General features: G+C 38.0%; 54 protein-coding genes and 1 pseudogene (1 of these 55 only partly in view). 34 read left to right on the forward strand and 21 right to left on the reverse strand.

Translation table 11 applies throughout. The features are described from left to right. The 4 genes in view from PYW32_RS00585 to PYW32_RS00600 are tightly spaced (at most 13 nt apart) and all read left to right on the forward strand, a layout consistent with a single transcriptional unit that may run on beyond the window. Positions 1-237, forward strand: partial view of an NAD(P)-dependent oxidoreductase gene (locus PYW32_RS00585; RefSeq protein ID WP_016176151.1) — the 3' portion only. It extends 717 nt beyond the left edge of the window; 237 of the gene's 954 nt are visible here — the last part of the coding sequence; its start codon lies off the left edge, out of view; the stop codon is at positions 235-237. After that, a complete protein-coding gene (locus PYW32_RS00590) occupies positions 234-1,346 on the forward strand; it encodes an iron-containing alcohol dehydrogenase family protein (RefSeq protein WP_016176152.1) in 1,113 nt (370 codons plus the stop codon). The genes PYW32_RS00585 and PYW32_RS00590 overlap by 4 nt, the downstream gene beginning before the upstream one ends. Before the next feature lie 13 nt (positions 1,347-1,359). Then, positions 1,360-2,631, forward strand: coding sequence for an aspartate aminotransferase family protein (locus PYW32_RS00595; protein WP_016176153.1), 1,272 nt, complete (start codon positions 1,360-1,362; stop codon positions 2,629-2,631). Continuing rightward, positions 2,628-3,557, forward strand: coding sequence for an AEC family transporter (locus PYW32_RS00600; RefSeq protein ID WP_071859169.1), 930 nt, complete (start codon positions 2,628-2,630; stop codon positions 3,555-3,557). The genes PYW32_RS00595 and PYW32_RS00600 overlap by 4 nt, the downstream gene beginning before the upstream one ends. An 84-nt stretch (positions 3,558-3,641) precedes the next feature. Here PYW32_RS00600 and PYW32_RS00605 read toward each other — a convergent pair whose 3' ends face one another. From PYW32_RS00605 to PYW32_RS00620, 4 genes are read right to left on the reverse strand one after another with little or no spacing between them, the layout of a single operon-like run. Continuing rightward, positions 3,642-4,667 carry an NAD(P)/FAD-dependent oxidoreductase gene (locus tag PYW32_RS00605; protein WP_016176155.1) on the reverse strand — a complete coding sequence of 342 codons (1,026 nt, stop codon included), beginning with the start codon at positions 4,665-4,667 and terminating at the stop codon, positions 3,642-3,644. A 13-nt stretch (positions 4,668-4,680) separates the two neighbouring features. Next, positions 4,681-5,694: an ABC transporter substrate-binding protein gene (locus PYW32_RS00610; RefSeq protein ID WP_016176156.1), complete on the reverse strand. Its 1,014-nt coding sequence runs from the start codon at positions 5,692-5,694 to the stop codon at positions 4,681-4,683. Positions 5,695-5,710: 16 nt separating this feature from the next. Next, complete coding sequence (locus tag PYW32_RS00615) at positions 5,711-6,469, reverse strand: ABC transporter ATP-binding protein (RefSeq protein WP_016176157.1); 759 nt, start codon at positions 6,467-6,469, stop codon at positions 5,711-5,713. Positions 6,470-6,471: 2 nt separating this feature from the next. After that, complete coding sequence (locus PYW32_RS00620; RefSeq protein ID WP_016176158.1) at positions 6,472-7,554, reverse strand: FecCD family ABC transporter permease; 1,083 nt, start codon at positions 7,552-7,554, stop codon at positions 6,472-6,474. 247 nt (positions 7,555-7,801) lie between these two features. Here PYW32_RS00620 and PYW32_RS00625 point away from each other — a divergent pair, with 247 nt between their 5' ends. The 5 genes from PYW32_RS00625 (at position 7,802) to cydC (ending at position 14,742) form a co-directional block, all read left to right on the forward strand. Continuing rightward, the gene (locus tag PYW32_RS00625) at positions 7,802-8,578 is read left to right on the forward strand and encodes a sulfite exporter TauE/SafE family protein (RefSeq protein ID WP_016176159.1); all 777 of its coding nucleotides are present in this window, start codon (positions 7,802-7,804) and stop codon (positions 8,576-8,578) included. A 275-nt stretch (positions 8,579-8,853) separates the two neighbouring features. Beyond that, the gene (locus tag PYW32_RS00630) at positions 8,854-10,278 is read left to right on the forward strand and encodes a cytochrome ubiquinol oxidase subunit I (RefSeq protein ID WP_211210812.1); all 1,425 of its coding nucleotides are present in this window, start codon (positions 8,854-8,856) and stop codon (positions 10,276-10,278) included. Beyond that, a complete protein-coding gene (gene cydB, locus PYW32_RS00635; RefSeq protein WP_016176161.1) occupies positions 10,271-11,284 on the forward strand; it encodes a cytochrome d ubiquinol oxidase subunit II in 1,014 nt (337 codons plus the stop codon). Before PYW32_RS00630 ends, cydB begins: the two co-directional genes overlap by 8 nt. Positions 11,285-11,288: 4 nt before the next feature. Next, positions 11,289-13,007: a thiol reductant ABC exporter subunit CydD gene (gene cydD / locus PYW32_RS00640; protein ID WP_016176162.1), complete on the forward strand. Its 1,719-nt coding sequence runs from the start codon at positions 11,289-11,291 to the stop codon at positions 13,005-13,007. After that, a complete protein-coding gene (gene cydC, locus PYW32_RS00645) occupies positions 13,000-14,742 on the forward strand; it encodes a thiol reductant ABC exporter subunit CydC (RefSeq protein ID WP_016176163.1) in 1,743 nt (580 codons plus the stop codon). Before cydD ends, cydC begins: the two co-directional genes overlap by 8 nt. A 36-nt stretch (positions 14,743-14,778) precedes the next feature. On the opposite strand, the gene PYW32_RS00650 is transcribed toward cydC, so the two are convergent. Both PYW32_RS00650 and PYW32_RS00655 read right to left on the reverse strand, forming a co-directional pair. Next, on the reverse strand, positions 14,779-15,057 hold the full coding sequence (locus tag PYW32_RS00650; protein ID WP_016176164.1) for a hypothetical protein: 279 nt from the start codon (positions 15,055-15,057) through the stop codon (positions 14,779-14,781). After that, a complete protein-coding gene (locus tag PYW32_RS00655) occupies positions 15,011-15,181 on the reverse strand; it encodes a helix-turn-helix domain-containing protein (protein WP_016176165.1) in 171 nt (56 codons plus the stop codon). Before PYW32_RS00655 ends, PYW32_RS00650 begins: the two co-directional genes overlap by 47 nt. Positions 15,182-15,734: 553 nt before the next feature. Between PYW32_RS00655 and PYW32_RS00660 the strand changes: the two genes are divergently transcribed. The 4 genes from PYW32_RS00660 to lrgB all read left to right on the forward strand — a co-directional run bounded on the left by PYW32_RS00660 (position 15,735) and on the right by lrgB (position 19,470). Beyond that, positions 15,735-17,483 carry a sensor histidine kinase gene (locus tag PYW32_RS00660; protein ID WP_016176166.1) on the forward strand — a complete coding sequence of 583 codons (1,749 nt, stop codon included), beginning with the start codon at positions 15,735-15,737 and terminating at the stop codon, positions 17,481-17,483. 5 nt (positions 17,484-17,488) lie between these two features. Then, a complete protein-coding gene (locus PYW32_RS00665; RefSeq protein ID WP_016176167.1) occupies positions 17,489-18,205 on the forward strand; it encodes a LytR/AlgR family response regulator transcription factor in 717 nt (238 codons plus the stop codon). Positions 18,206-18,364: 159 nt separating this feature from the next. After that, the gene (gene lrgA, locus PYW32_RS00670) at positions 18,365-18,790 is read left to right on the forward strand and encodes an antiholin-like murein hydrolase modulator LrgA (RefSeq protein ID WP_016176168.1); all 426 of its coding nucleotides are present in this window, start codon (positions 18,365-18,367) and stop codon (positions 18,788-18,790) included. Further along, positions 18,787-19,470, forward strand: coding sequence for an antiholin-like protein LrgB (gene lrgB / locus PYW32_RS00675; RefSeq protein WP_016176169.1), 684 nt, complete (start codon positions 18,787-18,789; stop codon positions 19,468-19,470). Before lrgA ends, lrgB begins: the two co-directional genes overlap by 4 nt. A 206-nt stretch (positions 19,471-19,676) precedes the next feature. Here lrgB and PYW32_RS00680 read toward each other — a convergent pair whose 3' ends face one another. The 4 genes from PYW32_RS00680 to PYW32_RS00695 all read right to left on the reverse strand — a co-directional run bounded on the left by PYW32_RS00680 (position 19,677) and on the right by PYW32_RS00695 (position 23,749). After that, positions 19,677-19,889, reverse strand: a complete 213-nt coding sequence (locus PYW32_RS00680) for a hypothetical protein (RefSeq protein ID WP_016176171.1) — start codon at positions 19,887-19,889, stop codon at positions 19,677-19,679. 102 nt (positions 19,890-19,991) lie between these two features. Then, complete coding sequence (locus tag PYW32_RS00685) at positions 19,992-21,302, reverse strand: sensor histidine kinase (RefSeq protein WP_016176172.1); 1,311 nt, start codon at positions 21,300-21,302, stop codon at positions 19,992-19,994. Between the two features lie 138 nt (positions 21,303-21,440). Further along, positions 21,441-22,181: a LytR/AlgR family response regulator transcription factor gene (locus PYW32_RS00690; RefSeq protein ID WP_016176173.1), complete on the reverse strand. Its 741-nt coding sequence runs from the start codon at positions 22,179-22,181 to the stop codon at positions 21,441-21,443. 587 nt (positions 22,182-22,768) lie between these two features. Then, a complete protein-coding gene (locus PYW32_RS00695) occupies positions 22,769-23,749 on the reverse strand; it encodes a polyprenyl synthetase family protein (RefSeq protein ID WP_016176174.1) in 981 nt (326 codons plus the stop codon). 98 nt (positions 23,750-23,847) lie between these two features. On the opposite strand from PYW32_RS00695, the gene PYW32_RS00700 reads away from it, so the two are divergent. The 3 genes from PYW32_RS00700 (at position 23,848) to PYW32_RS00710 (ending at position 26,570) form a co-directional block, all read left to right on the forward strand. Further along, entirely contained in the window at positions 23,848-24,750 is a 903-nt protein-coding gene (locus PYW32_RS00700; protein WP_016176175.1) for a prenyltransferase, read from the forward strand. A 34-nt stretch (positions 24,751-24,784) separates the two neighbouring features. After that, positions 24,785-25,987: an NAD(P)/FAD-dependent oxidoreductase gene (locus tag PYW32_RS00705; protein WP_016176176.1), complete on the forward strand. Its 1,203-nt coding sequence runs from the start codon at positions 24,785-24,787 to the stop codon at positions 25,985-25,987. Positions 25,988-26,252: 265 nt separating this feature from the next. Further along, a complete protein-coding gene (locus PYW32_RS00710) occupies positions 26,253-26,570 on the forward strand; it encodes an alkaline phosphatase family protein (protein ID WP_248636505.1) in 318 nt (105 codons plus the stop codon). Positions 26,571-26,638: 68 nt separating this feature from the next. Here the strand turns inward: PYW32_RS00710 and PYW32_RS00715 are convergent, their stop codons facing one another. Further along, positions 26,639-27,115 (reverse strand): MerR family transcriptional regulator, encoded by a 477-nt coding sequence (locus PYW32_RS00715; RefSeq protein ID WP_016176178.1) that lies wholly within the window; start codon positions 27,113-27,115, stop codon positions 26,639-26,641. A gap of 131 nt (positions 27,116-27,246) precedes the next feature. Between PYW32_RS00715 and PYW32_RS00720 the strand changes: the two genes are divergently transcribed. Beyond that, the gene (locus tag PYW32_RS00720; RefSeq protein ID WP_016176179.1) at positions 27,247-28,725 is read left to right on the forward strand and encodes an MDR family MFS transporter; all 1,479 of its coding nucleotides are present in this window, start codon (positions 27,247-27,249) and stop codon (positions 28,723-28,725) included. Next, complete coding sequence (locus PYW32_RS00725; protein WP_016176180.1) at positions 28,722-29,420, forward strand: DUF4811 domain-containing protein; 699 nt, start codon at positions 28,722-28,724, stop codon at positions 29,418-29,420. The genes PYW32_RS00720 and PYW32_RS00725 overlap by 4 nt, the downstream gene beginning before the upstream one ends. An 84-nt stretch (positions 29,421-29,504) precedes the next feature. Here PYW32_RS00725 and PYW32_RS00730 read toward each other — a convergent pair whose 3' ends face one another. From PYW32_RS00730 to PYW32_RS00740, 3 genes are read right to left on the reverse strand one after another with little or no spacing between them, the layout of a single operon-like run. Next, a complete protein-coding gene (locus PYW32_RS00730; protein WP_016176181.1) occupies positions 29,505-30,518 on the reverse strand; it encodes a DUF4097 family beta strand repeat-containing protein in 1,014 nt (337 codons plus the stop codon). Beyond that, positions 30,515-31,099: a DUF1700 domain-containing protein gene (locus PYW32_RS00735; RefSeq protein ID WP_016176182.1), complete on the reverse strand. Its 585-nt coding sequence runs from the start codon at positions 31,097-31,099 to the stop codon at positions 30,515-30,517. The genes PYW32_RS00730 and PYW32_RS00735 overlap by 4 nt, the downstream gene beginning before the upstream one ends. Continuing rightward, positions 31,096-31,413, reverse strand: coding sequence for a PadR family transcriptional regulator (locus PYW32_RS00740; protein WP_016176183.1), 318 nt, complete (start codon positions 31,411-31,413; stop codon positions 31,096-31,098). Before PYW32_RS00740 ends, PYW32_RS00735 begins: the two co-directional genes overlap by 4 nt. A 194-nt stretch (positions 31,414-31,607) precedes the next feature. On the opposite strand from PYW32_RS00740, the gene PYW32_RS00745 reads away from it, so the two are divergent. Further along, a complete protein-coding gene (locus PYW32_RS00745) occupies positions 31,608-32,015 on the forward strand; it encodes a CopY/TcrY family copper transport repressor (protein WP_016176184.1) in 408 nt (135 codons plus the stop codon). Between the two features lie 12 nt (positions 32,016-32,027). Further along, positions 32,028-34,484: a heavy metal translocating P-type ATPase gene (locus tag PYW32_RS00750; protein WP_016176185.1), complete on the forward strand. Its 2,457-nt coding sequence runs from the start codon at positions 32,028-32,030 to the stop codon at positions 34,482-34,484. An 87-nt stretch (positions 34,485-34,571) separates the two neighbouring features. On the opposite strand, the gene PYW32_RS00755 is transcribed toward PYW32_RS00750, so the two are convergent. From PYW32_RS00755 to PYW32_RS00770, 4 genes are all read right to left on the reverse strand, one after another. Then, the gene (locus PYW32_RS00755; RefSeq protein ID WP_016176186.1) at positions 34,572-35,174 is read right to left on the reverse strand and encodes a TetR/AcrR family transcriptional regulator; all 603 of its coding nucleotides are present in this window, start codon (positions 35,172-35,174) and stop codon (positions 34,572-34,574) included. A 58-nt stretch (positions 35,175-35,232) separates the two neighbouring features. Continuing rightward, on the reverse strand, positions 35,233-35,919 hold the full coding sequence (locus tag PYW32_RS00760; RefSeq protein WP_016176187.1) for an ABC transporter ATP-binding protein: 687 nt from the start codon (positions 35,917-35,919) through the stop codon (positions 35,233-35,235). A gap of 3 nt (positions 35,920-35,922) precedes the next feature. Then, positions 35,923-36,978: an ABC transporter permease gene (locus tag PYW32_RS00765; protein WP_016176188.1), complete on the reverse strand. Its 1,056-nt coding sequence runs from the start codon at positions 36,976-36,978 to the stop codon at positions 35,923-35,925. A gap of 109 nt (positions 36,979-37,087) precedes the next feature. Then, positions 37,088-37,552 carry a GNAT family N-acetyltransferase gene (locus PYW32_RS00770; RefSeq protein ID WP_016176189.1) on the reverse strand — a complete coding sequence of 155 codons (465 nt, stop codon included), beginning with the start codon at positions 37,550-37,552 and terminating at the stop codon, positions 37,088-37,090. Positions 37,553-37,684: 132 nt separating this feature from the next. Between PYW32_RS00770 and PYW32_RS00775 the strand changes: the two genes are divergently transcribed. From PYW32_RS00775 to PYW32_RS00785, 3 genes and pseudogenes are all read left to right on the forward strand, one after another. Then, a complete protein-coding gene (locus PYW32_RS00775; protein ID WP_016176190.1) occupies positions 37,685-38,872 on the forward strand; it encodes an MFS transporter in 1,188 nt (395 codons plus the stop codon). Positions 38,873-39,081: 209 nt separating this feature from the next. Further along, a pseudogene (locus PYW32_RS00780) lies at positions 39,082-39,497 on the forward strand (DUF554 family protein); the annotation flags it as partial. 61 nt (positions 39,498-39,558) lie between these two features. Then, positions 39,559-40,017: a TspO/MBR family protein gene (locus tag PYW32_RS00785; RefSeq protein ID WP_016176193.1), complete on the forward strand. Its 459-nt coding sequence runs from the start codon at positions 39,559-39,561 to the stop codon at positions 40,015-40,017. Positions 40,018-40,077: 60 nt separating this feature from the next. On the opposite strand, the gene PYW32_RS00790 is transcribed toward PYW32_RS00785, so the two are convergent. Continuing rightward, complete coding sequence (locus PYW32_RS00790) at positions 40,078-41,880, reverse strand: M3 family oligoendopeptidase (protein ID WP_016176194.1); 1,803 nt, start codon at positions 41,878-41,880, stop codon at positions 40,078-40,080. 96 nt (positions 41,881-41,976) lie between these two features. Here PYW32_RS00790 and PYW32_RS00795 point away from each other — a divergent pair, with 96 nt between their 5' ends. Beyond that, positions 41,977-42,480, forward strand: a complete 504-nt coding sequence (locus PYW32_RS00795; RefSeq protein WP_016176195.1) for a VanZ family protein — start codon at positions 41,977-41,979, stop codon at positions 42,478-42,480. A gap of 44 nt (positions 42,481-42,524) precedes the next feature. Continuing rightward, positions 42,525-43,247: a YebC/PmpR family DNA-binding transcriptional regulator gene (locus tag PYW32_RS00800; protein ID WP_016176196.1), complete on the forward strand. Its 723-nt coding sequence runs from the start codon at positions 42,525-42,527 to the stop codon at positions 43,245-43,247. 41 nt (positions 43,248-43,288) lie between these two features. On the opposite strand, the gene PYW32_RS00805 is transcribed toward PYW32_RS00800, so the two are convergent. Continuing rightward, the gene (locus tag PYW32_RS00805; protein WP_016176197.1) at positions 43,289-44,695 is read right to left on the reverse strand and encodes a L,D-transpeptidase family protein; all 1,407 of its coding nucleotides are present in this window, start codon (positions 44,693-44,695) and stop codon (positions 43,289-43,291) included. A 197-nt stretch (positions 44,696-44,892) separates the two neighbouring features. Then, positions 44,893-45,882, reverse strand: a complete 990-nt coding sequence (locus PYW32_RS00810; RefSeq protein ID WP_016176198.1) for an L-lactate dehydrogenase — start codon at positions 45,880-45,882, stop codon at positions 44,893-44,895. Between the two features lie 322 nt (positions 45,883-46,204). Here PYW32_RS00810 and pth point away from each other — a divergent pair, with 322 nt between their 5' ends. The 9 genes from pth (at position 46,205) to ftsH (ending at position 57,637) form a co-directional block, all read left to right on the forward strand. Next, positions 46,205-46,765, forward strand: coding sequence for an aminoacyl-tRNA hydrolase (gene pth, locus PYW32_RS00815; RefSeq protein WP_016176199.1), 561 nt, complete (start codon positions 46,205-46,207; stop codon positions 46,763-46,765). A gap of 10 nt (positions 46,766-46,775) precedes the next feature. Further along, positions 46,776-50,309, forward strand: coding sequence for a transcription-repair coupling factor (mfd, locus tag PYW32_RS00820; protein ID WP_016176200.1), 3,534 nt, complete (start codon positions 46,776-46,778; stop codon positions 50,307-50,309). 15 nt (positions 50,310-50,324) lie between these two features. Further along, positions 50,325-51,914: a putative polysaccharide biosynthesis protein gene (locus PYW32_RS00825; protein WP_016176201.1), complete on the forward strand. Its 1,590-nt coding sequence runs from the start codon at positions 50,325-50,327 to the stop codon at positions 51,912-51,914. Next, the gene (locus PYW32_RS00830; protein ID WP_016176202.1) at positions 51,914-52,180 is read left to right on the forward strand and encodes an RNA-binding S4 domain-containing protein; all 267 of its coding nucleotides are present in this window, start codon (positions 51,914-51,916) and stop codon (positions 52,178-52,180) included. Before PYW32_RS00825 ends, PYW32_RS00830 begins: the two co-directional genes overlap by 1 nt. Positions 52,181-52,252: 72 nt before the next feature. After that, positions 52,253-52,669 (forward strand): FtsB family cell division protein, encoded by a 417-nt coding sequence (locus tag PYW32_RS00835; RefSeq protein ID WP_016176203.1) that lies wholly within the window; start codon positions 52,253-52,255, stop codon positions 52,667-52,669. Between the two features lie 177 nt (positions 52,670-52,846). After that, a complete protein-coding gene (locus PYW32_RS00840) occupies positions 52,847-53,299 on the forward strand; it encodes a S1 domain-containing RNA-binding protein (RefSeq protein WP_016176204.1) in 453 nt (150 codons plus the stop codon). Positions 53,300-53,382: 83 nt separating this feature from the next. Further along, positions 53,383-54,768 carry a tRNA lysidine(34) synthetase TilS gene (gene tilS / locus PYW32_RS00845; protein WP_016176205.1) on the forward strand — a complete coding sequence of 462 codons (1,386 nt, stop codon included), beginning with the start codon at positions 53,383-53,385 and terminating at the stop codon, positions 54,766-54,768. 165 nt (positions 54,769-54,933) lie between these two features. Further along, complete coding sequence (gene hpt / locus PYW32_RS00850) at positions 54,934-55,482, forward strand: hypoxanthine phosphoribosyltransferase (RefSeq protein WP_016176206.1); 549 nt, start codon at positions 54,934-54,936, stop codon at positions 55,480-55,482. A gap of 67 nt (positions 55,483-55,549) precedes the next feature. Continuing rightward, a complete protein-coding gene (ftsH, locus tag PYW32_RS00855; RefSeq protein ID WP_016176207.1) occupies positions 55,550-57,637 on the forward strand; it encodes an ATP-dependent zinc metalloprotease FtsH in 2,088 nt (695 codons plus the stop codon). The last annotated feature ends 34 nt before the right edge of the window (positions 57,638-57,671 follow it).

The raw sequence follows: 57,671 nt of genomic DNA on the forward strand, positions 1-57,671 counted from the left end.
CGTGGTGAGAATGTCGATGAAGCGGCATTGTTGCTGGCGTTAGATCAAGGATGGATTCGCGGTGCGGGGTTGGATGTCCTTGCCAGTGAAAAGCCAAATCTTGAAACAGAACCTTTATTGCGACGTGAAAACGTGATTATCACACCGCATGCATCGTTCTATTCAGAAGAATCTTTGAATAGCTTGCAGTTACAATCAGTCGCAAACTTAGTAGAACATTTGGAGGTAGTCAAATGAATGTCTCTTTTTTTATGCCAACACAGGTTTTTTTGGAAGAAAATGTTGTTCAAAAAAAAGCTGATCTCGTGCGTGCGTATGGGAAAAAAGCAATGATTGTTACGGGGAAGTATTCGGCAAAACGTAGTGGTGCGTATCAAGATATTACTGCCGTTTTGGACGAAGCAGCGATTCCTTTCGTCTTATTCGATCAAGTTGAAAACAATCCTTCTTTGGAAACGGTATTGGTTGGTGCAGCGCTTGCTGAAGAAGAAGCCGTTGATTTTATCATTGGTATCGGGGGTGGTTCACCATTGGATGCTGCAAAGGCAGTTGCGGTCTTGACAGTCAATGGATTAAATGTAGAAGCACTGTTGCAAAATGATTTTAAAGAAGCACTACCTATTCTAGCAATTCCTACAACAGCAGGGACTGGTAGTGAGGTGACTCCGTATAGCGTGCTTGTCAAAAAAGACCTTGAAACGAAAGTCAGTTTTGGTAACGAATGGACATTTCCTAAACTAGCACTGATTGATCCCAAGTACACCGAAGCAGCGCCACTAAAAACGATTCTTTTTACAGCCGTCGACGCGTTTACCCATTCATTTGAAGGGTATTTGAGCAAACGAGCCACGCTTTTGAGCGATGCGTTGGCGTTGAGTGCATTAGCCGTTTTTGGTCAGTGTTTGCCAGCATTAAGGAACCAGGAATTCTCAGCAGCGCTTCGTGAAAAACTGATGTACGTCTCACTCATTGGTGGTCTGGTTATTACTCAGACTGGCGTGACGAGCGTTCATGGTATGGGGTACTGTTACACGTATTATCAAGGAATTCCACATGGGCAAGCGAATGCCTTTTTACTACGCAGTTATTTGGCGTATGTAGATACTTATGAACACGATAAAATTCAGCAAGCGATGAAGGTAATGGGCTTCTCTGACACAGCGGTTTTCTTGGAACAGATTGACGCATTAGTCGGCAAACCTCGAAAATTGACAGCCGAAGAAATTGCACGTTACACAACACAAACAATGATTCAAACACGTAGTCTAGCAAATACTGCAGGTGAAGTGACAGAAGAGGTCGTTTCTGCCTTGTGGACAACGACGAATCTTGAATTAGATAGTTAAAAGGAGGAAACTGATGGTATCTTTATATGAACGTGCACAAAAAGTTATGTCGCCTGTAGCGAATCGAGCGACAACATTAGGTGTTTCAAAAGGCGAAGGTAGCTATGTTTTTACAGAAGATGGACGCAAAATTCTTGATTTTGCCAGTGGTGTAGCGGTCAATAATTTAGGACACAATCATCCTAAAGTGATTGCTGCGGCAAAAGCACAGATGGATCAATTGGTACATGGGGGGCATAATGTCGTTTATTATGAGAGCTACGTGGCACTCGCTGAAAAACTGGTGGCGATTTCCAAGGTTCCTTCCAAAGTTTATTTTAGCAACAGTGGTGCTGAAGCAAATGATGGCGCGCTGAAATTGGCAAAGTATGTCACAAAGCGACCGGCAATTATTTCTTTCAAAAATAGTTTTCATGGTCGGACAATTGGCGCGATGTCAATTACTGCGTCCAACGCCGCGTATCGCAAAAGATATGAAGGTATGATGCCCAGTGTCTACTTCGCAGAATTTCCACAGTTGTCTAAAAGTCCCTATCCAGTCATCGATGGAAAAACACCGCAACCGTACTTCGATCAATTTGATGAGTTATTTCGGTCAATGATTGATCCTTTTTCCGTTGCAGCAATTATTTTGGAACCCATCCAAGGTGAAGGCGGATACGTGGTTCCACCGAAAGATTTTGTCCACTTTTTACGACAATTGTGTGACCGTTATGGCATTTTACTGATTTTTGATGAAATTCAGACAGGGTTTGGCAGAACAGGATATATGTTTGCTTCGGAATACTTTGATGTCGAACCAGATATCCGAACGGTTGCTAAAGGAATTGCGAATGGTTTTCCTCTGAGCGCGATTTTGGCAAAAGAAGAACTGATGGATCAATGGGAATCAGGCGCACATGGTGGAACATTTGGTGGCAATCCAGTTGCTTGTGCCGCAGCTCTGGCGACAATTGAGGTATTAGAAGAAGAAGGCATCCACAATGCGCAAAAAATGGGTACCTATTTTATTGAAAAACTCTATGATTTACAAAAAAAATATCCTTTTATTGCGGAAGTCCGCGGGGTAGGTTTGATGTTAGCGGTGGAATTTTCCGATACAACGCAAAAAAGTTCGCAGGAAGTGTTACAAACAGTCATCCACCAATGTTTGTCAAACGACTTACTTTTACTTTCCTGTGGTCCTCATAAAAATACGGTTCGGTTCATTCCACCAACCACTGTATCTGTGGCAGAAATTGATGTTGCACTAGCTGTCTTTGAGAATGTGTTACGTGAACTATGATTGCCGCCCAGCTTGTCTTACAGCAGTTACTGATTATGGCGGTGTTTATCAGTATTAGCTGGTTTTTGACGAAACGGAAGATGTTGGATGTTGTTGGAGCCAAGCAGATGAGCACTATTTTGCTTTATGTGATTGTCCCAGCTTTGATTGTGTCTTCGTTTCAAAGAGAGTGGGCGATGAAGGAATTTTACGGCTTGCTGTTGGCTGGTTTTTTAGCAATAAGCTACCATGTTCTCGCTATCTTCATCAGTAAACGGTACCCTAAAAACTCTTATGAAAATACGATTCACGGACTAGCAATCGTCTACTCAAATTGCGGATTTATGGCGTTTCCTATTTTGCACACCTTGTATGGTTTGGATGGCATTTTTTACGGTGGCGTCTTTGTGGCTGTATTCAATCTTTTTTTATGGTCACATGGGATTCGGCATTTTCAGGACTGGAACAAAGATGCACTCAAAAAAATACTATTGAATCCGGGGATTGTTCCTGTCGTCATTGGGATGTTGCTATTTGTTTTTCAAATTTCATTGTCACACAACGTTACTCAGCTATTGTCCATGCTATCCGCAGTCAATACACCACTTGCGATGTTTGTCTTAGGCATTTATCTGGCACCGGTCAAACTGCGACCGTTACTTCGGGATAAGACGATTTGGCAAACAACGGGTTTTCGTTTGATTATACTACCATTCGTCTTTTTTCTACTGACAAAACCGATCGTCGCCTTTTTTATCAGCGAGGAATTGCAACAGATTGTGGAAATTATTGCGATATGTGGCGCTTGTCCGGTTGCCAGTTCGATTATTTTAATTCCAAGCTCGTTGGGAAAAGATGGGGAACTAGGCGCTAAGCTTGTGTTGTTTACAACGATGTGTTCCATTGTGACGATTCCGCTAGTCGTTTATTTGATTCAGTCTTTTTGATTGGACATAAGGATGAGACCAGAGAAACGCCCACCAGCTCAAATCATTTTTGAGTTGGTGGGCGTTTTAGGTTAGGAATCATTGTCAGTTTGCGTCATCCATCTGTTCAATCAATGTTTGATTGAAGTCATCAAATTTTTCATTATGAGAAGAAACCATGCCGTGGCCAAAACTTTCTGGGTCAAGGTATTGCTTGATTTGGTTCACACTGAGCGCCGCTTCTTGAAACGCCCCCGCTAACAAATAGACTTTCCCTTTTGAAAACTGAATATCACCGGCAGCAAAACAACCAGGAACATTAGTAATGGTTGGTTCTTCGCAAGCAAGATAAAAATCTTGTTCACGGTTAAATTCAAAGGCAAGTTTATCTAAAAAGGAGCTGTCACGATCATGTCCGTGTTGCACAAGGAGATGGTCAGCCGTTAAGGTAGTATGGTCGTCTAATAATAATTCCATCCGTTTGTCGGGACTTTGACGAATTGCTCGAATATCGCTAGCAAGAATAACTTTGCCACCATTTTCTTTAAATGAAGTGATCGATGCTTCATGCGCTTTTAGTTTGTCGCCACGATAGATAATCGAGACAGTATCAGTGAATTTCAAGCACTCATTTGCATAATCAACAGCACCGTCACCCCCACCAGAAACAATCATATGCGTATCTTTTAAAATCCGATAATCCGGAAAGGCATAGTAGACATGGTCTTGAACGGCTATATCAATAGGCACCGTTAATTTTTTCGGAGAAACAATGCCGCCACCAATCGCAAATAACACGGTACGACCAGGATGAATACGACCTTGTTCATCTTCCACATAAAAAATATTGTCTTCTTTGGTAATCTCGACAGCTTTTGAACTTGTGTAGAAGTTTGCTTGAAATGTTTGCGCTTGTTGGATGAGGTTGGTACGAACATCAATTCCACGTGTTGCCGGAAGAGCACCAACATCCCAAACGAATTTTTCTGGATAAAAATTGATTTTCCCGCCCAGTTCATCTTGTGCTTCCAGAACAGTTACGGTTAAATCGCGGAGACCGGCATAAAAGGCAGCATATAAGCCAGCAGGTCCGCCGCCAATAATTATCACATCAACTATTGCTTGTGTCATCGAATCCCTCTTTCTATTCTTTGCCATACATTTCGTCAATCAGTAATTCCATCCCAGCTAATGATTGGTACCCATAACCAAACATATAGTTATAATCTACGGAGTATACTTGCTTGTTTTTGATAGCTTTCATGCTTGATAATTTTTCATTGTTTAAAACAGCATCAACCATATCATTCTTTTTCGTACCGGCAGTTGTTGTTGTCCAGTCAGGAACGATTAAAACATCTGGATCAGTTTCAATTAATGTCTCTAAAGCAACATCCCCTTTTTCGTCACGTAACACATTATTTAAGCCAATCATATCAAACATTGAATTGAAGAAGCTTTCGCCATATGCTGGATAAATCGATACTTCATTTGGGTCCGTCATGAACAATATGACAAAGTCTTGTTCTTTACCAACTTCTTTGACACGGTCTTTTAGATGTTGTTCACGTTCTTTTAAGTCGGCTTTAAAGCTATCTGCTGCTGGTTTGACATCAAAAATTTTACCTAAATTGTCGATGTCATTATAGACAGATTCAAATGTTGCGTTTTGTGTAGATGTTTCTTGGACATAGGTAGGAATACCCATTTCGTTAATTGAATCAACAGTACCATTGCCCCATTCGGCGTTATCAAACAATCCACCACGACCAAAAATTAAGTCTGGGTCCACACTTAACGCCGTTTCTTTATTAATATACCCATCCGACAAATGATTCAACTCATCAAATTCTGCTTTAACATCAGGATCATCCATCCCAAAAACAGCGCCGACTCCAGCAATTTTATCTTTTAATCCTAAGTGTAACAACAATTCTGCAGCAGGACGAGTATTGGCTAACACACGTTCTGGCGCTTTATCAAAAGTTTGTTCTTTTTCGGTCCATTCGATGCCGCCTTCTGCTTTGGTAACGTTTTTAATTGTGACAGGATACTTGCTGTCAGTTGAATTTGTGCTATCTGTTGTATTGTTTGTATTTCCACAGCCGCTTAATGTGAAGAGAAAGGCTGTTGCTAAAAAAGTGATTGTTTTTTTCATGTAAGTTCTACCTATTCTAAATATAATAATGAAATGCTAAATGTTCTGTAATGGGGTTGCGGTAAACGACACAACGAATACCATACAATTCTTCAATTAATGTTTCGGTAAAAATTTCTTCGGGCGTACCTGCTGCAATAATTTCGCCATTTTTCATAGCAAAGACATAGTCACAATACGCAGCGGCTAAATCTAAATCATGCAAAGCGGCTAATACGCCAATATTGAGATTTTTGACACTTTCCATTAATTCTAACTGATAACGAATGTCTAAATGATTCGTTGGTTCATCTAAAATTAAAAATTCTGGTTGTTGTGTCAATGCACGAGCTAAAACGACGCGTTGCTTTTCACCACCAGAAAGAGAAAGGAAGCTTTCATCACGGTAATCGGTCAAGCCCATTTCTCGTAAGGCTTTTTCAACGATATCAAAATCTTCTTGTGTATCTGTTTCTAACAAACGCTTGTGTGGTGTGCGTCCTAGCAACACCATTTGAAAGACACTAAAATCAAAACTTAATTCATTGAATTGTCCGACAACACTCAATTTTTGTGCCACTTTTTTTGCTGGGGTATGCAACAAATCCATGTCGTTATAAACGATATTTCCTGTTGTTGGGACGAGTCCTTTATAAATCGTTTTTAACAACGTTGATTTTCCGCTACCATTTGCACCAATAATGCCAACAAATTGATTGGTTTCCATAGAAAGAGAGAGTTGTTGGATAATATCTTTTTTTCCTAATTTGACTGACAAATTTTGTATTTCTAACATCTCTAACCTCCGAAACGATATTCTTTTTTTAGAATAATATAGATAAAAATTGGTGCACCGATAATTGCTGTTAAGATACCGATTGGTAAGTCGGTATTTGGTAACAAGACACGAGACAATAAGTCTGTCCAAACTAAAAACAATGCGCCAACAAAACCAGACATAGGTAATAATTTTTTATGATCTGAACCATACACACCACGAACAATATGAGGAATAATTAAACCAACAAAGCCAATCATGCCAGAGTTTGCCACAATTAAACCTGTTAATAACGAAGCAATGACCATATAAAGTTTACGGTAAGTACCTAGGGGAATTCCTAGCGTGACGGCAGCTTCATCACCTAAAAGCATGGTATTTAACACCCGAAATTGAAAAGAAAAGAACACACTAACCAATAGTGTGATAACAGCTAGTAAGGGTAATTTTCCCCAACTTGCCGAAGCTAAACTTCCCATTGACCAAAAAGTGACAGTTTTCATTCCTTCAGCATTATTTGCTAAAAAAACAATTAAACTTGAAATTGAACCAAAGATTGAGTTAATGACGGTTCCTGATAAAACGAGCTTAATCGAGGTCATTTTGCCACCGATACTAGAAAGTAAGAGGACAAAAAAAGTTGCTAGCAACGCACCTAAAAAAGCACTGAACGATAAACTGATTTGGGAAAAAATACTAGCGGTCCCAAAACCGACCATAATTGCGAATGTCGCTCCCAGCGAAGCCCCCGATGAAATGCCTAAGATGTAAGGATCTGCAAGGGGATTTTGCACGACTGCTTGCATGACGGTTCCGCTGATGGCTAATCCACAACCAATAAAAATTGCTGCCAACACACGCGGTGTCCGAACAAACCAAATAATATTGATGACGGATTGATTGACATTATCAAGCGAGCCGAGTGCACCATGGGTGGTTTTATATAAAAGAATTTGCCAAATATCTGTAAACGAAATATCTGCTTGGCCATTTCCTAGCGAAAACAAAATGGAAAAAATGAAAAGCGCGACAAATCCCAAGGTAATCATTAATTGTGTGTTGCGTGGGAGTGTAGGTTTATTGATTGTTTTTGCTAATTGCAAAGGGTCACCTTCTGTTCTATTTAACTTAATGAGAATTATCATTTGTCAAATGAGAATGATTCTCATTGTCAGCAATACTACCACGCAACTTTTGTTTTTTCAATCTATTTTTTTGTGAATTGTACAAATTTTCTGTTTTTTATCATGAAAATTAGCTGAAATAAGGAAAATTGGCTTTTTATTTTTGAAGGAGTATCATGAAAAGAAAGGGCTATTTTTTTAAAATAAATTAAAAGGTGGGAGAAAAATGACGGGTATCCTTTATTTTCTAGTCATTATTGTCGCAAATACAATTGGGTCCATTTCAGGCATGGGTGGTGGCGTAATGATTAAGCCGGTATTGGATCTGTTGGCACGTGATTCAGTGGCGGCAATTTCTTTTTATTCGACAGTGGCGGTCTTTGTGATGTCGATTGTTTCGACGTATCGCCAACTGAAAAACGGCATGTCGATACGTTTTCAACTTGTCCTTTTTGTGTCGCTAGGGGCAGTTATTGGCGGTATAGGTGGGAATGTATTGTTTGAAGAATTATTACGTTTGAATAACGAAGAAACGGTTCAACTGATTCAAATTATTTTGACGATTGTGACTTTATTGTTTGCTTTTTTCTATTCGCGTTATGAATGGAAAAATTTTACGTTGCGTGGGATTCCGTGGTATCTAGTTTGTGGGTTAATTTTAGGTTTTATGGCAAGTTTTTTAGGGATTGGTGGCGGACCCATCAATGTTTCGTTGCTGATGTTGATGTTTGCGATGCCGATTAAAGAGGCAACAGTCTATTCAATCTGCACGATTTTCTTTTCACAACTTTCGAAATTAGTGACAATCGCATTTTCTACAGGCTTTGTGCGGTACGATTTAACGATGTTGTGGTTTGTGGTTCCAGCGGCTATTTTGGGTGGGTTATTAGGAGCCAGAGCCAGCCAACTTTTTCCAGCAAAAAGAATCACAATTATTTTCCAAGGAGTTATTTTATGCGTGTTAATCATCAACATTTATAACGCTAGTCGTTTATTTTGGTAAAAATAATGCTATTCTTTCACAAACTAGCAAAAAACGCAAAAAAAAAGCACTTTTTTTAAGCCTATTTATTGCAATTCCGTGAAAAAGGAATATCATTGATAATGAAGAAGTGTGAATGAACGATTTAGCGAAAAATTGTTGATAATGGATTATTTTAAGAGGAATTATGAACAAGAGTAATTTGTAACAAGTTATACTGTTTTTAGAGCTATTTCATGGGTTCACGCACGGATTTAATAATCTTTATTTTTGTGAAATAAAGAAGAGGAGGAATCATTATGGATATTGTTACATTAGCTCGAATCCAGTTTGCGATGACAACTGTATTCCACTATTTCTTTGTACCATTTTCTATCGGTACCGGATTAGTTGTTGCAATTATGGAAACTCTCTATGTGACGAAAAAAGATGAATTTTACAAAAAAATGGCGAAATTTTGGGGAAATATATTCTTACTGAGTTTTGCAGTAGGAGTAGTAACAGGACTTATTCAAGAATTCCAATTTGGTATGAACTGGTCAGAGTATTCTCGTTTTATGGGAGATATTTTTGGCGCACCATTAGCTGTTGAAGCGTTGCTTGCTTTCTTTTTGGAATCAACCTTCTTAGGTTTGTGGATGTTTACTTGGGATAAAGTTAGCCCTAAACTACACGTTGTTTTCATGTGGTTGGTTTTTGTAGGATCAATGATGTCAGCCTTCTGGATTTTGGTTGCCAATAGTTTCATGCAACATCCAGTCGGTTATACAATCAACAATGGTCGTGCGGAAATGAACGATTTTGTGGCCTTAGTTACTAACCCGAAAGTCATGTATGAGTTCTCTCATGTTATTGCAGGGGCGATTACGTTAGGTGGGATTGCTGTTGCTGGGATGGCGGCTTTCCGTTTATTGAAGAAAGACAGTTTAACAGAGCTTAGTCGTACCGTCTATCAAAAATCATTACGTGTCGGTTTATGGGTCGGTTTGGTTGGTTCAGTTACGGTATTAGCAGCAGGAGACTTCCAAATGAAAGCGATGTTGGAAACACAACCAATGAAATTTGCAGCGGCAGAAGGATTGTATGAAGATTCAGAAGATCCCGCAGCTTGGACGCTAGTTGCATGGATGAATGAAAAAGAAAAAGAACGTGTCTTTGGTATTGAAGTACCGTATGTTTTAAGTATTTTATCTTACCATGAATTATCCGGTTCAGTAGATGGCATGAACACCATCAATGAACGATTAATTGAAGAATATGGCGAAAGAAATTACTTCCCACCAGTTAATGCTTTATTCTGGAACTTCCGTGTAATGGCAGGGTTTGGGATGTTAATGTTGATGGTCTCAATAGTTGGCTTATTCTTCACGCGGAAGAAGAAACCAATTCTCTACGAAAAGCCGTGGATGCTTTGGATTGTGGCATTGACTACTTTTGCACCATTCTTAGCAAATACAGCGGGTTGGTTATTAACAGAGTTAGGTCGTTATCCTTGGACTGCGTACGGATTATTTACCATTGAAGAAAGTGTGTCACCAAACGTTTCAGCAACATCCTTACTCATTTCAAACATTTCGTACTTTACGTTATTTACTATTCTAGGTTCCGTTATGGTGTATTTAGTTATTCGTACATTGAAAAAAGGACCAGATGCGTTAGAAGCTGCAGAACATGAAGAACCTACAATCGATCCATTTGCAGGAGGTGCTTTTAATGAGTAATCTACAATTATTTTGGTACATTTTAATTGGTGTCTTGTTTGCAGGCTTCTTCTTCCTCGAAGGATTTGACTTTGGGGTTGGGATGTCTGTGAAAACACTGGCACACAATGAAAAAGAAGAAGATCAATTGATTGAAACAATTGGACCGGTTTGGGATGGAAATGAAGTGTGGTTAGTTACTGCAGGAGGCGCAATGTTTGCATCATTTCCATACTGGTATGCGTCGCTATTTAGTGGGTATTATCTGATTTTGTTACTCGTATTAGTCGGTTTAATTATTCGTGGAGTATCGTTTGAATTCCGTCACCACATGCCAGCTGACAAACGTTGGATTTGGGGCTGGACATTAAGTATTGGTAGTTTAATTGTGCCATTTTGCTTTGGCTTACTTTTCACTAGTTTAGTGCAAGGCATGCCAATTAATGCCAATGGTGATTTAAGTGCAACCTTTACGGATTACGTTAACCCTCTTTCAATTGTAGGTGGGGTAGCATTAACCTTATTATCTTACTTGCATGGATTAAATTATATTTCATTAAAAACAACTGGACCAATTCGCACGCGTGCGCGTAACTATGCCCAAGCGTTATATGGGGTTGCGTATGTTGGACTTGTGGCTTTTGCAATCTTGTTGTACTTTAACACTGATTTCTTTGAGGTTCGTTTGACATCAACGGTTATCTTCCTAGCGTTAATGGTTATTTTAACGGTTGTCGCAAACTTAGCCTTGTTTAAAGGGAAAGAAAAAACAGCTTTTCTTGCAAGTGGCTTAACAATGGTGTCATTAGTGGCGTTGTTATTTACAGGATTGTTCCCTCGTTTGATTATTAGTTCAATTAGTCCAGAGTACGATTTATTAATTGAAAATGCCTCTTCTTCACCATATACGTTAAAAATTATGAGCTTTGTAGCAATTGGCTTATTACCATTTGTTTTAGGTTATACAATTTGGTCATATTATATCTTTAGAAAACGTATCAAACACACAGATGTAGCGGGGTACTAATCTTATGATGGACAAAGCGATTCTCGGTTTGCCCAATATCAGAAAAATTATGGGGATGCTTGCAGGGCTTTCAGCCTTGCAAGCCCTCTTTATAATTGGGCAAGCTTATACATTAGCAACAGTTATCACGAATTTATGGAGTGGCGAAAAAATCACCGATCAATATTTGATGATTGGTGCTTTTGCTGTGATTTATTTTGCACGCCATGGTGTGACTTTTTTACGTGATAAATTATTGGATCATTATTCAGCTGAACAAGCGAGTTATTTGCGTCAGCAGTTATTAGAAAAAATCTTCCGTGTTGGGCCCCAAATTGTCCAAAAACAAGGAACAGGAAATATGACTACCATGGCGTTAGACGGAATTGGTAAAGTTGAAAATTATATTCACTTGATTTTAGCAAAAATGATGAATATGACGATTATTCCTTGGCCAATTTTGGCAGTGGTGTTCTTTTTAGATATTGAATCGGGAGTTGTCTTGTTGTTGGTTTTCCCATTAATTATTATTTTTATGATTATTTTAGGATACGCCGCACAAGCCAAAGCCGATCGACAATACAAAGCTTTTCAAATTTTATCCAATCATTTTATCGATTCTTTGCGAGGAATTGATACATTGAAGATGTTTGGTTTGAGTAAAAAATATGGCAAAAGTATTTTTAAAACAAGTGAGCAATTCCGTAAGGCAACAATGAGTACCTTACGTATTGGGATTTTATCAACCTTTGCGTTAGATTTCTTTACGACGTTATCAGTGGCGATTGTGGCGGTATTGTTAGGGCTACGTTTAATTGAAGGTGGCATTTTATTGTTTCCAGCATTAACGGTTTTAATTTTATCACCAGAATATTTCTTACCAGTACGTGATTTTGCAAGTGACTATCATGCAACGTTAGATGGAAAAAATGCGATGACAGCTATTCGTGAAATTTTAGAAGAGCCTGAAATTGAAGGCGAACAAGTGCCTGTAGCAACGTGGTCAAAAGAAGCAACCTTAGCTTTAAAAGAGGTTAAAGTCGCTTACGATGAGCAAGAAGCATTGGCTGTCGATTACCAAGTCAAAGGGTTTAAAAAAGTCGGGATTATTGGGATGAGTGGTTCAGGTAAATCGACATTTATTAATACATTGAGTGGTTTCTTACAACCCTCTTCAGGTGAGATTACGTTGGATGGTCAATCAGTCAACAATTTTGCGCAACAAGATTGGCAAAAACAAATGATTTATATTCCTCAAAATCCATATGTCTTTCAAACGTCCTTGCGTGAAAATATTGCCTTTTATACCCCCGAAGCAACGGAAGCAGAAATTTTAGAAGCTGTCCATGTTGCTGGACTATCAGAGTTAGTGGCAGAATTACCAGAAGGCCTAGATACACAACTAGGAGGCGGTGCTCGTGCACTCAGCGGGGGACAAGCACAACGAATTGCGGTGGCGCGTGCCTTTTTAGATAAAGAACGTAAAATTCTGTTATTGGATGAACCAACCGCGCATTTAGATATCGAAACAGAAGTTGAATTAAAAGAGCGTATGTTGCCATTAATGGAAAACCGTTTAGTCTTTTTTGCCACACATCGTCTGCATTGGATGCATCAAATGGACGAAATTATGGTTATTGAAAAAGGCCAAGTGGTTGAAGTCGGCAGTTTTGCTGAATTAACAGCACGTAAAGGTCATTTTTATGCATTGACGCAACAAATGAGGAGGGAAGAACATGAATAATATTCCTCTATTGAAAGCTTTTAAAAAAGATACTTGGGTAAAACCTTTTTTGAAAAAATATCGCAAAGCATTGGTCTTGGCGCTCGTTTTAGGTTTTTTGACCTTCTTCTCAGCTGGGGCCTTAATGTTTAATTCGGGTTATTTGATTAGTCGTGCGGCTTCGCTACCGGAAAATATTTTAATGATTTATGTGCCAATTGTGTTTACCCGTGGTTTTGGTGTGAGTCGTCCCGTTTTCCGTTATGTCGAGCGTTTAGTGAGTCATAATTGGGTGTTACGCATGACATCTCAACTACGCTTGAAATTGTATACGACATTAGAAAAAGATGCGATTTTCTTTAAACGTAATTATCGGATGGGGGATATTTTGGGCTTATTAGCTGAAGATATTAATCATATCCAAAACTTATATTTACGGACGATTTTCCCGACCGTTATTGCGTGGATTCTATATGCGTTTTTAATTATTGGCTTAGGGTATTTTTCATGGTGGTTTGCGTTAGTCATGGCGTTGATGTTGTTTATTGTTACCTTCTTATTGCCATTGTGGTCAGTGTTAGTAAATGGCGCACGACAAGAGCAAGAAAAACAATTGAAAAATGCCTTGTATACGGATTTAACAGACAATGTTTTAGGAATTTCGGATTGGATTTTCAGCCAACGTGGTCAAGAATACGTACAGTTACACGAAGAATCGGAAGCTGGATTGCTCAAAGTGCAAGACAAATTACGTCGTTTTAATCGTCGTCGTAATTTACTATTACAAAGCGTGTTTGGCATCATTGTGGTGCTACTGATTTTTTGGACGAGTCAGCAATTTGTCGGAAATCATGGCGGAGCAGCTAACTGGATTGCCGCCTTTGTTTTATGTGTTTTTCCATTAGTTGATGCGTTTGCTGTTTTACCGGATGCTGCACAAGAAACGAATATTTACAAAGATTCGTTGGAACGTTTAAATGATTTGCCTGAAAAAGCGGACATCGAACCAGTCACAGCTTTAACTGGACCATTGGATATTGAGGTACAAGACGTGTCTTTCCGTTATGAAAAAGGTACGCGTCAAGTATTAGATCATTTGAATGTCACAATTCCTCAAGGGGAAAAAATTGCGATTTTAGGTCGCAGTGGTTCTGGAAAAAGCACATTAGCGACACTTATTCGTGGTGATTTAATTCCAAACAGTGGTCAGTTAACTTTAGCAGGTGTTGAAACCTATCGTTTAGGTGATACTATTTCCGATTATATTGGGGTCATTCAACAAGCGCCGTATTTATTCCATACAACTATTTTAAATAATTTACGGATTGGTAACGAACAAGCCAGTATTGAAGAAGTCTGGACGGTTCTTGAACGAGTAGGATTAAAAGAGCTCGTTGAAAAATTACCGGATGGATTAGATACGATGGTAGACGAAGCAGGTTTACGTTTCTCTGGTGGTGAACGTCATCGTATGGCTTTGGCACGTATCTTATTAAAAGACACACCGATTGTTTTACTGGATGAACCAACTGTTGGTTTAGATCCAATTACGGAACAAGCGTTAATTGATACATTCTTTGGGCAATTAGATGGAAAAACAGTCATTTGGATTACGCATCATTTACAAGGAATTGAGAAGATGCAACGCGTCATCTTTATTGAAGATGGGCACTTAGAAATGACTGGTTCGCCACAAGAACTAGCCAAAACGAATGTGCGCTATCAAAAATTAAAAGCCATTGATGATGGTAGATAAAAAGACACCCAGTCACAACTGACTGGGTGTTCTTTTTTATTTATACTCAGCGTATTTGAAAATAGTTGATGCACCAAAACTTGGGTAGTAAATACCAGTTAAGTGTTCATTAATCAATAACGCACGTGATTGTTGATACAATGGCACGATAGCAGAATCTTTTTCGACTAGAATTTTTTCAGCTTCAATCATGGCATCCCAACGTACGTTTAAGTCATTGGCATAATCATTTTCAATCTTATCCAATAAGTCGTTATATTCTTTACTGTCATAGTTGGTATTGTTTGGTGAACGTAAGCTTGCTAGGTAAGTCATTGGATTTTGATAGTCCGGTCCCCAACGTCCAGTTAAAAATCCAGCGAGCCGTCCCAGACGATTGCCACAGTTGTTTCTCTTGTTCCGTAGTCGGGCGTAACCTTACTTTCTTGGCTCGTATCATCTTTCATCAACTCCTGAATCTTCTTCTTCGCTTTATTCGCTCATTTTCCTTCAATATCTTGAATAGTATCAAATTGGTAGCCTCATGCAATCATGTAGGTTTTTACATTCTCAATCTGATGTTCTAAGTCATCTTTTTGTTTGAATTTACTCTATAATAGCCAATAGTGATTCATTTTGGTTTCTTTCTTCCAGCGATTCCTAAAAATTGATTTCGTTGTTCTTCAGAATAATAACGAGTACCACTTTGTGAAACATAGGCCGGTTGCAATTCCCCTTTTTATCCTAGTCTCTTAAGGTTTGTGTCGTTACGCCTAACGGTTTTACAAATTCTCCTATTGATAATATAAACTATATATTTATAGATGTTTGTTAACTATTATAGTCCCTCCTACCTAAAAGATAACTAAGAGTATAACATATATTTATTAAATTGACAGAAAATTTTGTCAATTTAATAAATTTTTTTCGTCACATCTCTTTGTTATCTATTTAAATAAAGTCCTTTATTTTTGGATAAATGATAGTATAGTGAATAGAAAGGAGTGATGAAGATGTTTGAATTATTCATTTTAATGATGGAACGTGTGGGATTAATCATTTTATTAGCTTTTTTGTTAGTAAATGTTACATATTTTAAAAGAACATTATTGAGCAGAGAAACAATTCCTTCGAAAATTCGTTTAGTTGTTATTTTTGGCTTATTTGCGATTATTTCTAATTTTACTGGGATTGAGATTACAGACAACCAAATTATTCCTAGTCACGTCTTAACGTATTTGAGCAGTGACGCTTCGATTGCCAATACACGGACATTGGTCATCAGTGTTTCTGGCTTAATTGGCGGTCCATTTGTTGGGGGGATGGTCGGTTTAATTGCGGGGATTCATCGAGTGATTCAAGGTGCGGGTACAGGGATTTTTTATATCCCCGCGTCATTGGTTGTGGGGATAGTATCAGGAATTTTAGGAAAACGCCTTGCGAAAGATTATCAATTTCCTAAAGCGACTCAAGCCGCAATGGTCGGTATTGTTATGGAAGTTATTCAAATGTTGTTTATTTTATTTTTCAGTGGCAGTTTAAAAGACGGCGTGATGTTAGTCCGTTTCATTGCTTTGCCAATGATTTTGTTAAATAGTGTGGGTACATTCATTTTCTTATCGATTTTAACGACGACATTAAAACAAGAAGAACAAGCAAAGGCTGTACAAACACATGATGTCTTAGAATTAGCCGCCGAAACCTTACCTTATTTTCGGGAAGGTTTAAATGAACATTCTTGTCAAAAAGTCGCACGAATTATTCAACATTATACAAAAGTGAGTGCGATTAGTATGACCGATAACCATCAAATATTGGCACATGTAGGCGCAGGGGATGACCATCATATTCCAGAATTAGAAGTAATTACGGAATTATCAAAAGAAGTCTTGCGAACCGGACAAATGACGATTGCCCATTCTAAAACAGAAGTCGGTTGCTCACATCCAGATTGTCCGCTACAAGCTGCGATTGTGATTCCCTTATTGTCACATCAGAAAATTGTCGGTACGCTGAAAATGTATTTTACAGATCCAACCCACCTAACACATGTCGAAGAGCAATTAGCGGAGGGGTTAGGTACAATTTTTTCTTCCCAAATTGAATTAGGTGAAGCTGAATTACAATCGAAATTACTAAAAGAAGCGGAAATCAAAAGTTTACAAGCGCAAGTGAATCCTCACTTTTTCTTTAATGCCATCAATACGATTTCTGCGTTAATGCGAAAAGATAGTGAAAATGCGCGCCGTTTATTGCTGCAATTAAGCACATATTTTCGAGGGAATTTACAAGGCGCCGTGCAAACAACGATTCCTTTAGAGCAAGAACTCGACCAAGTTCGTGCCTATTTGTCCTTAGAACAAGCCCGTTTCCCTGATCGTTACCAAGTTGATTTTGATATTGAAGCGGGGACAGAAGGCTATTATGTCCCACCCTATGCGATTCAAGTTCTTGTCGAAAATACGATTCGACATGCGTTTGGTAATCGTAAAACCAACAATCACGTCAAAGTCGTGGTTCGAAAAATTGAAAGAAACTTGATTATGGATGTTTGGGATAATGGTATTGGTATTCCGGAAGATCGCCGCGTATTATTAGGAAGAGAACCAGTTAAATCCGAAAAAGGAACGGGTACGGCATTGGAAAATTTGTCTCGTCGGATTGAAAATCTCTACGGAGGCGACGGCAAATTTCAAATTGAAAATCGTCCAACTGGAGGCAGTCATGCCCGTCTAGCAATTCCAATTAGAGACCCGAGGTGAGAATAATGCATGTATTAATTGTCGATGATGAACCGTTAGCACGTGAAGAATTAAGTTATTTGGTGTTGCAACATCCGAAAATTACGTCAACAGCCGAAGCAGAATCGGTTGAAGAAGCGATGGAAGAAATGATGGATCAAAAACCGGATATTGTTTTTTTAGACATTCATTTAACGGATGAAAGTGGGTTTGATTTAGCAGAAAAATTGACGCATTTGAAAAAAGCACCCTATTTAATTTTTGCGACGGCTTATGATGCGTATGCTTTACAAGCTTTTCAAGTCAACGCGAAAGACTATTTGTTAAAACCCTTTGAAGAAAAGAAAATTCATCAAGCGTTAGATAAAGCTATCAAAGAGTTAACACCACAACAACTAGCGCCGAAACCTAAATTTGAAGCAATTCCGATTCAAGGGGACGACCGCATTTATTTGGTAGCACCCGAAGATATTTATCTTGTTTCGGTCGAAGAACGTCAATTAAATATTGAAACCAAAGACCAAACGTATCATATGACAGGAACGCTAAATAAAATTGAGCAAAAACTACCGTCAGAATTATTTTTAAAAACCCATCGTAGCTTTATCTTAAACCGTACAAAAATTCAAGAAATTCAACCATGGTTTAATCATACGTTGCAAGTGATTTTAGAAAATGGTTCTAGAGTCCCCGTTAGTCGCTCGTATGTAAAAACATTTAGAGCACAAGTTGGGTTAGAATAAGGAAAAAGCAGGTCGACAAGCGCGGCCTGTTTTTTCGTGCAACTAATGTCACGAATGGTGCATTTCATGTCGTGATTGGTGTAACTCGTGAAATTATTCTCACAAAAATTCGTTTTCATTCTATACTCATGATGTAGAAAACAAGAGGAGATGGGACTTATGGAAAAGAAAGTATATTCATTTTTACAACAAGCATTTATTTTTGCATTAATTATGTTAATAGCCAATGGTTTAACCAAGGTGATGCCAATCCCCGTTCCCGCATCGGTCATCGGCATGATTTTATTATTCGTCGGGTTATGTACGAAAATTATTAAGTTAGAACAAGTCGAGGAATTAAGTAATGCGCTATCGCGTGTGATTACCTTCTTGTTCGTGCCATCAGGTATTTCATTAATTAACTCTTTAGACATTATGCAACAATACGGATTTCAAATTCTCTTTGTCATTCTGATCGCAACCTTAGCATTATTAGCTTCAACCGGTTGGACAGGCGCTTTCTTGCTGCATATTAAAGACAATCGAGCAACTGAAAAAGAAGCAAAACATTTACCTGCAGAACATAAAGGGGGCGTATCATTATGAGTCCATATGTTGGTATTATCATTTCATTTGTTGTGTTTGGGATTGGTAATTGGGCATTTAAAAAAAGCAAGGGCTTCTTCTTATTCACCCCGTTATTTGTCGCAATGATTTTAGGTGTATTCGTGTTAAAAGTCACTGATATTAGTTACGAACAATATAATGAAGGTGGCAAGTTTATTAGTTTCTTTTTAGAGCCTGCAACAGTTGCTTTTGCGATTCCACTGTACAAAAAAAGAGAGGTATTGAAGAAATACTGGCTTGAAATTCTGACAGCATTAACAATCGGCTCTTTTGGTTCATTAGTTGCGGTTGTTCTAGCTGGTAAATTGATCCAAATGAATCCAAGTATTATTGCTTCGATTTTGCCACAAGCAGCAACAACTGCTATTGCCGTACCGATTTCCGAATCTGTTGGTGGTGTGGCTTCAATCACCGCTTTTACTGTTATTTTCAATGGTGTTTTAACATACGCTTTAGGGCGCATGGCATTAAAATGGTTCCATATTACCCATCCTGTGGCTAAAGGATTAGCTTTAGGTGCTGCTGGGCATGCGCTTGGTGTAGCAGTTGGTTTAGAAATGGGTGAAACGGAAGCAGCGATGGCAAGTATTTCAGTAGTGGTCGTAGGGGTCATTACGGTAGTCGTTGTTCCTGTGTTTGCGACGTTGATTGGGATTTAACATAAAAATGACGTACTGAGCATTATTTTTCGCTCAGTACGTCATTTTTTATTTGTCGTTTTCTTTCACGTACGCCATTCTGAACATGAAGCCAGCTAAAAAAACAGCTGATCCCAACATAATTAGCATTTGTACTTGGTCATCAAATGGATGAAATATAGTGACTACAATTAAAAATAGTAACAAGAAAGAAAGGACTAGACGAATCATAGATACCAGCCACGATAGCCCATTGAAATTTTTTCTACTTTTACTAACGTTTTGCCTGCATAAGTAGAAGGGGGATAGTTTTTAAAGTCATATGATACAAACGATACGTAAGTTTCTGCGTTGTCTGTAGAGCTCACTTCTTCCGCATGCGCAACTTGAGTTCCACTAGCGATGCTGAATAATAATGCCGCTAAAATCAGTTTTTTCATTTTTTTCAATTCCTTCTATAATTTGGGCTGATTATACTACAAATTGAGTGGAAAAATACAAAAATGTCGTAAACGTCGCATATTTTGTCCTGAACGTCGTTTTTAGCTTAAAATTTTAGGGTGTGGGCTTGCCGAAAGTGTTAATTTTTGTGTGAACAAATGATTGTCAATGATTGTTTCTAACAAAAGATTCGGCACTTGCTGAACCAAAGTATCAACTGTGTTTAAACCAATCCCACGATGATTGCCTTTGGTAGAAAACCCATTTATTCTCAGTTGGTGTAACGGTTCAATATTCATTCGAGCCGTATTTTGAATAATGAATACATAGTCTTGGTTAAGTGAGAAAATCGCAATTTCTAATGTTCCTTGTTTTAATATACTAAGTTCTTCAATGGCATTATCTAATAAAATTCCTAAAATTCGCACCAAAATGACTGGATCAATCGATGTAGGGAGTTGAATCAATTCATTGATCTCCAATTGTACAGAAATATTTTTTTCTTGCGCCAACAATAATTTTGTTGTAAAAATGCTACGAATGGCAGGATCTTCAATTCGTTGTAAATCATTGATTTTCGTAAAATGTTCGGAAAAAATAGCACGAGTTGGTTGAATATGCTGATGATAATAGTCTCTTAATTCAGTCATCTGATCGAGTTCCATATAACTTTCCATGGAGGATAAAATATTAATATAGTCGTGCCGAAATTTTCGAATTTCTTGGTATTGCTTGTTTAATTCGATGGTGTAGAGTTGCATAGATTGATACTCAATTTCCTTTTTTTGAGTTTCTAATGCCACATTTTGATGTTGTTTTAACATGATAACACTGATAACACCAATAAAGATGAGTATCACTAGGAAGATATAAAAAATTTTCAACAGCGTATCGAATTTAGAATCGATAGGAAGTGATTGAATATAAACATTTAATTTATACATTTGATAAAGAAAAACAATGGTGAATAAGACATACCCACTGAGTGAGAGCCATACGTCCATTAGTTTTGAAAGTAAATATCGTCGAATAATAAAAGCGCACAAACAATTAATTGCTAATAAGGCGCAAAACCATAAAAACATCCATAAATTATTTTCACTTAAAATAATTTTAATCATGAGTGTAGGAAATAAACATTCCAGCCCATACTTTAAAAGAAATGCGATTGAAAAATGGAGTAAGATTTTACCAATAGATTGTGTCGGGTTATTCATATAAGAGAGAGAAAATAGAAGAACGAATAACACAATTATCTCCACTTGTGAGATATAAATACTCAAATTATATGTAATAATTAAAATAATACCAGCTAGAAACAAGTTATATTTTTTTAAAATCGGCAGTCTATCCAAAATAAGAAAGTTACAAAAAGTTTGAATCACACTTGAAGCGACTAATAAGTAAAACATTGATTGTACCTCCAATCGAAACGTAGTTGCTACGAAATTATAGCATGATTTTTTGTCAGTTAATATATCCAGCAACAACAAAAACATGATTCAGAGTAATCAGAATCATGTTTTTTAGCTTTAAAGAAAAACGTTGGATTATTTTTCCGCAAATGTCCGATTGAGCTGACTTAATTTACGAACAGATGCCCAACATGTCTCCCCATTTTTAAATGTTAGACAACGATTTTTAGTATCAATTTGGATAATATTTTTTTGATTCGCAACAAACGATTTGTGAACCCGTAAAAAATCAGGAGATAATTTTTCAATATCGGTAATTTTTCCATAAAATTCAATGAAACTATTTGTAAGATGTAAAATTAGTTTATGCGAAGCAGGCGCTGTTTCAATAAACATAATCTCTTTTAATAGAAATAACCGAATTTGATTGCCGACACGTAAACGAATGTGGGTATTATCTTCTTTATGCTCAGATAAGTAATGCTTTTTGGCTTGAATGAGCGCTTCTTTTACTCGTACTGCTAATTCTGTAGGATCGTCTTTGATAATATAATCCATTGCTTCTACTTTATATTTAAAGGTTAATGGTGCCAGTTCACTGTGAGTAGTAATAAAAATAATCTTACTATAAATACACAAGTCACGAATTTTAGCCCCTAATTGAATACCGTTTAATGTATGATTCAAATCAATATCCAAAAAGAAAATACTTTTTGATTGTGGATGGCGTTGGAGATGCGCGAGTATTTCGTTAGGATTGGCAGTACTCAAAACGATTTGCATCTCTAAATCTTCCATTAAAAGAAAGTTTTGAATAATCGTTTCCAATTTTGTGCGTTGGATTAAATTGTCTTCGCAAATAAAAATATTAATCATTTTCTCCCCCAGAGATTGTTTTTAGTAAGCGTTGGATACTACCTTTAGTATAGCAGTGAATGTCCTTGTATAGGGAACAGAATAGTAGTTGTAAAAAGAGAACTTAAAATAAAGTAGCAGGATTTCCTATAGAACATTCCGTCACTTCAGATTACTGTTATCAAATAGTAAAAAATCGAGCATAATCATTTGTGTAACTATGTATAAAGTGTTTAGAGTTCTTCTTTCAATAGAAAGTAATTTACCGAATTATATCATGATTTATGTGTTACAAAGGGAACAAATGACATTTTTATATCAAATCATTCATTTATTTTGAAGGATACAGGCAATTTTTTTTTATAAAAAAACAAAAACACGACGTTCAGGCATGAATTTACGACGTTTGGGGTACTTTTGGTTATAAAGCATAGAAATTTGTTAGAATAATGCTGTATAGAATCAAAAGCTACTTGAGAAGACAGAGAACAGGATGTCTTCTCAAGTAGTTTTTTGTTAAAGTAGTGCGTAGGGCTTTTTTAGATGACGCATGCGTCCTTGAATGTAGCAAAAAACACTTATCACTTGTAAGTGATAAGTGTCTCTGATTAATAACTACGTAGTAATAGTTGCGTTGTGAGTAATTGTAGCATCTCTTTTGCTTCACCCTCAGGCAACGTAGCAATGTCTGCTAAAGCTTTTTGTGTGTAACGACGGGCGATGTCTTTTGCCATCTCAACACCGTTGTATTTCACCACTAAATCGGCAACTTCTTGTGATTCTTGTGGCGTAATTTTGTCTTCTTTCTCTAAATAAGGGAAGAAAATATCTGGTTGTTCCGCTTTTGCTAAAAGCAACGGCAACGTGTATACGCCTTGTGCCAAATCTTCTAAAATCGGTTTTTTTAAGGTTTCTTCGTCTGCAGTATAGTCTAAAATATCGTCATATACTTGAAAAGCAATCCCGATATTTCGTCCAATTCTGCCGGCAACACGTTGGACGTGCGGTGCTGTATGTCCAAAATGTGCGCCTTGTGCACAAGCCAACCAAAATAATTCCGCTGTTTTGCCATTTACGCTGCGTAAATAATCACGAAAGGTTTCATTTTTATTGTAACGTGTGTGCATTTGATCGAGCTCGCCTAACAATAAACGGTGCATCGAACGAGCATTAATCGCTAAAAATTTCGAGCCGTTCATTGCTTCAATAGTAAGTTTGAAGAACTCTGTAAATAGTAAGTCGCCGGTGTAAACGGCAATATCTTTACCATAGCGCGATTGGACAGTTTGTGTCCCTCTGCGCAATGGAGAATCATCAATGATGTCGTCATGAATCAATGTTGCCATGTGAAGTATTTCAAGAGACGCTGCAATCTTGATTAATTGCTCTTCGTCTTGTTTTTCAGGGTCTCCTAAGGAAGCGAATAACAAAAAGAAAGCTGGGCGCAAAAATTTTCCGCCAGCTTGTGAAAAATCAATCAGTGTTTCTTGGATATCTTTATTGCGAACTCTCATTTGTTTCTCAATTAGTGAGCAAACGATTTGGAGTTTGTTTTGAATAGTGGGATAATCGTTCCAGTAAGATAGCATGTTTATAACCCTTTCAATGTTAGATAGTAGTTCTATTTTAACTTATTTTCGTTCAAAAAGGCAATGTAATGCTGTCCAAATTTAGAAAGGAGTGTCCGATGTCACTATCTGTTTTTTTAGAGCTTGTTGAGATCAAGGCGAAAACTGCAAGTGTCTTACCATTTTTGATTGGACTTTGTTATAGTTGGTATCATTATGGTACACTGCATCTTGGTTATGTCCTGATTTATTTTGTTGCAATGTTTATTTTTAATATGGCAGTTGACATTTTAGATAATTATAATGACTATCACCATGCAACAGAAGGACATGATTACAAACAAAAGACCAATATTATCGGGCGTGAGAATTTATCGTTACGCTTTGTATTTTGGATGATGACAAGCATGATTGTTGTATCGGCAATTTTAGGAATTGCACTTGCATCAGTCGTTGGTTGGCCATTATTGTGGATGGGATTGTATTGCTATTTAGTCGGCATTTTTTATTCTTCTGGTCCGAGACCGTTATCGAGTCTACCGCTGGGTGAATTTTTCTCTGGTTCGACGATGGGCATCATGATTTCATTTATTTGTGTGTATCTGAATACTTTCGAAACATTTCAGTGGAATTTTTCTGAAATATTCAGTATCTTTATAATTGCGTTGCCGAATACTCTGTGGATTGCAAACCTGATGCTTGCAAACAATATCTGTGATAAAGAAGAGGATGAAAAAAATGAACGCTATACCTTGGTTCATTATTTAGGAAAACAACGTTCCATCCATTTATTTGTGGGAATGAATGTTTTCGCTTTTCTAGCAATTATTTTATCGGTGGTGTTAAAACTGGCCCCACTAACGGTTTTGTTAACATTTTTAACAGCCCCATTTATTTGGAAACAAATAACTCTTTTTAGAAACAAACAGGTAAAACGGGAAACGTTTATTTGTGCGGTTCGAATTCTCGCTGTAGGTTCAGCAGCACAAGTAATCACCTACTTGCTAGGTATCCTTATATAATAAATAATATTGAAAAGAAAGAAGTGGAAAAGTCATGAAGGAAGTGGCGATTTTAGGCGCTGGGTACGCTGGGTTAAGAGCTTTACATGAATTACAAAAAAAAGCAGCTGGAGAGTTTCGTATCACTTTAGTGGATCGTAATGCATACCACTATGAAGCAACTGACTTACATGAAGTTGCTGCAGGTACACAACCAAAAGAAAAAATTACTTACGACATTAAAGATGTAGTTAATCCTAAAGTTACAACATTTATTCAAGATGAAGTGGTAAAAATTAATCCAGATACAAAAGAAGTTGAATTAAAAAACAACAAACCTGTGCGTTATGACTACTTAATCATTGGTTTAGGGTTCCGTTCAGAAACGTTTGGTATTCCGGGCGCGGAAGAAAATGCATTAGAAATGGTTAACATTGATTCAGCAGTAAAAATTTATGAACATATTCAAGATGCAATGGCGAAATACAAAGAAACAAAAGACAAAAAATATTTGAAATTAGTTGTCTGTGGTGCTGGATTTACTGGTATCGAATTAGTTGGTTCTCTTGTAGAAGCGAAAAAAGGTTACGCAAAACTTGCTGGTGTTACTCCAGATGAAATCGAAATCTATTGTGTCGAAGCAGCACCAACAATTTTACCAATGTTTAACGATGAATTAACAAACTATTGCTTAAAACAATTAGATAAATGGAATGTTCATTTAATGACTGGTTGTGCGATTAAAGGCATCAAACCAGAACATGTTGTTTACGCAAATGGTGATGTTGAAAAAGAATTAGAAGCTGCAACAATCATCTGGACAACAGGTGTAAGTGGAAGCTTTGTTATGGGTGAATCTGGCTTTGACGAACGTCGTGGTCGCGTAGTAGTAAATGAAGATTTAACTGCACCAGGTCATGATGACATCTACATCATCGGTGACGTTGCTGCTGTAATGGATAAAGAATCCAATCGTCCTTACCCAACAACTGCACAAATTGCTTTAAAAATGGGTGAATACACAGCGAAACATTTAGTGAACCGTATAAAAGGTCAATCAACTCCAGGATTTGTTTTCAAATCTGCAGGTTCTGTGGCTTCAATTGGTAACACACATGCATTTGGTATGGTTGGAAAAACTGGCGTAAAAGGTTACCCAGCTTCATTCATCAAAAAAATGATTATGAACAAATCATTATATGAAACAGGTGGCGTGAAAGAAGTAATGGCGAAAGGTCGCTTTGACTTATACCATTAAGCCGAAAATAGTCAACAGCCAAACAGTCTTTCTGTTTGGCTGTTTTTTTGTGCAAGAGATACATAGTGTCAAATGGTTGTCTAATGACTTGGAACGCAAGATAATAAATAGAAAGCGATTACGTTTTAAGGAGGACAATCCATCCCAATATTTTATTTATTTTGACCGATCAACAGCGTAAAGACACGTTGTCAACATACGGTGATTTGCCCTGCACAACCCCTCATTTAACGGCATGTTAACCAATTCTTATAATTACGGGAATATGGTACAGGAATTAGCTGATACACCAGAATTATTGAGTCGTCAATTAGCCAACGCGGGGTATCAAGTGGGCTATACAGGAAAATGGCATTTAGGTTCGGGTGTTGATAATGTGAAAAAAGATGCCTATATTCAAAAGTATATGGGCGACATTCAATTTGCAGAATTTAGTTTGCGCAATGACGCATTACCGACTACAGTTGGGTATACAGGCGATGATTTTCCCGGACATGGTTTTGGCGGCCATTATTATCCGCAATTTCAAGAGTACTTAGCAGAAATTCAATTGGAGTTTAACATTGAACAAATTATCAACTAAACAAGAAAAACTAATCCGAACGAGGGGAAGGACGCGGTGCTACTTCTCGTTCGGATTAGTTATTTGATTTATTTTAATTCTTCACAAAGGTCAGCATAACTGGCAGTCTGATCTGAGGCAAAAATGCGATAGTGGAGTGTATCCTTTTTACCATCATGCAAAATGACTAGGCGTTCTTGGTTAGGTTCAAAATGATTGATTGAAAAAACTGTAAAACGATCGTCAATAATTTCAATATCACGTAATGACTTGGATAACACTTTGCGAATATGATGCACCTTTTTGATTCGTTCATCGGCTTTTTCGGCTGCTTTTTTCAATGTAAAACCTTCATCTAAATAATATTTGATTAATTCGACTTTCACAACTGTCGGCAAGCGATAACGACGGGCGGCATGTGTTTTGTCGGGAACTGACGTAATCCATCCCTTTTCTTCCCAATAGCGTAGTTGTCTTGGTGAAGTACCACTCATTTCACTTAGTTCGCTAATACCTATCAGCAAATGATCGCTATCTAATAATTGTTTTAATAGAGAAGGTTTCATCTTTTTTTCCTCATTTCCATAAGTCTCTCTCTTTATTGTACTTTTAATTACATATGTGTCAAGTTAGTTGACAAAGATTAAAAAAAGGAATAAAGTATGCAATGCTGAACAAGAAAAAAGGAGATGAATAAATGAGCAGCAAACAACCTTTAGATATTTATGGAAAACCATATAATCGTACGTTATTAGTAGCGATTTTACTAATTGGTACATTCTGTACGGTATTAAATCAAACATTATTAACAACGGCTTTTCCAGCATTAATGAAAGCATTTGATATTACCGCATCAGATGTACAATGGTTAACAACAGGTTTCTTATTAGTCAACGGAATTATGATTCCAATTAGCGCGTGGTTAATCAATAAATTTAGCTCACGAAGCTTGTACTTATTTTCAATGACGGTTTTCTTACTGGGAACATTGGCGTGCTTTATGGCACCAAACTTTGGGACCTTGTTAGTTGGTCGTTTGATTCAAGCGAGTGGTGTAGGTCTATCCATGCCCTTGCTACAAAATATTATGTTATCTATTTTCCCACCTGAAAAACGTGGAGCTGCGATGGGGATGTCAGGTGTGGTTATCGGATTAGCCCCTGCGTTAGGACCAACATTATCAGGTTGGATTATTGACCATTATTCTTGGCGTGAATTATTTGGTATGATTTTACCAATTGCTGTAATTGTATTAATTCTAGCCTTCTTTTTAATGCGTAGTGTCATTCCACTTTCTAACCCCAGCATTGATATCTTCTCTGCATTATTATCAAGTGTCGGTTTTGGTGCCTTGCTTTACGGTTTCTCAAGTGTTGGTAACAAAGGCTGGGATAGTATTGAAGTTTTAGGGTACATTGGTATCGGTGTTGTCGTAATCGGCCTGTTTGTTTGGCGACAATTACGTTTACCACATCCATTCTTGGAACTGCGGGTCTTTAAATCACCAATCTTTACAATTGCGGCTATTCTATCAGGGGTAACGAATATGGCTATGATTGGTGCTGAAATGGTGGTACCATTATATATTCAAAATATTCATGGTGAAACAGCCTTCCATTCTGGTTTAATGTTATTACCAGGTGCATTAGTGATGGGGGTTATGATGCCAGTGACTGGTGCGATTTTTGATAAATATGGCGCGCGTCGTTTGGCGATTGTTGGGATGATTATTTTAACAGCTGCCACAGCACCATTTGCCTTTTTAACAGCAGAAACACCAATTATGTATATCATGGTATTGTACGCAATTCGTATGTTCGGAATTTCAATGGTGATGATGCCAGTCACGACTTCAGGGATGAATGCTTTACCAATGCACTTAATTAGTCATGGTACAGCAGTCAATAATACATTCCGTCAAGTTGCCAGCTCAATTGGTACGGCAACGTTAATTAGTGTCTTGAGTAACGTCACGACAGCGAATTTACCCGATCAATCACTATTAGATAAAACACCACTAGCGTATAAAGAACAAGCATTAAATGCGACACTATCAGGGTATCATGCGGCATTTATGGTCGCTATTATCTTTGGTTTAGTTGGTGTTGTCGTTGCATTCTTTATTCAAGATAGCAAGAAACCAGCAGAAATCGAAACAAAGGAGGTTAACGCATGATTATTTTTATTCTACTTTTAAGCGTGGTCGGTTTTGCGTTTACCTTTGTCCTTGCGAAAAAATCTTGGCAAACTGGTTTTGGGATTGTTTGTGGCGGTATTTTTCTTTTGTCATTAGTGTTAGTCACAGCTAATTTTGTGAGTCATTTTGGGATGAAAAAAGTCGTGGAAACAGAAAGCATTGAACTTGTTTCTAGTGCCGATGGTTTAGACGTATTGCTTTACAAACCTTTAGGTGATGGTTCTGAAAAAGTTTATTTATACCAAACACCAAAGTCAGAAGAACCAACGCCCACTGAGACCGATCATGTGACAAATAAAGTAACAGAAGGAACATCACCAGAATTAGTTACTGAAACGAGTTATTGGGATTACAAAAATGATTTTTATAAACTGTTTTTTGGAATAGTGAACAACAATCATGAATTCATCGAAGCTGAAAATACGTTTAATGTTCCGGCAAGTTGGGAAGTATTAAGTGTTGACCAGATGAAAGAGTTTGGTCAATTAGCAAAAGAACGTCAAGCTTCGTTTAAAGAAAAAGCACAAAAAGAAATTCAAACAAAACTGATGGCCGCTATTCAAAAAGATCCTACATTAGCAACTGACGAAGCCAAAAAACAAACACTGATTGAACAATGGACTGCGGAATTACAAGCAAAAATGATGCAAGATTTGTTAAATGAAGTGAAATAAAAAATATCCGAACGATCGAGCCGAGTATTTCTGCCCAATCGTTCGGATATTTTATTGTATCTAACGTCATCTCACAAACACGGATTATTCAATAGTAATATTGCCGCTTTCAATGGTGGCATTGAAAATATGTTGGGCTTTTTGATTGCTTTCAAAAGAAGTGGTCGTTTGTTTGCCCGTTAAATTCGGGACACTTACTTTTCCATGCTCTGTTTGTAAGAAAAAGTGTGTGTCTTGTAAGGTTGATTTGGTTAATCCTAACGTAATGTCACCGTACTCACTTTTTAGGTTATTTTCGCCAGTGAAGGTGACGTGTTGCCCTTTGATAGTACCGCTTTCGGTTTTGAATTGAGTATTGTTAAACTGACTATTATCTAAAGTCATATTGCCAAATTCAGAGTGAATAGTTCCTGCGTGTAGGGTATTTTCTTCAAGAATCAGATTGCCTGATTCTGATTGGAAGGTCAGTTCGTCGATTGTGTTTTGCTTGAAGGTTGTATTGCCAACCTCATTGCGTGCCTTCAACGTAGCAAACGTAGTATCTGTCAGGACGAGTTTGCCTGATTCGACTGAAATTTTGGCCTGTTTTGCTTGAAGATGACTGAGAGTAGCTGTGCCGACTTCTACATGAATACTGACTGTATCAAGCATTTTTTCTGGCAAATAAAGTGTGATGCCTAATTGATCGCTTTGACCAATGCCCGTTGGATTAAATAGATTGTTAAAAAAAGAAATATCGATAAAAAAGTTTTGTGATCGTGTTTTTTCAAGAACGAGCGTACCGTCTTTTTCCTGGTAACGCAACGTTGAAGCGATATCACGATTGGTACTCAAATAGGAAAGATAGGCATATTCATCGTTGGATGGTTCAATGGTAAAATTCGCCACATCTAAACGAACATCCAATTCTTGGAAATCTTTCAAAGGTTCTTTGATTAATTCGATTTTTTGAACCGTTTGTTTTCCTTTTAAACTAAAATCATTTAAGTTGGCATAGGCAACATATTCTTTCCCACCCAAGAGAAAGCCAACTGCCGTTAAAATAAGTCCAATACCAATCAAGGTTAACGCGATGCGGCGTTGTAGTAACTGTTTCATGAATGACGCACCTGCTTTCTAGTCAAACGTGCCACAATATTAAGTGTCCAACGTTTGGTAATTTTCCAAAGTGCAGGGATGAGTGGTAAAATCAGCAATCCGATGCCAATCAATAGTACCCCTAAGCCAATGAGTGTCATGCCTCCTGAAAAAGAAAACGGCAAAGCGGCCAAACCACGTAAAATTAATTTGGCTGCGACTAAAAAATTAGCGACAAGCACTGAAATAAACGCGAACAACAAACTAAAAATGACGAGGATTCCTGAAAACAACAATAAAATAGCTGTTAAAGCAACCGGAATACCAATCGGTGCAGCAAAAATGGCTAAAAGTGCTAACCAAAAAGTGCGTTTCATTGACCATGTTTTGCCGGGAGTATGGGTTTGCTTTTCGACTAATTGATTTAATAATTCACTTGCTGCTTGTTTTGGGGTTCCTAGTTCGGCAATCACCATTTGTTCATTGTCGATACCCGCTTCCTCAAAATACTCCGTAAAGTAATCAATAGCATCGACATAATCTTCATGAGGTAATTTTTTTAAATACTTTTTTAATTGGTGTAAATATTCTTCTCGACTCATCCTCGTACGCCTCCTTCAATAATTGCTTCTAAACTGTCGCGATATAGTGCCCATTCACGCCTTAAAAATTGTAACTGTTCTTTTCCAGCTGCTGTCAGTGAATAATACTTACGTTTACGTCCTTGGAAAATTTGAGTGTAGGTTGTTAAGTAGCCATTTTTTTCTAATTTTTTTAGAATTGGATAAAGTATTGATTCTTTAATATCTGCAACTAGTTTAACGGTCTGACTAATTTCATATCCATAAGAATCCGCAGTTTCCACGACAGACAAAATAATACATTCAATCAATACAGATGATACTGGATAATACATATTTTATTCACATCCTTGATAGATCAATCTTTGTATATATAAAGATTTTATATATATAATTTATATACATCCTGCTATGAACGAATTGAAAAAGCAAATGAAAATTTTTTTGGTTTGTTGTTGACAAGTGTAGACGATATGAGTATAGTGAAGATATAAGGATTACATATGTAAATTTAAAAGGAGTGATTTCCATGCAAATTTCAAATGCAGAATGGCAGGTCATGCGGGTTATTTGGTCAAAAGAGCAAACGACGAGTAAAGAGATTACCCACTTATTACAGGATAAACTTCATTGGACTGCCTCTACGGTTAAAACATTACTGACACGTTTGGTTGCCAAAAAATTCGTTACAACGGAAAAATTAGGAAATCGATTTTTATATCGTCCGTTGATTACTGAAGAGGCGAGTGTCTTAGCGATGAGTCAGGAAGTATCTGAAAAAGTTTGTACGAAAAAAATTCCTTTAGTAATCATGGATTTAATTCAACAAAACGATTTAACTGCTGCAGATATTGCAGATTTAATGGAAGCTTTGCAAGCCAAAGAAGTTGTCACAACGACTGCTTGTCACTGTCTTTCCGGAAATCATCAATGTTAGGAGAGAAGAAAAATGAAAGAAACCTATGTCATTGAAGGCATGACGTGTGCTTCATGTGCGCAAACAGTGGAAAAAGCTGTGCAAAAAATTGACGGAGTACAGGTAGCAACTGTCAATCTAGCGACAGAAAAACTAAGTGTGACCGCAGAAAATGTGACAGATGAACAAATTAAACAGGCGGTTACAGATGCAGGATATCAAGTAGCCGATTCAACCATTGAGCAAATATTTATCATCGAAGGCATGACATGTGCTTCTTGTGCACAAACAGTGGAAAAAGCTACACAAAAAATTGACGGTGTCCAAGCAGCCTCCGTTAATTTAGCGACAGAAAAAATGGTTGCACGTTTTGATCTAGAAAAAGTAACACCAGCAACCATCTCAGAAGCTGTTGCGGCAGCAGGGTACCAAGCGACTGTTGCGAGTGAAGCGAAAGACGAAACAGAAGCAGTCGATAAAAAGGCAGCACACATTCAAGAAATGTGGTTCCGTTTCTTATGGTCAGCGATTTTTGCCATTCCGTTATTATATATTGCTATGGGGCCAATGGTCGGGTTACCTTTACCGACATTTATTCATCCAGATCATCATGTAGTCGCTTTTGCGGTTTTACAATTGTTGTTAACTATACCGATTGTTTATGAAGGACGATCATTTTATACGGTAGGATTTAAAGCGTTAGTCAAAGGTCATCCCAATATGGACTCGTTGATTGCAATTGGAACGTCAGCAGCGATTTTACAAGGAATCGTCATGACGATGCTCTTAGTAACGGGACGAGTGATTGTGCATTATGGACATCATCCGGATTTGTATTTTGAATCGGCAGGGGTCATTTTAACTTTAATCACGTTAGGAAAATATTTTGAAGCAGTATCCAAAGGGAAAACTTCAGAAGCTATCAAAAAATTAATGGGATTAGCACCCAAGACAGCACGAGTGGTTCGTCATGAAAAAGAGATTGAACTACCGATTGAACAAGTGCAAACAGGTGATATTGTTATTGTTCGTCCCGGAGATAAAATTCCTGTGGATGGGGTGATTGTGTCTGGTCATTCGGCTGTAGATGAAGCAATGTTAACGGGCGAAAGTATGCCTGTCGAAAAACGTGAAGGCGACAATGTGATTGGTGCGAGTATCAATAAAAATGGCTCTTTCCGTTTTAAAGCGACTAAAGTCGGAAAAGACACGACCTTATCGCAAATTATTCGGTTAGTCGAAGATGCACAAGGTTCCAAAGCTCCTATTGCAAAACTAGCCGATAAAGTTTCAGGCGTGTTTGTTCCAGTCGTTATTGTTTTGGCGATTTTATCGGGGGTAGCGTGGTTTTTCTTAGGGCAAGAATCATGGGTGTTCGCTTTAAGTATTACGATTTCGGTGTTGGTTATTGCTTGTCCCTGTGCGCTCGGTTTAGCGACCCCCACTGCGATTATGGTGGGCACAGGTAAAGGCGCAGAAAATGGTGTCTTAATTAAAAGTGGTGATGCGTTAGAAGCGACACAAAAAGTACAAACAATTGTTTTTGATAAAACGGGTACGATTACAGAAGGAAAACCAGTCGTGACAGATATTGTCACCTATCATGACTATTCAGAAGAAGAGGTACTGGTATTAGCCGCTTCAGCAGAAACCGGTTCCGAACACCCCTTAGGAGAAGCGATAGTTGAACGTGCTACTGCGCAGCAATTATCATTAACGGATGTGACAGATTTTCAAGCAATTCCTGGACATGGTATCGCTGTAACAGTTGCAGGCAAGGCTTTGTTATTGGGGAATCAAAAATTGATGAACGAACGTCATATTGAATTATTGGATGCGGTAGCGATGTCTGATCAACTAGCAAATGATGGCAAAACACCTATGTTTGTAGCTGCCGAGGGACAACTGATTGGTATTGTTGCGGTAGCAGACACGATTAAAGAAAATAGTGTCGCAGCTATCGATAAATTGCATCGTATGGGACTACAAGTAGCGATGATTACGGGCGATAACAAACGTACAGCCGAAGCAATTGCCAAACAAGTGGGTATTGACCGTGTCTTTAGTGAAGTATTGCCTGAAGACAAAGCCCAAGAAGTCAAAAATTTACAGACAGAAGGATTACATGTGGCGATGGTTGGGGATGGCATTAACGATGCACCTGCTTTGGCACAAGCCGATATTGGGATTGCAATTGGCTCAGGAACAGACGTTGCGATTGAATCTGCTGATATTGTGTTGATGCGTAGCGATTTGATGGATGTACCGACAGCGATTGAATTAAGTCGAGCGACCATTAAAAATATTAAAGAAAATCTCTTCTGGGCTTTTGCGTATAATGTATTAGGAATTCCGGTAGCAATGGGGATATTACATCTTTTTGGTGGCCCGTTGTTAAATCCTATGATTGCTGGTGCAGCGATGAGTTTTAGTTCTGTATCAGTTTTATTAAATGCCTTACGTTTAAAGGGATTTAAACCGAAGAAATAAAGGAAGTATTATTGTGAGATAAGCCTCTAATAAAAATAGCCGAACGATAAAATGAGTTACCTCATTCTATATCGTTCAGCTATTTTTTTATGTTTTAGCAATACCATCAATCAACCACTGCTTTCTAAAGCGAAAATCAGTGATTAATTCTGCTGTCGTCCAGTTGTTAACAATACAATCTGTTAAGGAATTCATGACTAAAGACATGATGAAATAGAGAAAACTTAATGCTTCTTCTGGTGAATCCATTTCAAAGTGATTGGTAGCAAGTAACGCGAACCATTGTTTAACCATAGGGGAATCTGGCGCCATTTTCGTGCGTTTCATGGCTTGTAGTTCATTGTTTTGAGTTAATAATTGTAATTTCTTCCAATAATCACTGTGACGATCGAGTTCGCTACAATAAATCAGAAATTGTTCAATTCCTAAGAAGAAATCTTGTTCATGTTGTTGAATCGATGAGAGAATCGCGTGATGAATGCTGATTGAACACTTGCTAATCAGATAAGTATACGCATCTTCTAAATCTTGAAAATATTTATAAAAAGCACCACGTGACATTTGCATGGCTTCAACAATTTCTGAGACTTTCACTTGGCTAACATGGCGATTATAAAAATTTTCCAAGAGAATTTGTTCGATGTGCGCTTTTTTTTCAACAGACAAATTTAGGAAGGTTTCTTTTGGCATGGCGGTTCTCCTTTTCAACACAATCTTCCTTGTATTATACTCGCAACAATTTTCTTTGTCACTGTTGAACAGGCGATTGTTCGATTAAGTAGCCATCTTCCATACGAAAAATACGATCACTATTTTGAATCATGCGCTCATCATGTGTCACCATAATGGTTGCTTTTTGTTTTTCATGTGCTTCTTTAATCAGTAAATTCACCACATCATAGGCATGCTCGGTATCTAAACTTGCGGTTGGTTCATCTGCTAAAATCAAACTAGGCTCATTATATAATGCACGAGCGATAGCGACACGTTGCCGTTCCCCACCAGATAAATCACGGGGATATTTTTCTTTTAAGTCATAAATATCCAACGAACGAAGCAAGTCATCTAGGCGTGTATTGTCTTCTTTACGTTTGGCTACTTTTTTTACTAATGTGAATTGTTCATGGACAGTTAAAAAAGGTACCAGATTAGAGCTTTGTAAAATAAAACCAATTTCTTTAAAGCGTAAGTCAGCACGCTTTTTTTCATTTAAATTGGAAAAATCTTGCCCATTAATTCGAATTTCACCAGAAGTGGGTGTTTGTAAACCACCGGAAATCGTTAGAAAAGTACTTTTGCCAGAACCTGATGGCCCGATAATACTCACGAATTCTCCTTGTTGAACGGTAAAATTAATTTCTTTCAGAGCGGTTACTTCGGTATGTCCGTTCCCAAATTTTTTGACAATCTGTTTCATGACTAAAATGTCTTTCATTTTTTATCCTCCTATCGCTGTAATTGGATCGACTTTGGCAACTGTCCGAATCGAAAAGAGACCGCCGATAATTGCGACAATAATAAATAGCCCACTATATACTAGCCATTGTGACCAAATAATCGCAAAAGGCATGACTTCTGGTAAGATGAAACTAGTGCCAAATGCTAACACCATTGCTAGGCCAACGCCAATCATCCCCACAATAAATGCTTGGGCAACTAATGAGTTGGCAATAAAACGATTGCGAATTCCTTGGGCTTTCATGACACCAAAAATCGCTGTTTTTTGTAGCGTAATCACATACATAAAGATACCTACGACTGCTGTTGCAACCACAAATAAGAAATAGATCATGGCATCTAGTGTTAAATTTTGTGCGGAATAACCAGGAATATTTTCGATTAAATCAGGAATTGTTAAAGAAACCATCATTTCATTCGCTGTTGGTAGTTGGGCTTTTTCTTTGGTTACCACAGCATTAATTGGTTGAGTTGTTAACGGTTGGTCACCAAATTTAAGTTGTGTCCAAGTATCCAGAGTCGTGTAGATAACTGGTGTAACGGTGTAATAATTTTCCGCAGTAATCCCAACAATTTTTAAAGGTTCAGGGTAATTACCAATCTTGATTGTATCACCAATTTGATAGGTCTCTTTTGCTAAGTTTTCAGGAATGATAATTTCATTCTTTGTTTTGAATGGATGCCCTTTAATAAGCTTTGGCAATAAGAACGCATCATTGGTTGTTCCGAAAACAGTGACATTTTGTTGCTGGTCTTTGATAGCACCACTATAAATACCGATGGGTGCTTTCTGCTTGGCTGTTACTTGTTCAAAATCATCCATTGTTAATTGAGAGGCTGCCAATGTTTTGTTGGCTTCTTCGGATAAGACGATTTCTTGCGCTTGCCAATCATCTACGCCTTTTTTAAATTCTTCGGCCAAACCACGTGCTAAACCAGAGAGCATAAATACGACATAAGCGATTAAAACCATCATGCCAATGATTAAACCATAACGTAATTTAGCGTAACGCATTTCTTTGATTGCTAAAAACATGGTTTATTCCTCCTTGTGTTTAATAGTGACAAAATGTCACTTACAGAAAGAGTGTAACGCAAAAGTGACATTTTGTCACTAATGATGCAAAAAGAAGGAAACTCCTTCTTTAAAATTGTTTCAAATACCAACAATCCATCGTGTCGTGTCCGCTTGATCCTAACGGTATAGTGAGTTTTTCAAAATGATTTTTTTCATATAGGTGGATGGCTTTGTCCATTGTGGAAAATGTTTCTAAATAGATTCCTTGATAGTGGACTTTGGCAAATTCAAGTGCTTGAGTCATCAACTGTTGTCCGTAGCCTTTGCCTTTGACTGTATGACTGAGATAGAGTTTTTGTAATTCTGCCACATGTTCTTTAAATGGAGCAACGCCAACACCTCCAAGGACTTGCTCATTTTCTACGAGAACCCAATAAGCAGCATTTGGTAGCGAATAGAAATGAGATAACTGATCTAGCTCAGAATCAAAATAAGCTGTTCCGGGAACATCTAAGTGGTAATATTCTAAATTTTCACGAATAATGTTAGCAATGGCAGCATTGTCTTTTTCTTGTATGGGACGAATATGCATCTTTCTTCTCCTTTTGAGTGATTTTATTCGAAAATAATAATGAAAATTCTTTTTAGTACTTGAAAGTTTCAGAAAACTCATGTAGAATTTTGAAGGTTTAATTAATTTTATAAAGTTGGGGATGGATTTGCAATGTCTAAGTATCAACGAAAAGTTTTAGTTTCTACTTCTGCGGGAATCGCATTAGAAAACATGGATATTATGTTTCTTGCGTTTTCACTTTCTTCTATCATTTCAACATTTGGGATTTCAGGCACACAAGCAGGACTAATTGCAACGGTCACCAATTTAGGAATGTTAGTTGGTGGTATCTTTTTTGGGTTAATGGCGGACAAGTATGGTCGTGTCAAAGTCTTTTCTCAAACAGTTATTTTATTTTCGATTGCGTCATTATTAATGTATTTTGCATCAAATATTTATTTAGTGTATTTATTCCGTTTTATCGCTGGAATTGGTGCTGGTGGGGAATATGGGGCATGTATGTCGTTAATTTCTGAAACATTTCCCAAAAAACATTTAGGAAAAGCCGCGTCTACGGCAGGAATTGGTGCCCAAGTTGGTGCCATGCTCGCAGCGGTTTTAGCTTCGTTGATTATTCCCCTTTATGGTTGGAAAATGTTGTATGTGATTGGGGTTTTACCAGTCATTATGGTCTTATTCATTCGTCGTGATTTGAAAGAACCCGAAGCATTTGAGAAAAATAAAGCAACTGGACGTAAGACCAGTTTATTGGAATTATTTGCGACACCTAAAATTGCTTGGCAAACAATTGGTTTAAGTACTATGGTCACTGTTCAAATTGCTGGTTACTTTGGATTAATGAACTGGTTGCCTTCCATTATGCAAGCGCGTTTAGGGTTATCTGTATCGGGTTCTTCTTTATGGATGGTGAGCACCATTGTAGGGATGTCAATTGGTATGATGACGTTTGGGACAGTTATGGATAAAATCGGTCCACGTCGTTCGTTTGCCATTTTCTTGATTTGTTCGGCTTTGTCCGTATATTTATTAGTCTTAGCCAATAATCAATGGACATTGATCGCGGCTGCTGTCGTGGTAGGGTACTTTATTAATGGGATGTATGGTGGATATGGTGCAGTGATTAGTCGTTTGTATCCAACCGAAGTACGCGCAACTGCGAATAATTTTATTATGAATTTAGGTCGTGCGGTGGGTGGTTTTTCTTCGATTGTGATTGGCTTTTTAATGGATAACTACAACTTACAAGCAGTTATTTTGTTCTTATCAATTATCTATTTAATTAGCTTAACTGTTCTTATGACCATTCCAGGTGTGAAAGAATTAAGAGAAAAAGCGTAAAAGGAGTAGTGCTACTCCTTTTTTTATTAGGAGCACATCAATGAAAATTTTTAGAAAGAAATGGTTTCACCTATTTTTAGTGGTATTTTCTTAGTCGGTTTTACATTATTAGGAATAGGATCAGAAAAAGTCCTAAGAAAAGGGGAGTGAGCAGTGTTCAGTGGGGTACTTATCAATAGTGCCGCAATTATTTTAGGTGGCTGTTTGGGCGCAATTTTGCGGAAGGGTTTGTGACAGCATCGCTCATTTTTGTGATTGGTTCGATGGGAATTATTGGTTCGATTGAAAGTGGCGTCTCAGGAAATCATGCGACCTTATATACAAAAGCTGTAATGGATGGTTTTTTATCCATTATGTTGACCGCTTCTTTAGGTGTGGGCGTGTTATTTTCAGCCGTACCGATTTTCTGCTATCAAGGCGCAATTGTCTTAGCTGCCAGTGTCTTGGTTCGTTTGATTCCCTCTGAGTTGATGACCGAATTAATGGGGAAATTAGTGCGATTGGCGGCATTATGATTGTAGGCATCGGCTTAAATATTTTAAAAATCAGTTATATTCGAGTGTCAAATTTCTTACCAGGAATTCTTGTGATGGTACTTTTAATGTGCGTTCAATATTTCTATTAAATGGTTATCAGTAGGTTTCTTTTTTTACCTGTGCTACTCTAGAAAAGAGGAGGTTATTTAGATGAAATGGCTTATTTGGTTACTTAGTGTGATTGGAATTGAGTTAACAGGGTTTATTTCTAGTTTTTTTGCAGGTGATATTCAAAGTGTCTATCAAGAATTACAGAAACCACCCTTATCACCAGCCGGTAGTGTGTTTGGCATTATGTGGACGATTCTTTATGCGATGATCGGGACAGCGCTGTTTTTATTGATTACATCCAAAGCAAAGGGCAAACAAACAGCAATTGTGTTATTTATTATGCAACAAGTGTTAAACTTTTCTTGGAGTATCATTTTCTTTGGAGGCAGTCAGTATTGGTTAGCGAGTGTAGTTATCGTGGCGTTAATCCTTTTGATTGGCGTTTGTATCAAGGTCTTTTATCGTATTCATCCATTAGCAAGCTATTTATTTGTACCATATCTTCTTTGGTGTTTATTTGCCGCTTATTTATGTATTGGTATTGCTATTTTAAATTAAAACAATGCTCCAAACGGAAGGCACGATATTTGTGCCTCTCGTTTGGAGCGTTTCTTTTCTTTACAGATAGTCTGCGGTTAATGCCATGAATTCATTAATGTCGTTTAAGACCATATCGATTCCCGCTTGCCAGAAATCTGGTTTTGTTAAATCTACTTGTAAATGTTTTTGTGCCAAATCTTCCGTTGTCATTGAAGCAGTATCGCGTAACAATGCAATATACTCATCTTCAAAGTTAGCACCTTTTTGATTGGCATAGGCATAAATACCCATACTAAATAAATACCCAAATGTATATGGGAAGTTATAAAATGGAACATCATCAATAAAGAAGTGTAATTTAGCTGCCCAGAAGTGTGGATGGTAGGTGCCTAAGCTATCTAAATAACTTTCTTTTTGAGCTGCTACCATCATTTCTGTGATTTGTTCAGAAGAAACCAATCCTTTTTGACGTGCTTGGTAGAAATTATTTTCAAAAATGTAACGCGTATGGATATTCATAAACATCGCAATGGCATTTTGCATTTTTGCATCTAATAAATTGATTTTTTCTTCTTTGGTTTTCGCTTCTTTTAATGTAGCATCGGCAACGATTAATTCAGCAAATGTGCTGGCAGTTTCAGCAACGTTCATAGCGTAATCTTGATTTAAACTAGGTAAATCCCACAAGACACTGCTATGGAATGCGTGTCCTAATTCATGGGCAAGTGTGGCAACTTCATTGACTGAATTGCTGTAAGTCATGAAAATACGGGATTCTTGGGTTTCTGGTAAGCTTGTGCAATATCCGCCTGGACGTTTTCCTGGACGATCTTCGGCTTCAATCCAAGCGTTGTCAAAGGCCAATTGCGCAAATTCAGACATTTTTGGGCTGAATTTTTGGAAATTTGCTACGATAAATTCTGCCGCAGCGTCAAAAGAGTATGTCCGCTCTTGCATCTCGCCTAAAATAATTGGGGCATCTTGGTCTTGCCAATCCATTTTCTCTTTGCCAAACAATTGCGCTTTACGTGTTAAGAAGTCAACGATTGGTTGTTTGTTTTGTTGAATCGTTGCCCACATCGTATCTAGCGTTTCTTGTTTTAAACGATTGTATTCCAATGGTTCTTTTAAGTAATTCTCCACCCCGTGTAATTTTTGGGTCGACAAACGGAAACCATCTAAATGATTTAAAGTATCGGCAAATAAATCCGCTTTTGCACGCCAAGCTTGTTCCCATTTTTCAAACAGTTCTTGACGTACAGCGGCATCAGGATCGCCCATCATTTTATTGAAGGCTTGTCCAGCCGATAATTGAATTTCCGTGCCATCTTCTTGAGCAAATGGAATAGTAATGCTTGCGACAATTGTGTCGTAATGTTCACTCCACGCATTTAAGCCATCTAATTTCAACGTATTGATGATATTTTCTTCAGCTTCCGATAATAGTTCATTGCCATCACGACGGATTTCGGTCAAACGGAACGCAACGGTTGCTAGTTCAGGTGTGGCCATTTGTTCTGCCCAAGTATCGTCAGCAATTTCTGTTAATTTTTTCGAGAAAATAGTGCTCGCTAATTGGTATTCTGGTAATTTGCTATATAATTCGCTAGATAAAATTTTGGCTTTACTATCATTCACATTGCTTGATAATAAGGCGTTAATAAAGCTTGAACATTGTCCAAAGCCATTACTAATAATTTCTGCTTGCTGTAGCAGTTGCACCAAAGCATCTGTGGTGTCACTGGTTGGTGCCCAAGTTGTAACTGCTTGATGGTATGCATGAATTTCTTTTGATAGTTGTGCCATGCGTTGTTTTAGTTTTTCTGAATCGCTTCCGCCTGGAAAAATTGATTCTAAGTCCCAGTTGATTGCATAAGTCATGAAAAAAACTCCCTTCTGTTTTCCTTATCCAGTATAACATAACTGTTTCTTTGCTAAACAGAAAATGCTAAGATGAGGTATTGAGGTGAAAGAACAGTGAAAAAAGGCATAAAAAATGGAAATACCTATTTAATAATTGGGTTTATTGTCATGGCTATTTTATTTTACAGCTCGTCGCAATCGTATGAAGAGCAATCGCAAATTGGTTTGTTGATGGCACTCTTCAAAAATGAACCATTAAAAGATTGGCTAAGTAAGATTTCGTTTGTCTACGCGGGCAGTGAGGTCAGTATTCAAGCAAAAGGTTATTTTGCTTTTATTGAGTTTTTTGTGCGTAAATTTGCGCATTTTGGCACGTATTTTGTGTTAGGAGGCAGTTTTTGTTTAGGGTTATTTCCCAAATTGAATTCGTTGGCTTTAGCTGCTTTCTTTGGTTGGATGGCAGCAACAGGGTATGCGGGAATGGATGAATTTCATCAGATGATGACGAATGGGCGCACCCCGTTGTTTCAAGATGTCATGCTTGATTCCATTGGCGCTTTAACAGCCGTCATTTTATGTTGGTTGATCATTGGATTACGTCAAAAAAGAGTTCTTTGAAAAAAGTGGAAAACTTCGTAAAATAAACAGAGGAGGCGATTGATTTGGCTGGACATAGTAAATGGAAAAATATTCAAGGAAGAAAGAATGCGCAAGATGCGAAACGAGGAAAAATCTTCCAAAAATTATCAAGAGAAATTTATATTGCTGCTAAAAATGGAGGTGCCGACAGCGCATCAAACCCTGCTTTGCGTTTGGCATTAGATAAAGCCAAAGCGGCCAATATGCCCAATGATAATGTCGAACGCGCAATAAAAAAAGCCACCAGTTCGACAGATGGTGCCAACTATGATGAAGTGGTTTATGAAGGATATGGACCGGGTGGTGTCGCAATTTTAGTAGAAACGTTAACCGATAATCGCAATCGAACGGGAACCAACATTCGAGTAGCCTTTAGTCGTAATGGCGGCAATCTTGGTGAAACGGGTTCAGTGAGTTATATGTTTGACCGAAAAGGGTATCTAGCGATTGAACGAGCAGCGATTTCCTTGGATGAAGAAGAGATGTTGGAAAAAGTCTTGGAGGTAGGCGGTGAAGATTTAATTACTTCTCCAGAGGTCTTTGAAATCTATACTGCTCCAGAAGAGTTTACAATGGTTCGCGATGCTTTAGAAAAAGAGTTTACGTTAGCACAAGCAGAATTAACGATGCTTCCACAAACAACGACAATTTTAACGGACGAACAACAAACACAATTTGAACAATTAATCGAAAAGCTCGAAGATGACGATGATGTATCGGAAGTCTATACATCGATTGGCGAATAAAAAAAGCAGTTGAACGGAAAATGCCGTTCAACTGCTTTTTGTTAAATTACAATGACTGGTGTTCCTACTTCAACCATGTTGAACAATTCGGCCATAACCCCTGGAGGAGTGTTCACACAACCGTGCGAGCCAACAGTTTTCCATAGTTCGCCACCATAAGCTGGTTGCCAACTTGAATCGTGAATACCGACCCCTGTCCAATCGATGGGCATCCAATAGTCAACTGGTTCTGCATATTTTGACCCATCATCGTTGGTTCCACGCAATGTCGCATTGCGTTCTTTATTCCAGATATAAAATACTCCTGGAGGCGTTGGTGTTTTAGGTTTTCCAGAAACGATATCCGTTTCTAAAGCTACTTTGCCATCTTTGTAGTACCACATATGTTGATTTTCCAAATCTACTTCAACATACGTATTTGTGAAGAGTGCCGCACCGGCATCAGCACTACCTTGAGCAATCGGAGAACGGGTGAAGTCTTCTCCTTTTGATAAGTCGGCAATCAAAGCGTCAGTCTCATCATCTGGTGCAATCGTCCAACTCAAAGTCCCAGCAGGAACAGAAACTTCTCCACGGCGACTACTCTTAAATGTCGAATCATTGGTGCTTGTGTTGTATTTTTTGCCTAAAGAAGCGACGTATTCACGTACTTTATCCCGATTAATATCGGCTTTGCCATCTTTATAAGACAACCAATCCATAATTTTATCTTTGGGAATTTCAAAGGTATTGCCATTAATCGTATATGAAGCATTAATATGTGCGATTTTGTTTAAGGCGTCCGCTTCTTTGTTTAGTTCTGGATTATCTGCCGTAATTTTTGGCGTTGTTTTATAAGTATCTAAACTTAATTCCTCTTTGCCAGCTAATAATTCAGTTTTGAAATCGGCCACAGTTTTGTCGACATCGAATTTTGTTCCGGTTACTTCCGGTGTAATTTCGAAGCCATCTGCTCCTTTGGTTAATTTCGCATCGGCTGTAACTTGACGATCTTTATTCAAAGCGTCGAGTTCTTTTTTCAACTCTTCTGTTTTGCTTGCTAGAATTGTTTCATCAAAAGCGGCTTCGTTTAATGAAAGGTTTTGTTTAGAACCAAGGGAAGCTGTTCCCCATAACCATTGACTTTGGTCGGCTTTGATTTTTTCCAATTCAGAAGTAAAATCTGTATTTAAACCAAATTCGTGTTTATTTATTTTTTTCCATTCTTGGTCATTTTCTTTTAACGTAAATTCTTGTGATGCATAATGATCATGTAGTTTTTTATTTGCTTCTTCTACAGTCAACTCACTTACGTTGATATCTTCAACATACGTTTTAGGTAAAAAACGATCAACATAATATGTACTACGATAAGAATAACCTGCGACAACAACCAAAATACCCACCAATACGCCAATGATGACTTTTTGTGTCGTCGATGTCATTGAACGCTTTTTAGAAAGAGACATAGAGATATTCAACTCCTCATAAATTTAAAATTGAGCTACATTACAGTAAGTTAGTAATATCATAGCACATTTACACTTGAAAACGAGAATAATGCTTAAAAAGTGCGTGAATTCTAATAAATATTTAAAAAAAGAAGTGCGCGTGACCTAAAAGCTGGTCACGTTCACTTCTTTTCATCCATTCATCGAGCTACCAATTATTTGTTGGCCGCATCTTCAGCGTCTAATTTTTCAAAAGCAGCATCTAAAATGTCTTTTAATTGTTTTGCTGAAGCAGCCATACGATCTTTTTCGCCATCATTTAATGGGATTTCAATGACTTGTTTTATACCTTGCGCATTGATAATTGCAGGCGCACCAATGTAGACGTCTTCTAAGCCATATTCGCCATTCATATAAACAGATAATGGTAATACGGCATTTTCATCATCTAAAATAGCTTTAGTAATACGTGCTAATGCTACGGCAATTCCGTAGAAAGTTGCTCCTTTTCGTTCGATAATCGTGTACGCTGCGTCACGTACGCTAAAGAACAAGTTAACCATAGCTTCTTCATCAACTTCTGGATGATTTTTCACCCATTCATAAATTTGTAAACCAGCCACATTGGCATGAGACCAAACAGGGAACTCTGAATCACCATGTTCGCCTAGGATATATGCGTGAACGTTACGTGCATCAACGTCTAATAATTGTGCTAATGCTTGACGAAAACGTGCAGAATCTAAAGAAGTACCTGAACCAATAACGCGTTCTTTCGGGAAACCTGAGAATTTCCAAGTTGAATAAGTTAAGATATCTACCGGATTAGCTGCGATTAAGAAAATTCCATCAAATCCTGAATCAACAATCTGTGTTACTACTTCACGATTGATTTTTAAGTTTTTGTGAACTAAATCTAAACGTGTTTCGCCTGGTTTTTGAGGTGCTCCGGCAGTAATTACGACGATATCTGCATCGTGTGCGTCTGCGTAAGTTGCTGCATAGATTTTTTTAGGAGAAGTGAAAGCTAATGCGTGTGATAAATCTAGAGCGTCTCCTTCAGTTTTTGGTACGTTGATATCAATAATGCCGATTTCTTGGGCGATGTTTTGAGTTACTAAGGCAAATGCGTAGCTAGAACCTACTGCGCCATCTCCAACAAGAATAACTTTTTGATGATCTTTTTTTAATGTTTGTGCAGTCATCGGTGTATCAATCCTTCCACTTTTTGTTTTAGTATTTCCTTTACATTTACTATGTTACCATCTTCACGAGGATTTGTCATGTGATTTATGAAACAATGTAACAGTTTTTTTACTGTTTTAGTTGTAAATGCTTACTTCACAAAGCTGTACTTATTTTTAATTGGTAAAATAGTTAAAGAAATCCTTATCAAAGCGTGTAATTTTGGGCGTTTGACAAGGAATATGGTATAATTTTAAAAAATACGCGCAGAAACTGGACAATGAACAATTGTCCAGCATTTTGCGTGAGGTTGAAAAAAATGGAACAAATGGAGATAGATAAATGAAAATGATTGTCGGACTGGGAAATCCCGGTAAAAAATATGAACAAACAAAACATAACGTGGGCTTTATGACAGTGGATCGTCTAGCGAAACGTTTTAATGCAACCTTCAAAAAAAATTCGTTTGAAGCAGAAGTAGCTGATTTTTTTGTGAATGGCGAAAAAATTTTATTAGTTAAACCTCAAACATTTATGAACGAATCGGGCCGAGCTGTGGGGCCGTTAATGACGTATTTTGGTGTCTATCCAGAAGAATTAGTGGTTATTTATGATGATTTAGATTTAGCTTTGGGGAAAATCCGCTTGCGCCAAAAAGGGAGTGCGGGTGGACACAATGGCATGAAGAGTATTATTTCTCATTTAAATACACAAGAATTTGATCGTATTAAAATTGGTATTGATCGTCCAAAACCAGGAATGACGGTCGTGAATCATGTCTTAAGTGGTTTTTCAAAAGACGATCAACCTTTAATTGAAGGAAGTATTGACAAAGCGATGGAAGCGACCATCGATTATATTGAAAAAAATGATTTTATTGCTACGATGAATCGTTTTAATTAGGAGGACAACAATGGATTTAATTAGTTTAATAGAAAAAACTCCTTTTATTAAAGAGTGGCATCAAGGCATTGAAGAGAAGATGCAACGGCAGTTAATTACCGGTTTAGCTGGTTCAGCGAAAACCTTAGCTATTGCGAGCACGTATCAAAAGTTCCGTCGTCCAACAGTTGTTGTGACGGCGAATTTGTATTACGCAAACCAATTAGCAGATGATTTACGTCAAGTGATGGATGATGTGTATATTTTTCCAGTCGATGAAGTCCTTTCTGCAGAAATGGCCTTTGCTTCACCAGAAGCAAAAGCAGAGCGTGTCCTTACTTTACATGCGATTGCCTCCAATCAACCGGGAGTATATGTTTTACCAGTAGCCGCGATTCGGAAATTTTTGCCAACGCTCAAAACATGGCAAGAAGTACAATTTTCATGGCATGTTGGCGATGAGATTGATGTTGAGCAATTACCACAACAATTGGTATTGATGGGCTACGAACGTCAAACGATGATTGGGAAACCCGGTGAATTTAGTATTCGCGGGAGTATTATTGATATTTATCCGTTGCACACAGAATATCCCATTCGAATTGAATTGTTTGATGTTGAGATTGATTCGATGCGCTATTTCGATGTCGAAACGCAACGCTCTATGGAAAATTTAGAAGAAGTGTTGTTGTTACCTACGACAGAATTAGTTTTCTCACAAGCAAACTTAACAAAAGGGAGTGAAAAACTCCAAGAATTATTGACCAAACGCTTAGCAGTAACGAGTGAACCAACGGATAAAGCTTTTTTATCTGATTATTTCGGTCAGCTAATTGCTTCGTGGCAAGATGGTATTCCCGGCGATACAGCTAATTTTTATACGGATCTTTTGTATCAAGAAAAGCAAACCATTTTAGATTATTTTGCGAAAGATACATTATTATTGGTGGACGATTATGCACGAATGATGGAAACCAACCGTGAAATTGAACGCGAAGAAGGCGAATGGCATACGCAAAAAATTTCCGAATTACGGGTCTTTTCAGAACAGACTTTTGGAACGAATGTTCATCAATTATTTCAACGTCTAACGTTTACGACTACCTATTTCTCTTTGTTCCAAAAAGGAATGGGCAATTTACGTTTTCAAGCGATTCATAGTGTGCAATATCGACCAATGCAACAATTCTTTGGTCAGATGGGTTTGTTAAAAGTTGAAATTGATCGTTGGGAAAAGCAACAGCAAACCGTGGTGTTCTTAGTTGGCAATCATGAGCGTGCGAAAAAACTGGAACAAGATTTTCGTGACCATGAAATCTATGCGGTAGAAACTACGCCGGATCGTTTGTTTACGGGACGTTCGCAAATTGTCGAAGGTACGTTACAAAGTGGTTTTGAATTACCTCAAGATCATGTCGTGGTGGTAACAGAACAAGAGATGTTCCAAAAAGTCACTAAAAAACGGACGCGTCGTCAAACTGTGACCAATGCGGAACGTTTAAAAAGCTACAATGAATTAAAGACAGGCGATTATGTTGTCCATGCGAATCATGGGATTGGGAAATATATTGGGATGCAAACCTTAGAGGTGGATGGTGTCCATCAGGATTATATGACCATTGTGTACCAAAACGACGATAAATTATTTATTCCAGTGACGCAACTGAATTTAATTCAAAAATATGTCACTTCAGAATCTAAATCACCAAAGATTAATAAACTTGGTGGAACAGAATGGGCGAAGACCAAACGCAAAGTTTCCAAAAAGATTGAAGATATTGCGGATGACTTAATTCAACTGTATGCGAAGCGAGAAGCTGAAAAAGGGTATGCTTTTGCGCCAGACGATGCGTACCAACGTGAATTTGAAGATGCTTTTCCTTACAGTGAAACAGATGACCAATTACGTAGTACAGCTGAAATTAAACGTGATATGGAAAAAGAAAAACCAATGGATCGCTTGTTAGTCGGTGACGTTGGTTTTGGGAAAACCGAAGTAGCTTTACGTGCGGCATTTAAAGCTGTCAAAGAAAGCAAACAAATCGCATTTTTAGTACCTACGACAATTTTAGCGCAACAGCATTATGAAACGATGGTGGATCGATTTGAAGGATTCCCTGTCAATATTGGCTTACTCAGTCGTTTCCGTACGAAAAAACAACAAAACGAAACGATTAAAGAAATTAAAGAAGGTAAAATCGATATTGTTGTAGGGACACACCGCATTTTGTCACAAGACATTGAATTTGCTGATTTGGGCTTATTAGTGATCGATGAAGAGCAACGATTTGGTGTGAAACATAAAGAACGCTTGAAACAATTACGTTCACAAGTCGATGTCTTAACGCTGACCGCTACTCCGATTCCAAGAACGTTACACATGTCGATGCTAGGTGTGCGTGACTTATCAGTAATTGAAACGCCGCCTGAAAACCGCTACCCGATTCAAACCTATGTCATGGAAACGAATCCTGGTGCTATCCGTGAAGCTATTTTGCGTGAAATGGCTCGTGGCGGACAAGTTTTCTACCTATATAATCGAGTGGATACGATTGAACAAAAAGTGGATGAATTGCAAGCTCTTGTTCCGGATGCCCGCATTGGCTATGCTCATGGACAAATGACCGAAGTGCAGTTAGAAAATACGTTGTTTGATTTTATTGAAGGACAATATGATGTGTTAGTGACAACTACCATTATTGAAACGGGTGTGGATATTCCGAATGCCAATACGTTATTTGTTGAAAATGCTGATTATATGGGCTTATCAACGCTCTACCAATTGCGCGGACGTGTTGGGCGAAGCAATCGTGTTGCCTATGCTTATTTCATGTATGAACAACAAAAAATCTTAAATGAAGTCAGCGAAAAGCGACTACAAGCGATTAAAGACTTTACTGAATTAGGTTCGGGTTTCAAAATCGCGATGCGTGATTTGTCGATTCGTGGTGCAGGAAACTTATTGGGTGCCCAACAACACGGCTTTATTGATTCTGTCGGTTTTGATATGTATGCGCAAATGTTATCGGAAGCAGTCGATCGCAAGCAAGGGAAAAATACGCAAACTAAAAAAACCTCCGTTGAAATTGACTTGGGCGTCGATGCCTACTTGCCAACGGAATATATTAATGATGAACGTCAAAAAATTGAAATCTACAAACGTATTCGTGAATTGGAAAGTATGGATAGTCTTGATGAATTACAAGATGATTTAATTGACCGTTTTGGCGAATATCCAGATGAAGTCGCACACTTATTGATGGTGGGTGAAATCAAGATGAATGGTGATCGAGCGTTAATTGATACTATCCGTAAACAGGGACCGATTATTCAGTTTATTTTGAGCAAAGTTGGTACCAAAGCATATACAGTGGAACAATTATTTGCAGCTTTATCAAAAACCAAACTCAAAGCGACATTAGGTGTCGAAAAAGAACAAATGCACATCAAATTAACTGTGCCAAAAGGTATGAAACAAATGGTTTGGTTGCATGAAGTACAAGAATTCGTCAAAGCTTTACGTGAAATACGCTACCAAGAACAATTACAGCAAAAGCATGGTTAGCAAGGAGGAGGCCACATGGCTCGAAATCAAATGCAACGGATGATGAAAGGCGCGTTTGTGCTAACGTTAGCTTCTTTTATCGCCAAATTATTGAGTGCAGTGTATCGGGTTCCTTTTCAAAATTTTGTTGGTGATGAAGGGTTTTATGTGTATCAACAAGTCTATCCTATCTATGGGTTAGCAATGACATTGGCGTTATCAGGGTTGCCACAATTTATTTCTAAACTTGTAGCAAGTCAAAAAAATCCCCAAAAGCAACAACAAGCCTTGGATGAGATTTATCCTTTGGTCTTTTGGTTTTCTATTTGTTTATGGGGAATCACCTTTTTCTTTAGTGGCTTCATTGCGGTTATCATGGGAAATGAGTCGTTGAAACCACTCATTCAAGTGGTGTCCTTTACGTTTTTATTAGTTCCACCGTTATCCTTTTATCGTGGGAACTTTCAAGGGAATTTATTAATGGTTCCTTCGGCGGTTTCACAAGTTTCGGAACAATTTTTACGTGTAGGAGTCATTTTGTTAGCTGCTTCGGCGTTTCATCGTTTTTCACTCACGATTTATCAAGTGGGGACTTTGGCGATGACTGGAGCATTTATCGGTGGTGTCGTGGCATGGCTATTGTTGGCCTATTACGATCATAAAATTTTTGGTACACACCAACGTTTTTTACGAGTACCAAAGACCTTCACTGTTTCAAAACGCATGCGTCGCAAATTTTTTGTCGAAGGCGGTCTACTTTCAATCTATAGTGGGTTGTTGATTTTATTTCAGCTAGCAGATTCCTTTTTCATTGTGAATGCGTTGGAATTTCAAGGCGTTGCAGAACAAAGCGCTCGGATTGCGAAAGGGATCTATGACCGTGGACAACCACTTGTCCAATTAGGGTTAGTTGCTGCGACCGCCTTAAGTACGACCTTTTTACCAGCGTTGACGGCTTGTTTAATTGAACAACGGGGAGAACAATTTTTAAAATCAGCCAAGATGTATCTACGTTTGACGATTGGGTTGGCCTTAGCAGCATCTACTGGGTTAGCAGTGTTGTTGCCATACATTAATTATGCGTTGTTCAAAGGCAATGCGGGGAGTGTTGCGTTAACGCTGTTTGTGTTTTCAATTGTGTTAACAGCGACAATTCAAGCGTATCAAAGTATTGCGCAAAGCCAAAACTATTTTCGCCGTTCATTAAAAGCAGCGGGGTGGGGAATAGGTGTTAAATTTGTTGTAACTGGGCCGTTTACTTTATTATTTGGTACAATTGGGGCAAGTTTATCAACTTTAGTAGGATTAGTTGTCATCTTGTGGTATCTTATCAAACAAGAAGATTCCCGCATCAATGTTTTTTGGAAAGAACGTCATTTTGGTAGTAAATTACTTATCTGTACAATCGGGATGGTGATTGGGTTGCTGATTTTTTACGCCTTATTAACCGCGACGGTTGGTACACCAGTCAGTCGTTTACAAGCATTACTTTTTAGTTTATTGGGAGTTGTCATCGGTGGAACCATCTTTATTCAATTTGCTATTCGTTTAGAATTATTGACGTTACGTGAATGGCTGATGATTCCATTCGGTAAGAAAATTTTACGTTTCATGGGAGGAAAATAATGCGTTTAGACAAGTTTTTAAAAATTTCAAGAATTATCAAACGTCGTTCTGTTGCGAAAGAAGTGGCAGATAAAGGACGTATTCAAATTAATGGCACTTTAGCAAAATCAAGTAGTTCAGTCAAAGTGGGCGATATCTTAAAAATTCAATTTGGAAACCGTATTTTAGAGGTAGCAGTCAAAGAGTTACATGAATCAACGAAAAAAGAAGATGCTGCCAAAATGTATGAACTTTTATCAGAAACAAGAGTCGATAATTTCGAGTAAATTAGGTTAGACAAGCGTTTCTGATGTTGGTATAATAAAAAAGACAGTCAAGAAAGATTGGAGCGAGTACCTGTGAGCAAAGAGGGAAAAGACAATGTGAAAATCTTAGACACAGACTATGCCAAAGAACAGTATGCCAAATATGCGTATCAACAACGACAAATTATCTTTCGTCGTCGTCGCTTAATGGCTGTTTTCGTGGTCGCATTCGTGGTTTTTTTGAGTGTCGGCATTTCCTTGTTTAACGATTATTTGCGTCTGCAACGATTGCAAGACGTCAAACAAGAAACCATCGCGAAACAAACGGAAGTGAAACAAAAAATGGCGAATCTAAAAAGAGATGTGGCATTATTAAAAGACGATGATTATGTCGCTAAAGTTGCCCGTAGCCGTTTCTTATATTCAAAAGAAGGTGAGTTAATCTTCCCATTACCTGGGAATGAAGCTGCTGAAAAAGCAGATGATTCAACAACTGAATCAAGCGAATAACTCGCACTGTTCATTAAACTTGTGTCGTGCAACGTTTGTGTAAAAATTTTTGCACACGTATAAAGCATAAATAAAATAACCGTAGAAACTACGGGGATTGCTCGTATCACGAGAATCTTATGACGACATCATAAGAAGTTTTCAAAATGGGACAAAAATTAGGAGGAACATTTTTTTATGTCAATCGAAGTTGGAGCGAAACTACCTGGAAAAGTGTCAGGGATTACAAATTTTGGTGCGTTTATTGATTTAGGTGGAGGCAAAACTGGACTTGTTCACATCAGTGAAGTATCTAACGGCTTTGTCAAAGATATTAACGATGTTTTAAAAGTTGGCGATGAAGTAACCGTACTTGTAACAACCATTGGAAATGATGGAAAGATTGGATTATCAATCCGTAAGGCAGAAGACAAACCAAAAGAAGAGAAACGTGACTTTCCGAAAAAAGACTTTAATCGATCAAGTCCGAAAAAATCATTCCCACGTAACAATCAACAAATGCAAGGGAATAACAAACAAGACTTCGATTCATTAATGAGTTCGTTCTTAAAAGACAGTGATGATCGTTTATCATCTTTACGTCGTAACACAGAAGGCAAACGTGGGGGCCGTGGCGGTCGCCGTAACTAATGATTAAATTGGAACAGGTAGGGGATTTTTGAGATGAATTTCCTCACCTGTTTTTTGTTTTGAATGCACAAGGAGGAAACCGTATGCTAGCAAAAAAAGTCGCACGATTAGTGGAAGAAAACCAATTGTGGCAAGCAAACGATCGTCTGTTACTCGCAGTATCAACCGGTGTAGATTCAATGGTATTGATGCACGTGTTGGAAACTCTTTCTGTACCTTTTGGTGTGGTTCATGTCAATCATCAATTACGTGAGGCGTCGTATCAAGAAGCACTTTTTTTAACGGAGTATTGTCAGCAACGTCAGATTCCCTTGTATCAAACACGTTGGGAGCAACCAGCAATAACCGGAGTCGAAGCGGCTGCCCGACAGTTTCGTTATACATTTTTTCAACAAATTATGACACAATATGGCTATTCAGTTTTGTTAACAGCCCATCATAGTGATGATCAGATGGAAACCATTTTGATGAAGCTGGTACGTGAAGGCAACTTTTTTAGTAGTAGCGGTATTCGTTTGTCTCAAGCTTTTGGTGAAGGCATGTTGATTCGTCCGTTATTAACCACGACCAAGGCGGAAATTTTAGCTTATAGTCAGACCAATGGTGTACCATATTTTGAAGATGAAACCAATTTTTCTTTGGACATGCAACGCAATCGGCTTCGTCATCACGTAGTACCTTTCTTGCAAGCTGAAAATCCGCAAGTGCATCATCACTTCCAACAATGGTCGAATCAAACAATTTGGGCGCAAGAAATCATTGCTGAACAGCAACAACAGTGGCTGGAGCGTTTGGTGACTGTGGACCAACAGGGGTACCATTTTGACTTAGCTGATTATTTCAATCTTTCAGAAGCCAAACGTTATTTCTTTTTGCAAGCATTGAAACAACAACTACAAATCGAGGAACAAATTGGCTTCACAGAAAAACAAATCCAACAAGCGATGCAGCTTTTTTCAGGACCAGCACAAGGAACGGTGATGTTAGCTAAACAATGGCACATCAAAAAAACGTACCAACAGATTACAATTGCTCAAAAAGTGAAAGAAAAGATTACAGGGACACAGTTTCGCTTGAAAATTGGTGAGGCATATTTTTTATCCGAGGAAGAATGGATTGGAATTTTTCCTATAGGCGAAGAAAAAATTCCCGAAAAAGTCAAACTTTGGTCAGAGTATCGCCAAGATTTGTCGGTAAACTTTCCTTTTGTAACCGTCCTTAGAAAACGTCAAAGTGGCGATAAAATCGCTTTAAATCGGCATTTAACTAAAAAAATCCGGCGCTTTTTTATCGATAAAAAAATTCCAAACGAAAAACGTGAACAAGCTTGGGTGCTAACAACCGAACAAGAAGAGGTTTTAGGATTGATACCTTACGCTTTTTCCTATTTGAGTATTGCGAAAGAAACTGATAAAATACACTACGTACTGCTTTATCGAAGGATGAAAGAAACAAACTACAATTTGTAGTGTTAAAATAGCCACTTTTTGATTTTAATGAAAAAAATCATCGAGATGATAAGAAGTCAAACCGCCTGAACAATGGGGTTTGCTTGGAAGAGTGAGTATAAAATAGGCCCTTTTCTCAAGAAATGTTCGCACATATTAGGAGTAGAATTTGGAAGGAGAAACAAGATGTTAGAAAAAGACATTGAAAAAATCTTAATTACAAGAGAAGAAATCCAGAAACGTTGCGAGGAATTAGGTAAAGAGTTAACTGACGAATACGCTGATAAAAATCCTCTCGTTGTAGGTGTCTTAAAAGGTGCTGTACCATTTATGGCAGATATCGTCCGTGAAATGGATTGCTACTTAGAATTAGATTTTATGGATGTTTCAAGTTATGGCAATGCAACTGTATCGTCTGGTGAAGTAAAAATTATCAAAGACTTAGATACAAACGTGGAAGGTCGCGACATGTTGATTGTTGAAGATATTATCGACAGTGGTCGTACTTTAGCTTACTTAGTTGATTTATTCAAATACCGTAAAGCGAAATCTGTGCGTATTGTTACATTATTAGACAAACCTGAAGGACGCGTAGTCGATATTGAAGCTGATTATATCGGTTTTGACGTACCAAATGAGTTTGTTGTTGGTTATGGTTTAGACTATGCGGAGCAATACCGTAACCTTCCTTATGTAGGGGTATTAAAACCAAGCGTTTACGAAACAAAAGAGTGACCGTTTCTAAAAAAATTGTGATACAATGGAAAGGTCAAAGTAAGACAAATTGGCAAGGAGGGGCCGCATGAATAAAAAAAATAACGGAACAGTAAGAAATACCCTGTATTATGTGCTGGTCATACTGGCAATGGTCATGGTTGTTTACTTCTTCCTAGGGAATGGTGGAAACCAAACGCCTGAGATCGAATATTCTAAGTTCACTGAACAATTAGAAGAAGGCGAGATCAAAGAGTTTAAAGTGCAACCGGCAAATGGTGTCTATCGCATCACCGGTGAGTACAATGAAGAACAAAAGATCAATAATAATAATGGTTTAGCTGTTTTAGGCTCAACCCAATCAACCACTAAACGATTCACAACAATCGTTTTACCTAATGATTCAACTTTAAGCGAAGTTACTACGCTTGCAAGTGAGCACTCTGTCAAAACATCGATTGAAGAAGAATCAAGTAGCGGTATTTGGTTATCGTTATTGATTAGTTTCTTACCACTAGTTATCATCATTTTCTTCTTCTATATGATGATGGGGCAACAAGGTGGTGGCGGCGGTGGTGGCGGCCGTGTAATGAACTTTGGTAAATCAAAAGCCAAAGAAGCAGACAAAAAGGCCAACCGTGTGCGTTTCTCTGATGTAGCTGGAGCGGAAGAAGAAAAACAAGAATTAGTCGAAGTGGTTGAATTCTTGAAAGATCCTCGTCGCTTCTCTGAATTAGGTGCACGTATTCCAGCCGGTGTTCTTTTAGAGGGACCTCCCGGAACAGGTAAAACATTACTTGCGAAAGCCGTTGCTGGTGAAGCAGGCGTGCCATTTTATTCTATTTCTGGTTCAGACTTCGTAGAAATGTTTGTCGGTGTCGGTGCCAGTCGTGTACGCGATTTATTTGAAACAGCGAAGAAAAATGCACCAGCGATTATCTTTATCGATGAAATCGATGCAGTGGGTCGTCAACGTGGCGCTGGTATGGGTGGCGGACACGATGAACGTGAACAAACCCTTAACCAATTGTTAGTTGAAATGGATGGATTTGGTGGTAACGAAGGCGTTATCGTTATTGCTGCAACCAACCGTTCGGATGTATTAGACCCAGCGTTATTACGTCCAGGTCGTTTTGACCGTCAAATTCTTGTTGGCCGTCCCGATGTTAAGGGGCGTGAAGCTATTTTACGTGTGCATGCCCGTAACAAACCATTAGCAGATGATGTTGATTTGAAAGTGGTGGCACAACAAACACCAGGTTTTGCTGGTGCTGAGTTAGAAAACGTCTTAAACGAAGCGGCGTTAGTTGCTGCTCGTCGTAATAAAAAGAAAATTGATGCTTCTGATATTGATGAAGCTGAAGATCGTGTGATTGCTGGTCCAGCGAAGAAAGACCGTGTGATTAGCAAACGTGAACGTGAAATGGTTGCGTACCATGAAGCAGGACATACCATTGTTGGTTTAGTCTTGAGTCGTGCACGTGTGGTTCATAAAGTAACAATTATCCCTCGTGGTCGTGCCGGCGGATATATGATTGCTTTACCAAAAGAAGATCAAATGTTAATGACAAAAGATGATATGTTTGAACAAATTGTTGGTCTGTTAGGTGGACGTACAGCAGAAGAGATTATCTTCAACGTACAATCAACAGGTGCATCAAATGACTTTGAACAAGCAACAGCTTTAGCTCGTAGCATGGTAACTGAATATGGAATGAGTGACAAACTTGGACCTGTTCAATATGAAGGAAATCATCAAGTCTTTGTTGGCCGTGATTATGGTCAAACAAAAGCTTATTCTGAACAAGTAGCCTTTGAAATTGACCAAGAAGTTCGTGCTATCTTAATGAATGCACATGCGAAAGCGCGTGAAATCATTGAAGAATACAGCGAACAACATAAATTAATTGCTGAAAAATTATTAGAGTTTGAAACGCTAGATGCAAAAGCAATTAAATCATTGTTTGAAACAGGTAAAATGCCTGAAGGGTCAGAAAACAGTGACTTCCCAAGTGAAAAAGCGCAATCGTTTGAAGAAGCAAAACGTGCGTTAGAAGCGAAAGATGCGGAAAAACAAGCGGAAGAAAAAGCTGAATTTGAAGAGGCAAAAGATTACTTTGCGAATATTCGTGAAGAATCGAAAGCTGATACAGATAAAGACGATTCAAAAGAATAACAAGAAAGTAGGCTGTGACCGATGTCGCAGCCTC

The organism is Enterococcus saccharolyticus subsp. saccharolyticus, from assembly GCF_029023825.1.
GTDB classification, from domain to species: domain Bacteria; phylum Bacillota; class Bacilli; order Lactobacillales; family Enterococcaceae; genus Enterococcus_F; species Enterococcus_F saccharolyticus.

Bases quoted from the DNA above. Each gene is read 5' to 3' on its own strand.
- PYW32_RS00615 (WP_016176157.1), bottom strand. From the start codon at position 6,469: ATGTTAGAAATACAAAATTTGTCAGTCAAATTAGGAAAAAAAGATATT.
- PYW32_RS00710 (WP_248636505.1), top strand. From the start codon at position 26,253: ATGGTACAGGAATTAGCTGATACACCAGAATTATTGAGTCGTCAATTA.
- PYW32_RS00745 (WP_016176184.1), top strand. From the start codon at position 31,608: ATGCAAATTTCAAATGCAGAATGGCAGGTCATGCGGGTTATTTGGTCA.
- PYW32_RS00660 (WP_016176166.1), top strand. From the start codon at position 15,735: ATGTTTGAATTATTCATTTTAATGATGGAACGTGTGGGATTAATCATT.
- PYW32_RS00650 (WP_016176164.1), bottom strand. From the start codon at position 15,057: ATGACTTACCTAGCAAGCTTACGTTCACCAAACAATACCAACTATGAC.
- cydC (WP_016176163.1), top strand. From the start codon at position 13,000: ATGAATAATATTCCTCTATTGAAAGCTTTTAAAAAAGATACTTGGGTA.
- PYW32_RS00825 (WP_016176201.1), top strand. From the start codon at position 50,325: ATGGCTCGAAATCAAATGCAACGGATGATGAAAGGCGCGTTTGTGCTA.
- PYW32_RS00590 (WP_016176152.1), top strand. From the start codon at position 234: ATGAATGTCTCTTTTTTTATGCCAACACAGGTTTTTTTGGAAGAAAAT.
- PYW32_RS00690 (WP_016176173.1), bottom strand. From the start codon at position 22,181: ATGATTAATATTTTTATTTGCGAAGACAATTTAATCCAACGCACAAAA.
- PYW32_RS00770 (WP_016176189.1), bottom strand. From the start codon at position 37,552: ATGCATATTCGTCCCATACAAGAAAAAGACAATGCTGCCATTGCTAAC.
- PYW32_RS00720 (WP_016176179.1), top strand. From the start codon at position 27,247: ATGAGCAGCAAACAACCTTTAGATATTTATGGAAAACCATATAATCGT.
- PYW32_RS00750 (WP_016176185.1), top strand. From the start codon at position 32,028: ATGAAAGAAACCTATGTCATTGAAGGCATGACGTGTGCTTCATGTGCG.
- lrgB (WP_016176169.1), top strand. From the start codon at position 18,787: ATGAGTCCATATGTTGGTATTATCATTTCATTTGTTGTGTTTGGGATT.
- hpt (WP_016176206.1), top strand. From the start codon at position 54,934: ATGTTAGAAAAAGACATTGAAAAAATCTTAATTACAAGAGAAGAAATC.
- ftsH (WP_016176207.1), top strand. From the start codon at position 55,550: ATGAATAAAAAAAATAACGGAACAGTAAGAAATACCCTGTATTATGTG.
- PYW32_RS00765 (WP_016176188.1), bottom strand. From the start codon at position 36,978: ATGTTTTTAGCAATCAAAGAAATGCGTTACGCTAAATTACGTTATGGT.
- PYW32_RS00740 (WP_016176183.1), bottom strand. From the start codon at position 31,413: ATGTATTATCCAGTATCATCTGTATTGATTGAATGTATTATTTTGTCT.
- PYW32_RS00715 (WP_016176178.1), bottom strand. From the start codon at position 27,115: ATGAAACCTTCTCTATTAAAACAATTATTAGATAGCGATCATTTGCTG.
- PYW32_RS00680 (WP_016176171.1), bottom strand. From the start codon at position 19,889: ATGAAAAAACTGATTTTAGCGGCATTATTATTCAGCATCGCTAGTGGA.
- PYW32_RS00805 (WP_016176197.1), bottom strand. From the start codon at position 44,695: ATGTCTCTTTCTAAAAAGCGTTCAATGACATCGACGACACAAAAAGTC.
- PYW32_RS00695 (WP_016176174.1), bottom strand. From the start codon at position 23,749: ATGCTATCTTACTGGAACGATTATCCCACTATTCAAAACAAACTCCAA.
- PYW32_RS00600 (WP_071859169.1), top strand. From the start codon at position 2,628: ATGATTGCCGCCCAGCTTGTCTTACAGCAGTTACTGATTATGGCGGTG.
- PYW32_RS00790 (WP_016176194.1), bottom strand. From the start codon at position 41,880: ATGACTTATGCAATCAACTGGGACTTAGAATCAATTTTTCCAGGCGGA.
- tilS (WP_016176205.1), top strand. From the start codon at position 53,383: ATGCTAGCAAAAAAAGTCGCACGATTAGTGGAAGAAAACCAATTGTGG.
- PYW32_RS00655 (WP_016176165.1), bottom strand. From the start codon at position 15,181: ATGATACGAGCCAAGAAAGTAAGGTTACGCCCGACTACGGAACAAGAG.
- PYW32_RS00725 (WP_016176180.1), top strand. From the start codon at position 28,722: ATGATTATTTTTATTCTACTTTTAAGCGTGGTCGGTTTTGCGTTTACC.
- PYW32_RS00595 (WP_016176153.1), top strand. From the start codon at position 1,360: ATGGTATCTTTATATGAACGTGCACAAAAAGTTATGTCGCCTGTAGCG.
- pth (WP_016176199.1), top strand. From the start codon at position 46,205: ATGAAAATGATTGTCGGACTGGGAAATCCCGGTAAAAAATATGAACAA.
- PYW32_RS00705 (WP_016176176.1), top strand. From the start codon at position 24,785: ATGAAGGAAGTGGCGATTTTAGGCGCTGGGTACGCTGGGTTAAGAGCT.
- PYW32_RS00830 (WP_016176202.1), top strand. From the start codon at position 51,914: ATGCGTTTAGACAAGTTTTTAAAAATTTCAAGAATTATCAAACGTCGT.
- cydB (WP_016176161.1), top strand. From the start codon at position 10,271: ATGAGTAATCTACAATTATTTTGGTACATTTTAATTGGTGTCTTGTTT.
- PYW32_RS00610 (WP_016176156.1), bottom strand. From the start codon at position 5,694: ATGAAAAAAACAATCACTTTTTTAGCAACAGCCTTTCTCTTCACATTA.
- PYW32_RS00605 (WP_016176155.1), bottom strand. From the start codon at position 4,667: ATGACACAAGCAATAGTTGATGTGATAATTATTGGCGGCGGACCTGCT.
- PYW32_RS00625 (WP_016176159.1), top strand. From the start codon at position 7,802: ATGACGGGTATCCTTTATTTTCTAGTCATTATTGTCGCAAATACAATT.
- PYW32_RS00665 (WP_016176167.1), top strand. From the start codon at position 17,489: ATGCATGTATTAATTGTCGATGATGAACCGTTAGCACGTGAAGAATTA.
- lrgA (WP_016176168.1), top strand. From the start codon at position 18,365: ATGGAAAAGAAAGTATATTCATTTTTACAACAAGCATTTATTTTTGCA.
- PYW32_RS00775 (WP_016176190.1), top strand. From the start codon at position 37,685: ATGTCTAAGTATCAACGAAAAGTTTTAGTTTCTACTTCTGCGGGAATC.
- mfd (WP_016176200.1), top strand. From the start codon at position 46,776: ATGGATTTAATTAGTTTAATAGAAAAAACTCCTTTTATTAAAGAGTGG.
- PYW32_RS00785 (WP_016176193.1), top strand. From the start codon at position 39,559: ATGAAATGGCTTATTTGGTTACTTAGTGTGATTGGAATTGAGTTAACA.
- PYW32_RS00685 (WP_016176172.1), bottom strand. From the start codon at position 21,302: ATGTTTTACTTATTAGTCGCTTCAAGTGTGATTCAAACTTTTTGTAAC.
- PYW32_RS00755 (WP_016176186.1), bottom strand. From the start codon at position 35,174: ATGCCAAAAGAAACCTTCCTAAATTTGTCTGTTGAAAAAAAAGCGCAC.
- PYW32_RS00840 (WP_016176204.1), top strand. From the start codon at position 52,847: ATGTCAATCGAAGTTGGAGCGAAACTACCTGGAAAAGTGTCAGGGATT.
- PYW32_RS00735 (WP_016176182.1), bottom strand. From the start codon at position 31,099: ATGAGTCGAGAAGAATATTTACACCAATTAAAAAAGTATTTAAAAAAA.
- cydD (WP_016176162.1), top strand. From the start codon at position 11,289: ATGATGGACAAAGCGATTCTCGGTTTGCCCAATATCAGAAAAATTATG.
- PYW32_RS00810 (WP_016176198.1), bottom strand. From the start codon at position 45,882: ATGACTGCACAAACATTAAAAAAAGATCATCAAAAAGTTATTCTTGTT.
- PYW32_RS00730 (WP_016176181.1), bottom strand. From the start codon at position 30,518: ATGAAACAGTTACTACAACGCCGCATCGCGTTAACCTTGATTGGTATT.
- PYW32_RS00760 (WP_016176187.1), bottom strand. From the start codon at position 35,919: ATGAAAGACATTTTAGTCATGAAACAGATTGTCAAAAAATTTGGGAAC.
- PYW32_RS00700 (WP_016176175.1), top strand. From the start codon at position 23,848: ATGTCACTATCTGTTTTTTTAGAGCTTGTTGAGATCAAGGCGAAAACT.